The following is a 55,248-nucleotide window of genomic DNA, read 5'->3' as shown; positions in this document are numbered from 1 at the left end:
GAAGCAAGCGAAGGAAGCGGCTTCGCCCGGCGACAATTCCAAATCGGTGACGCCGAAGGATGTTTCTCCGCACGATGCGTCGGCGAAGGATGTTACCGAGCGCAAGATTTGTTCCGACAACCCGGAGGAAAAGGAGCAGGAGCTGCTGGATGATGCGGTCGACCTGACGTTCCCCGCCAGCGATCCGATTGCCGTTCCCGCGAACGACGCGGAGCGCGAAAGGCGCATCGCTGAGCAACATCGCCATCGCTGAGCGGATGCACCACTTCTTTCAATACAGGTCGCGGCCATGCCGCGACCAACTCTGCATCACCGATCCATCTCGCCTGCCGCCACGCGGGCAGCAGCCAGGTCCCAGGCCGCATGGCCGACCGTCTTCAGCACCGGCGTGATGCCGGCACGCTCCACGCCGTGCGCGAGCACATCACTGAGGTCCCGGACTGCATTCCAGTCAATCTTCGCCGCAATCAAATCGCCTGCCTCGTGTTTCGCGCCTTGCAGATGATCGACCACAATCGCGCGTGCGTGCAGCAGTTCCGCGGGAAATTCCGCCATGTCGGGCTTGAATGCACCCACGCCGATCGCCAGCGTATCTGGTCGCAGCTGCGCAGGAATCACAGGCGACTTCGCTGTGGTGAGCGCGATGACCAGGTCGGCTTCCTGGCAATGCGCATGCAGGTCGGAAAGGGTGATGGGCGTTGCAGCGACTTCAGGGTGGCGTGTCCAGAGCGCATTGCAGAACGCCTGTGCAGCCTGCATGGTGCGGCTCGCGATGCGGAAATGCGAGATGCCGAAGTAATCGACAAGGCCGTCAGCATGCGACGCCGCCTGGACGCCGGTGCCGATCAACAGAGCGGAAGAAGGCTTTTGCGGCGCCAGCTTTTCGATGCCAAGTAGTGTCACCGCCGCCGTGCGACGCGCCGTGACCGTCGGCCCATCGAGCAGCGCGAGGCGGCGTCCGGTAGCTGACTCGAATACGACCACCTCGCCCTGGATCACCGGCAGTCCGTGCCGTGCATTATCGGGATGCACCGTGATGAGCTTGGTGACGCCGATGTCCTGTGCTACTGCCGGCATCCCGAGCAGCACGGCGGAAGAATCGATGGCGACGACCTGCCGTTCGGGCGCGTTGATTTCGCCCTGCGCCAGCTGCTGCGCGGCTTGTGCAATGGCGGGAACGAGGCGGGCGAAGGGAAGGGCCTGGGCGGTGCGGGCTGCGTCGAGTATCTGCATGGGAGTAGGGGCGTGCCTGTGGAACCTCGATACTATAGCGCGGAAACAGGACCTCGGCTGGCGCGGCCGCGATGGTATGCTTGGTGCGACGGTGCGTCGGCGTGCGCAAGGGGTGGCGCGATACCTTGACCACACTCTTTCCTTCGCAATGTGCTCGATGAAGTGGCTCGAGATGGAGCAAGTCGTGCGGCTCGATGAACCGAGGCACGTTGCGGCACAAGTGCAGGATTGCGGCGGGCGCCGAAGAATGGAAAAAGGCAGGCTCGTGCCTGCCTTCCCGCCACAGAAACGTGAAAATGTCCTGGTGGTGAAAAATTATTTCAAGCGCGCCGGCAGCGCGTCGCGCAGCATGGCATTGGCTTCGCGAAGCATTTTTTCGGTGACTTCCCAGCCGACGCAGCCGTCGGTCACCGAGCAGCCGTATTTCAGCTGCGACAAATCTTCCGGGATAGCCTGCTTGCCGCCTACGATATTGGACTCGATCATCACGCCCACCAGCGACTTGCTGCCGAGACGGATCTGGTTCACCACATCGGCCATCACCAGCGGCTGCAGGTCCGGGTTCTTGAAGCTGTTCGCATGCGAGCAGTCGACCACGATGTTGGCCGGCAATTTGGCCTTTGCCAGCGCCTGTTCCGCCATCGCGACGGATACCGTGTCGTAGTTGGGGCGGCCGTCACCGCCGCGCAGCACCACATGACCATAGCGATTGCCGATGGTACGCACGATCGCCACCACGCCTTCGTTGCTGATGCCGAGGAAGGAATGCGGATGCGAGGCCGAGAGGATTGCATTGATAGCGATGCTCACGTCACCGTCGGTACCGTTCTTGAAGCCCACCGGCGTCGACAGGCCCGAAGCCATTTCGCGGTGCGTCTGCGACTCCGTAGTCCGTGCGCCGATCGCCGTCCACGCGATCAGGTCGCCGAGATACTGCGGCGAGATCGGATCCAGCGCCTCGGTCGCGGTCGGCAGGCCCAGTTCGCACACGTCCAGCAGGAACTTGCGCGCATTGGCCATGCCGCGCTCGATATGAAAGGAATCGTCCATGTCCGGATCATTGATGTAGCCCTTCCAGCCGGTAGTAGTGCGCGGCTTCTCGAAATACACACGCATCACCAGCAGCATGGTGTCCTTCACCTCTTCCTGCAACTTCTTCAGGCGGCGCGCGTAATCCAGGCCGGCGACCGGATCGTGGATGGAGCACGGGCCGACCACGACGAACATGCGCGGATCCTTGCGGTCGAGGATGTTGCGCAATGCCTCACGGCCCTGCGTCACCGTCGTGCCGGCGCTTTCGGACAGGGGCAGGCGCGCATGCAGCTCTTCCGGCGTCGGCATTGAATCGAAGGAGGTAACGTTGACATTTTCTACGTTGAAGGTGGTCATGATGGACTTGATGTCAGGATGGAATCGTGGTGCTGCGCCCGCCTGGAGGAGGCGGGGTGCGCAAAGGCTACAGTTTATCGCTTATTGGGCATGCCGAGCCGATGTGGGCATAGTGCGGCCGTTGGTGGTGGGATGAAATGGGGTATTAATCGCGAATCGTGCGATTATTTCAATTTTCTGTACGCCGAGGTTACGCCATCTCCGTCTTGTAGATAGGCGAGTCCGTGGGCATTTTCTCAAGGATTTTCCAAATTACGAATCCGAGCTCCAGGTGTTTCAAGAAGCACGAGCGAGCCCTTCTGCGTCAATCGATCCCCCAGCAAAACCGTCGTCTTGCCGGGCGTTTGAATGTTGATTCCAATCGAATAAGTTTCGTCCTCATCGTTCCATTCCTGAAAAACGACGTACTCGGTTTTCCCGTTCACGAATGTTAATGTGTACGCGCCGAAGCCGGCATTTTCTTTTCCCCCTCCGCGACGAATGCCGGAGAACTCGAATTTTTTCCAGGCGTGTTCATCCAATTGCCCGGGATATTGCAATTCAATCTTCTCTTTCGTCCCGAATCGGTATGTCAGATAGCTCGCGCTTGAGCCTTCGCATATGGACATGAATTTTCTTGATCTCGTCTCTTTGAATGAAAAGATGGCTTTTTCACTTTCGGTGCACAGGCTCTGAGCGTAGAGCGTGGACGACAAAAAGATTGATAGGCAGGAGAGGAGAAGTTTCTTGTATGTTGGCTTATCCATTATTTTTTTGGTTGTATTCCCTGTAAAACCGTTCAATGTTCGTTGCGTATTCCGGATTAATCTGGCGCCAATTATCGCCGTTATGCCCGGCTGCAATTTTTTCAAAGCTCTTTGTTCTCAGCCCGTCAGCGAGAGTCTTGTTTGAAGCAGCGAATTTCAAGAATGCTTTGATATGCTCAGCGTCGCTTCGACTCATTGCTTTTGTAAAGGAAATTACATCGTTGAAGCCTGCCATTTTGTAATTGAACCCCATTATTTGAAATTTTCCCCATGAACAGGCTTGAAGAGCAGCTGCGCGATTCAATTGATAGGCCTTGCATAGTCGCTTGTATTGAAATGCTCCACTCGGTCCGTACACATCATTTTCAGTCACAATTACACCGGAAAGATTTTTGATCCATTCACCGTTCTTATTCTTTCTTGCTCGTACGTATGCTGGCCCACAAATATCAGGGTAGAGCTTCTCGAAGGGGCTGAGCGTCTTTGTATTTCCCCGTGCGTATTCTCTGAACTTGTGTCTCTCAAACAGAATTTTGGGAACCGTCCTTTCTCCGAGCTTGAAGAATGATGAGATTGCTGACTCCTGCTTGGCAATTGCATAGATCAATCCTGGCTCGCATCCCAATTCCTTGGCCGCAGCATTAAGGTCTGCAGTAGTGATATCGCCTCCCACAAACTTGTCGAGAAATTCGTCCAGCCCCGGCACATCTCCTTCCACAACAGTGACCGCTTCCCCGTTCTTTGCCCTCGGATGCTTTACCTCGGGCCCAAGCTCCTTTTTATCAGTTGTCGGTTTCGCTGGATTGTTCTTGTCGTAGGCGGGCTTGATTGGCTTTTTGGTGTCTGGATGATGATCGGCCTGTCTCGGTGGATGAGGCTTGAGCTCCGTATCGACGACAAGCAGCGGACTGATCAAGGTTACGAGCTTGTTACGATAGCCGGAAATGACGGTGCCGATATCTTTCAGGGTGCCGTCAAAGCGCTTGACCAGTACCCGCACCTGATCAGTCGGCCAGTCCGTGAGGATTTTCTGTGCCTTCCCATATTCGTCCGTGGTCCCGCGAATACTCTTGCCGCAAAACTCGAGTACGTATTCGAGGCCTTTGATCGCATTGCGATCGGCATCGAGGAACAGGGCTTCAAGTCCGCATACGGCGTCCTTGCGTAGGGCGATCCGCTGCCCGACATCGAGCTTGTTCGGATTGCGAAGGTCGTTGAGCTTGCGCAATTCGGAGATAGTTGTGCCATGGTCCCTGGCAATCCTGGCAAGAGTGTCACCTTTCTTCACGACGTAAAAATCACTCATGCCGATTGTTCCTTCGCGCCCTCGTTGTTGTCATCAGCCTCCAGATATTCTTCGAGCACCCACTCTCCCGTTTCTATGGCGACCTTGATGCGGCCTGCGTTGTTCGAGAAAATTCGATTGGTGAGGCCTTCGGTGCTTGTAATGCCGCTCGAAATCAATTTCCCATCTTCTCGCACAATCCAATAGCGCTTTCTGGCCGTGTTGAAGCCTGGCTCCTCGTTCGTCGCCATATGCGACAGGTCGATCTGCTGGCTGAACAAGGGCATCTGCGGGTCGACGGACGGTTCAGGGTTGGGCAACGAGTCAACTGCCGTGTGGAGACTCGCCGGCCCGCTCATCTCCTTCATCCCCGCCTTGAACTCCACCTTCCCCGGCGCATGGATCTCGATGCTGCCACCGCCGATCCGCACATAAGCTCCGCCGGCAGTCAGCAGGACATGGTCCTTCGCCACCACTTCCACCATCGCATGCGTGCTGGTGACATGCACGCCCTTGTCCGCCGCTGCTTTCAGCGCTGCGCTTTGCGCCTGCACATCGACCTTGCCCTGCGCTGCATGCAACTTGATGCCGATCTCGCCATGCTCCTTGCGCTTTGCGTTGGCGTCGCCCGAAGTGAAGAGGCTGATGCCATTTTTCGCCGCGCCTGCGAAATTTCTCCCGACCGTGGCAGTGACGTCGATGTCGCCGGTGACCGTGGTGGCGTTCGCGCTGGCATGCATATCCTGCGGCGTCATGAGTGCAATGCCGGCCGGCGCACTCATGACGAGGTCGGGGCGGCCGAAGGCAGGTGCTGTGCCCGCGCCGCCGCCTTCAGCGGAGCCGATGCCTTCGACCGTTTGCTCCAGTGATTCGATCTGTCGCGCGAGAGTGGTCTCAGGCTGTTCATGCCGCGCCTTGTCGAACGCAGCACCGGAAAACGCCTGCTGACGTTGCGCCGTGCCGGCCAATGCCATTTGCAAGGCATGCGCCTGCTTCAACTGCGCGTGCGCTTCGCTTGCATCCATTTGCCCTGAGCCGGCATTGGGGGACGCATCGGCGGAAACCAGCAAGCCCTGGCTGGCGCGCAGCGCTCCATGGGCATCGGTCGTGAGTTCCGCGCCATGGCCATGGCTCTGTCGTCTTTCGTTGTCGCGCTGGCGTTTGATGTGGCCGAGGTTGAGCTGGGTGGCATGTTGCGTGGTGTACAGGCGTGTGCCAAGCTGGCCGGAGGTGTCGTCGAAGACAAGGGCATTGTGCCCGCCTTGTCCATCCTTGCTGCGGCCGGTTTCCTGTGTCTTGAAGCCGGACAGGATGGCGTTGTGCGCATGTCCGCCGCTGTTTCCTGCGAACCAGGCCGGGGCGTTGCCGACGGTTGGCCCGGCACCTTGCGCGACTTCGTTGCCCTGTGCATCTTCCATGCCCCTGCCGTTGTAGAGGCTGCCGATGATGATGGGTCGGTCGATGTCGCCTTCGAGGTAGTCAACGATGACTTCCTGTCCGATGCGCGGCAGGAAGCTGCTGCCGAAATTGGGGCCGGCGGCGGCTTCGGCCACGCGCACCCAGACATGGGCGCCGTCGTGGCCGGGCGCATTGTCGTCGCCTTGCGGATGCGGCCGGCGGCTCTGGCTTCGGGCGCCGCGCTGCCAGTGCATCTGCACCTTGATGCGATGGTCGCGGTCCGTGGTGATGTCCTCACCGGGCAGGCCGACGACGATGGCAGTGTGAACGCCCGTGACATGGGGCTTCGGGTGCAGCAATGCGCCGTGGCCGTCTTCCGTCCATGGCCGCCAGGTGATATCGGCACGCAGGGCGGTGAAGCTGTTGTGGTATTCGGGTTCGTCGTCGGTCGTGCCGGGTGATGGGGAGGTATTGGCAAACAAGCCGTCGATGAGCGTGCGTGCCGCCGATCCGAGGTTGTTGCGCGCACGGTGCCGCACCCTGGTGACGGCGAAGGTGGCGGCGTGGGCACCGTCCTGCAGGCGCGCCGTGTCGTGGATCGCGTGGCCGCTGAGAAGGAAGGTGGTGCCGGGTGCGAGCGTGCGCACGCTGCTGTCACCACGATAGGTCTTGTTGCGCGCTTCATGCGCTTGCAGTTGCAGGCGCGCGCTGCGTTCCGCAGCATCCCGGTTGTCGAAGCGGCGCATGCCGGGGTGATCGATGCAGGCCAGCTTCGGCAGCTCGCCGTTGTCATGCGCGCTTTCGAGCTCGGTGTCGACCATGCTTGCGGTGCGTTCGTTCCAGCTGCCGAGATGGATGGTGTTGGTGCCGATGCGGCGCTGCGCGTGCCAGGTCGTGATGCTGTCGCTGCGCTCGACGGCGGCGCTACGGTGAAAGCGCATTTCCGCTTGCGGATTGGGGGCGAAGGCGTCGTTGTGGTCAGCGATGACCAGCGTATGACTACCGAATCCGGGGCTGGCAGGATCGGCGGCGTGTTCGAACCAGTAGAACATGCCTTCCTCGGCGAGCAGGCGTTCGACGAAGGCCAGATCGCTTTCTTCGAACTGGGTGCACAGCTCGCGCGGCCTGTATTGGCTCTCGTCGGCGAGGGCGAGCCGCCACGCAGGCGCGAGCATGCCATTGCCCTGATAGTCGCTGAATATCTCCGCGATGATCTCTGGCACGGTCTTGCCCTGCCACACATAGCTGTCGCGGCGATGCCGCAGGAAGGCGAGCCATGGTTCGAGGGTCAGGCGGTAGCGCGCGAAACCGCCTTCGGCGGAGAGCCGTTCAAACGCGGCGACGTGTCCATGGATAGGGCGCAAGCTGCCATCCTGCGTGCGCCATTCCAGCAAGGCCGGATGGCCGAGCGGCGCGGCGAGGTCGAGGTGTGCGTCGCTGCTGAGCGCGGTGATGGTGAACCGCCAGGTGTCGCTGAGTGCTTCGCGACCGTCGATGCACTCGACCAGCAGCTTGTCCGCGCCGAGCGATGTGGCGAGGCGCAGCAGGCGGGTGTCTTGCGTGAATTGCGCGCCCAGCGTTTCCGCGGCGCGACGGATTGCGTCGATCATGTTTTTTGCGACTGTTGTCTTTAAAACAACATCATTTCAGCATGGAATTGCATTATTGACAATGATGGCGTGTGGAATGTTTGCTTGCATCCCTCGCGGAATAGTCGAAACGTCCGCTCGCATGCAGGATTTCTGTCAGAATTTCCCCTGGCTTGCGCGGCCGGGCACCGGGAATGTTCAAACTAGTCAAATGACCGGAAGGATTGTCCGAAAGGCCGTGCTACGGCGCAGTACGACGCGCCTTTTATTCATGCAAGAAAGCTTTCAGCGACCCGATTCGTCGTCCTCGGTTGCTCCTCTGCCGATCCGTCATGTACCAGGAACCCATCATCATGCTCGACTTCGAGACGACCGGACTGAGTCCGGCCGCCGGCGCGCGAATCACGGAAGTCGCCGCGCTGCGCATCGAGGGCGGGCGCATCGTCGATCGTTTCGTATCGCTGGTGAATTGCCACGTGCACGTGCCGCCCTTCATCACCAGCCTCACCGGCATCACGCAGCGGATGGTCGATAGCGCGCCGTGCGTGTCGCGCGTGGTCCCGGAGCTTTTGCGCTTTATCGGCACCAACGCGCTGTCCGCGCACAATGCGAGCTTTGATGAAAAATTCCTGCGCGCGGAAAGTCGGGATCTTGGACTGGAGCCGGAACATTGCAGCTTGATCTGCTCGTTGAAGCTGTCGCGGCGCCTGTTCCCGGGACTGTCGAGTTACAAGCTTGGCATGCTGTCCTCGTCGCTCGGTATCAGCTTCAAGGGCACCGCCCACCGCGCCGAGGCGGATGCGGAAGTGAGCGCGAACGTGCTGCTGCATATCGGCGAGCATCTGAGCAGAGCCTATGGTGTGTCGAACATCGACACGCAACTGCTCGCGCGCGTGGCTGCGATGAGCGCTGCCAGGGTGCCCGAATTCCTTGAGCGGGAGTTGCGCCGGCCTGCGTGACATGCAACGAACCGGGACCATGTGAACCATGCCGCCATTGCTTCGCTTCGTTGTGATGTTGGCGCTTCTGCACGTGGCAGGATGCAGTTCCGTGCAGATCGCCCCGCATGTGCCGCGCGATGTCGCAAGCTTTCCCGGAAGCGCAAAGGAAAGCTCCGCGCCGCCGCAGCATGCCGTGCCTGCGCGTCCGTATGCCCGGGTGCCGCAAGTGCCTGCGCCGCGCATTCCGCCTCCTGCTGTAACGGAAAAAACGCCGGTCGGTCCGCAGGCACCGGTTCCCGTGGTGACCTGCGATCCAGCGGGATGCTGGGTCGATGGCAAGCGGTACGAGGGCGGCGCCGGCGGTACCTTCCTCGACAGGAACGGGCGGATGTGCCAGGGGAACGGCAGCTGGATACAGTGCTTCTGACCAGGCGCTGCCAGCCACGCAGCGAATTCACATATTCATGGTATGTATTGTGCAACGGAGGCATGGTAACTTCTGCACACTCCATAAGGTGTGAAGTGGCGGTGCGCTACCATGAAAAAACTGCTCGTGATGATGATCGTCGCGCTTTGTGCAATCGCATGGCGCAGCCCCGACATCATGCATGCGATCAGCGTCGGCGGTTTTGTTGCGGATTCGAACGCACTGGCACTGAAGGCGGCAAGTGCTCCCGCCAGCCGAAGCAAGCCGATGAGCGCTGACGAGTTCGCCACCCTGAGCAGGACCGACCCGCAGGCGTACCAGAAATTCATCAACAGTTTCCAGGACCAGGACCGCAGCGAAGTCGACAAGCTGATGAACCTCCTGGCGCGCGGCAAATACGAATAACAACGATCCTTGGTGCGTTACTTCAGACCGGCCTTTCGTGCCGGTCTTTTTTATCCGGGATGCCGGGCCTTCCGGCAGTTGCGGCCAGAGCGTTTTGGAGGTCCACGGAAAACACGAAAAACACGGAAAGCATTCAAAAACACTTGAGTGCTTTTTGTGTCGTTTGCGGATAAAGAATGGCCGTGCTTCACAAGCCTCAATCAAATCAGTCCACAAAAAACACAAAAGCGTTGTTGAGTTTTTCCGTGCTTTCCGTGTTTTCCGTGGACAAAAAAGCTTTGCCGCTCAGGCCCGCTCTGTGAACTGGCCTCCGAAAGTCACGGCACGTCGACGCTACCTGCTTCGCCCGGCTTGCCGGCCACCAGCGTGATGTTTCCGCTCTGTGTCACCTTGTCGATCGCGTTGGCGGACGTGTCGGCCACATACAGGTTGCCTGCATCATCGATAGTGATGCCTTGCAGGGAGTCGAAGGTATTGGTCGGCCCGACAACCGTACTCAGCGTACCGGAGGACGACATCTTGCGCACGCTGCGTCCCGAGGCGAGATAGACGTTGCCCGACGCATCGGCAGCAATCGCAAAGGTGTCGAGGATCAGGGCGGGAGCGACCTCGCTGTTGAAATTGCCCGCCATGGTGCTGACGATGCCGCTGGCCGTAATCTTGCGGATGAAGGTGCTGCCCTGGGGGATGTTCGGTGCCGGCGGGCCGTACCAGTCGGTGACGTAAAGGCTGCCGGACGGATCGATGGCGATGCCTTGCGGGCCGAGGAAGGTGGCGGTGGCGCGCGTGCCGTCGGCGGTGCCGCGCATGCCGCGTGTGCCTGCATGTGTCGTCACTACGCCTGCCGGCGTGACCTTGCGGATCAGGTAGTTGTCGCTGTCCGCCACGAACAGGTTGCCCGCTGCATCCACAGCAATGCCCCATGGATGATTGAAACGCGCCGCCGCACCGGTGCCATCGGCATCGCCCGTTGCGCCGGCCAGGCCCGCCAGTGTCGTCACCGTACCGCCCGCAGTGACCTTGCGGATGGTGCCGTCATCCACCGCATAGACATTGCCGGCCGCATCGACGGCAATTCCCTTCAGGATCTTGAAGCGAGCCGCAGCACCGGTGCCGTCCGCCGCTCCGCTCAGGCCGGGCGAACCTGCCAGCGTCGTGACCACGCCCGATGGCGCGATCTTGCGGATGGTGTAATTGCCCGAATCAGCGACATAGATGTTGCCGCCGCCGTCGATGGCGATGCCAAGCGGCTGGTTGAAGCGCGCCTGTGTGGCATCTGCCTGCATGGCGGCCTGCTGCCCGGCACTGCTGCCGGAAGAGGCTGGTTGGGTCCCCGACGCGCCGGTTGCGGGAGCGGGCGAGCCGGCGTTTGGAGATGGCGCCGCCGGCGTCGTGGACTGCTGTTGTTGTTGCTGCAGTGGCTGGCTGCTACTGCTTCCTGATTGCGTCAGCACATCGCTGCCGCTTCCTCCACCGCCGCCGCAGGCGGCAAGTACAACACACCAAAGAACTGCGCTGATTCGACGACTCAAGTTTGCACGCAACACTGACCACCTCGAAAGAAAGATTGGCTCCCTGACTTCTTCTTGGAGCCATCATCACCGAGTGGAAACATCGCGCTTTTGACAACACTCAACAGGGCGCATCACACCGCGCGAAATGTTGTAAGAAATCTTGTCAGGGGCGCCCTCGCTATACTGTCGCTTCGGGAAGAACATGCTTGACCCTGACGCAGCGTGAGACTTTAAGGTGCTTGCAAGGAGATGGAACGATGTTGCTGAAAACAGGCGATCTGGCGAAGCGTACCGGGCTGACCGTGCGCACCTTGCATCACTACGATGCGATCGGACTGCTGTGTCCGTCGGCGCGTTCGGACTCGGGATACCGGCTCTACAACCGGCAGGATATCGCGCGCCTGCATCGCATTCAGGCATTGCGCCGGCTCGACCTTTCACTGTCGGACATCGCCTCGCTGCTGGAAGGCGGCAGCACCGACCTGCAGACCGTGATCGAGCAGCAGATCGCGCTGCTCGACCTGCAGGCACGCCGCACCATGGCCCTGCGCGACCGGCTCAAGGGATTGCTCGAGCACGTCGCCGGCAATGTCGAACCCGACCTGTCGGACTGGCTGGTCACGCTGGAGATGATGTCGATGTACGACAAGTATTTCACGCGCGACGAACTGGCCACGCTGCGCGTCTTGCGCGACGCCGCCGACAAGGATGTCACATCGCAGTCGAAGCCGCTGATCGCGCGGATCCGAAGCTTGATGGACCGCAGGGTTCCGCCTGAAAGCAGCGAGGCGCAATCCCTTTCCGTGCCCTGGATGGCGCTGGTGCATGAACGCATGGGTGGCGATGCACGCCTGATCCGCAAGCTCGATGCCATGCACCGCAATGAATCGGCAGTGCAGGCGCTGACCGGCGTGGATGGTGCGATGATCGATTACATGGCCACCGCGTCCATCGCACGTCGCCTGGCCGTCTATCGCCAGTACCTCGGCGACAAGGAGATGCCGCAGGTGTTCGAGAATTTCTCGAAGTGCCGGCGAGCCTGGCTGGAGGCGGCCGCCGAAGTGCGCGACATGATCGAGAACGGCGTCGATCCGCGCAGCGCGGCCGCGCAGAAACTGTGCGCGCAATGGATATCGCTCGCGACGACGGTCTGGGGCGATGACCCCGACGTCCATGAAAAGATCCGGATCGCGCATGAAAAAGAGCCGAGCCTGCTCATCGGAACCGGCGTTAACAAGGAAATCATCGCTTTCCTGAGCGAGGGCATTGCGCATTGGATGAAACAACAAGGAACGAAGACAGGAACCAACCATGCATAGACAGGCAAGCGACAGCCAGCGCAACGCGCTCTTCCGGAGTCCCAATTTCCGGTGGATGGCCGCCGGTTCGATCATTTCCATGCTGGGCGACCAGTTCACCCTGATCGCCTTGCCCTGGCTGGTACTTAAGATGACCGGCGACACGCTGGTGCTCGGCACGGTGCTGGCGGTGATGAGCATCCCGCGCGCGTTGTTCATCCTCGTCGGCGGTGCGCTGGTCGACCGGCATTCGCCCAAGCGCGTGCTGATGCTGACCAAGCATGTCAATACGCTCCTGCTCGGCACGCTCGCGGCCCTCGTGCTGACGGGCCACCTTGACCTGGCAATGGTGTACGGCCTCGCGCTCGCCATCGGCCTTTCCACGGCATTCAGCATCCCCGCGGGCACCTCCATCATGCCGCATGTCGTACCACGCGAGCAGCTGCAGACCGCGAACGGCATCTTCATGGGCATCCGCCAGATGTCAATGTTCGCTGGGCCGCTGCTGGCCGGCCTGCTGATTGCGCTGTTCAGCGATGGCGGTGACGGCAGCCATGGCGTGGTGAAGGATGCACGCGGCCTCGGTCTCGCCTTCCTGTTCGATGCCTTCAGCTTCGCGCTGTCGGCGTGGACGCTGGCCAGGGTCGCCACGCGCGAAGCGGCGCATGGCCCTGCGGTGGTCAAGGCGTCGGTGTGGAAGTCGGTAGGCGAGGGCTTGCGCTACTGCTGGAAGGATGACAGCCTGCGCGTGTGCTTCACCTATTGGGCGGCGGTCGCTTTCTTCATCACCGGCCCGGTGCAGGTGGCGGTGCCCGTGCTCGCCGGCCATATCGGCGAAGGCGCCGCGGCGTTCGGCGCACTGGCAGGTGCGCACGGCGCCGGCACGCTGCTCGGCATGGCGCTCACCGGGGCGAAGCCGCATCTGCGCTTCGGCAGCTTCGGCATGACCATCCTCGTCATCGACGGCATCATCGGCATCCTGTTCATGCCGCTCGGCCTGATCGACATGACCTGGCAAGGCGTCGCACTGCTGCTGGTGATCGGTACGCTCAGCGGATTTTTGCAGGTCAATGTCTATACGTGGCTGCAGCACCACGCTGCACCTGCCATGCTGGGCCGCACCATGAGCCTGTTCATGTTCATCTTCATGGGCATTGCGCCGATGTCCTCCGCCATCACCGGATGGCTCATGCGCAGCATCTCACTGCAGCAGCTGTTCGCCGGCAGCGGCGCCCTGCTGGTATTGATTGTCGGTGTCGCGCTGCTTGCCTCAGGGATGCGTTCCATCAGCGACGCCAGGGCTGACACCCCGCGCTGATACCAACAGTTTTTCGCGCAGGCGGAAAGTCGCTCGCTCTCCGCCTGCGTTTGCACGAAAACCTCCCCTGAACCTGCCCGGTCTGTGCTTAATCGCAAGGCGACAAGCCACATTTGGTCGGAAACTATGCATCGCGGAACGATGTCAAAAAGGCGCTCTCCGGGTTGATGTGGAAGCCCGATGTACCGCCCTCCAGCATCCCGGTCATGGCCTTGGCTGCCGACGTCGATGAAAGGCTTGTTGCATCCGGGAGAGTGGCGCGACGAGACGCCAGACCGCAGCAATCCAACCAGGTACGGAGACCGGAGACATGGATGCGTCAGCTAGCCGCAGAAAGGAATGGGTGGCTCTGATAAAGAGCCTCAACATTGACGAACGCGAGATCCATCAGCGCAAGGAGTTCCTCGAATTCCGGGAGGAAGACGAAGAGCGCCTCAAGGAGATCAACAGCCTTGCAACCGCATATGCGCAAGAAGTCATCGATGACTTTTACGATCATGTGATGGATTTCGAAGAGACCCGCGCGTTCTTCACCGACCCGAAGGTGCTCGAACGGGTCAAAAATTCCCAGAAACAATACTTTCTTCGCCTCACACAAGGGCATTACGACGAGGCCTATGTCGAGAACCGGCTCAGGGTCGGCGCGGTGCATGAGCGCATTTCGCTGCCGATCAAGTCTTATCTCGGCATGTACAACTTCTACCTGCGCGCCGTCGGCGCACGCATCTTCGAGCGCTACAAGGACGACCATGCCAAGGCGCTGGAGACGTTCTTTTCCTTGATGAAGCTGACCTTCTTCGATATGGGTCTTGCAATCGATACCTATATCGATTCGCGTGAACGCACCATCGGCCAGCAGCAGGAAGCGATCAAGGAGCTGTCGACGCCGGTGCTGCCGTTCCGCGAAGGCATCCTGATCCTGCCCATCGTGGGCATGATCGATTCCTTCCGCGCAAGCCAGCTGACCGAGCAGTTGCTACGAGCCATCCGCGACAATCGCGCGAAGGTCGTGGTGGTCGATATCACCGGCGTGCCCTACGTCGATTCCCGCGTGGCGAGCCACCTGGTGCAGACGGTGGAAGCGGCGCGCCTGATGGGGTCGAAAGTGATCATCTCCGGCGTGGCACCGGAAATCGCGCTGACCATGGTAACGCTTGGCATCGACCTCGGGCGCATCGAAACTGTCGGCGACATGTTGAGCGGCGTTGAGCGTGCGGAACAATTGAGCGGATACAAGGTGACACGAGGATCTTTCGGTGACGAGAGCGAGCCAGGACAGGCCTGAAAGGACGCCGCATGATCGTCCCGATATTGAAACAAGAACAATTCCTGATCGCGTCCATCCAAGGGGAACTGACCGATCAGGAACTGCTGCTGCTGCGCGACCAGCTCGTGGACAAGGTGCGGCAGTACCGCTCGCGCGGCGTCCTGATCGATGTCACCGTACTCGACATCATGGATTCCTTCGCCGCGCGCACCTTGCGCAGCATCGCGCACATGACCAGACTGCTGGGCGCACAGACCATCGTGGCCGGCATTCAGCCCGATGTCGCCATTTCGATGGTGCAGCTCGGGCTGAGCCTGGAAGACACGATTGTCGCAATGGACCTGGAGGACGGCCTGGCGATACTGAGGAAGGGAGCGCGCAGCAATGACGCCGACGGCCGAACATGAAGCGGCAATCCCGATCCGGTCCGACCTTGACGTCCTGAAGGCGCGGCAATACGGGAAGGAGCTGGCCGGCATGCTGAAATTCAGCAACAGCGAGCGCACCATCATCGCCACTGCCATCTCGGAAATCGCGCGCAACACCGTGCTCTACGCAAAGTCGGGCTGCATCCGGCTCAGGATCGTCGAACAGGGCGGCAAGCGGGGCATCGTGGTGGTCGTGCGCGACCAGGGGCCGGGCATTCCGGATCTCAGCCTGGCAATGCAGGACGGCTACACCACCTCGCAGGGACTCGGCATCGGCCTGCCGGGCGCCAAGCGGCTGATGGATGAGTTCGACATTGTTTCCGAAGTGGGAAAGGGAACCATTGTCACGATGAAAAAATGGGAACGGTGACACGATGATTTCGACCGGCAGCACGCCGCTGTTGCATTACTGGGTCGCAGGGCGACCGAAGCCGGGCGAACGCGAATCGGGCGACAAGTTTGTGATTGCGCCGCGCCAACACGGCGTGCTGGTCGCCGTGATCGACGGACTTGGCCATGGCGAGGAAGCGTGCGTTGCCGCGGAGCTCGCTGCCGCCACCCTGACTACGCATGCCGATGAGCCGCTGCTTCCCCTGATACAACGCTGCCATCAGGAACTCCGGCGCGAGCGCGGCGTGGTGATGACGGTCGCTTCCTTTGATACCGTCACCAGTTCGATGACCTGGCTAGGGATCGGCAATGTTGATGCGATGCTGCTGCGCGCGGCCGAGCCTGGCGGCAAGCCGGTCGCCATTCTGCCGCGCGGTGGAATCGTCGGCGACAGATTGCCGGCCCTCGCGCCTGTCACCTTGCCGGTCTATCCCGGCGACTTCCTGATCCTCGCCACCGATGGCATCGGCAGTGCTTTCGTGCATGACCTGCGGCGTGCGGAACAACCGCAGCAACTGGTGAATCAAATTTTCTATGCCCATGCACGCAATACCGACGATGCATTGGTGCTGGGGGTGCAATGGACAGGCGCAAACAGGGAATCCACAAACGCTCGCAATTGACGCAGTTGCCGCTGTTGCGCAATCGCCCGACGCACAACATCGCGCGTGATAATTCGGATGACAGCGAGTTCACGGAATTCCAGAACGAGTACCGCATGGCACTCATGGAATACCTGAAGAATGGCAGCGACGAAGCATCATTGCTGCATGCCTATGAACTCGGGCGGCGCGCGGCGACCAGCCAGCTCAGCGTGCTCAGCCTGAATGAAATCCATCAGTCCGCACTGATGTCGGGCGAATTCCACAGGTCTCTTTCGTTCGACGACAACGGCGCTTATCTGCTCGGCAAGGCGGCGGACTTCCTTGGCCAGGCACTCGCGCCGTTCGACATGATGCACCGCGGCTATGTCGAAACCATTTCCCGCCTGCGTACGCTGAACGAGACCCTGCACCAGCAAAGCCAGGCGCTGCGCCTGAGTGAAGAGCGTATGCGCATGTTCATCAAGCACAATCCGGCGGCAGTCGCCATGCTCGACAGGGACATGCGCTATGTACTGGTGAGCCCGCGCTGGCGCATCGATTATCGTCTCGGCGAGCGCGACATCCTCGGCCTGTCGCATTACGAGGTGTTTCCGGAAACGCCTCGGGAATGGCGCGAGATCTACCAGCGCTGCCTTGGCGGCGAAGTCGACAAGCGCGACGAAGTGCCGTTCCAGCGCGCCGACGGATCGCTCGACTGGGTGCGCTGGGAAATTCATCCCTGGTATACCGGCGAGGGGGAAGAGAGCAGGATCGGCGGCATCATCATGTTCACCGAGGTGGTCACCGAGCGCAAGAACCAGGAGCGCAAGATTGCCCGCCTGAGCCGCATCCAGAGCATCACCAGTGCGATCAATGCGGCCATCATCCGCATCAACGACCGCGAGGAATTGATGGAGGAGGTGTGCCGCGTCGCTGTCGAGCAGGGCAGGTTCCGGCGCGCCTGGGTCGGCTTCGGCAAGGCGGACGCGCTGGCCATTTCCGCCGTTGCGTCGCAATCGCCGGCGAACGGCTCCAGCGTCATCGCCCGCGGCGAAGCATCCAACGTGCTGGTGGAGCGCTCCGTCATCGCCCGCGCCATGCAGTGCAACAAGCCGGTCGTCTGCAACGATATCGAGCATGACCGCCGGCTGCGCTACAAGCGTGAATTCCTGGAGCGCGGCTACCACTCGCTGGTCATGCTGCCCTTGTGCGAATCCGGCCGTCCGATCGGGATCCTCTGCCTGTGCTCCGCCGAGGCGCGGTTTTTCGACCGCGAGGAATTGAGGCTGCTGTCCGAGCTCGCGGACGACATTTCCTACGCGCTCAATCATATCGTCAAGGAAGAGCAGATCAACTACCTCGCCTACTACGATGCGCTCACCAGCCTGCCCAACCGCGACCTGTTCTTCGACCGGCTGCAGCGGCAGATCGAGGCGGCGCGGCATGAAGGCCGGACCATCGCGGTGCTGCTGTTCGACATCGAGCGCTTCTCGAACGTCAACGACACGTTCGGGCGGCATATCGGCGACGCGCTGCTCAAGCAGGTGGGGGTGCGCCTGCAGCGCCTCGTATCCTCGCACGATACGCTGGCGCACATCGGGGGCGACGTGTTCGCGATCATGCTGGCCGATATCAAGGATGCGCCCGAAGCGGCACATGCGCTGGAGCGGCTGATCGCCGGTTGCTTCACACCCGTCTTCGAAGTTGGCGGCTACGAACTGTATGTGGCGGTCAAGGCGGGCATTTCGCTGTTCCCCGGCGACGGCGCGGACCGCGACACGCTATACAAGAACGCCGAGATCGCGCTGAAGAAAGCGCAGAAGAACGGGGAGACTTACCTGTTCTACCGGCGCGAGATGAACGCCAGCGTGGCAAGGAGGCTGACGCTGGAAAACCGCCTGTACCGCGCGCTGGAGCGCGGAGAGTTCGTTCCCTACTACCAGCCGAAGATCCACACCGGGACCGATCGCGTGGTCGGCCTGGAATGCCTGCTGCGCTGGCAGCAGTCTGAATCGGAACTGGTGCTGCCTTCGGCCTTCATTCCCATCCTGGAAGAAACCGGCATGATCCTTCCGGTCGGTGCATGGATCATGGAAAAGGCGATCAGCGATTACCAGGGCTGGCTGGCGCAGGGATTGTCTCCGCCGCCGATCGCCGTCAATGTCTCGGTGGTGCAGTTGCGGCACCGCGATTTCGTCGCCTCACTGCGGCGGATCGGCGACAAGATTCCGTCAGGAGATGGCATTCTCGACCTGGAAATCACCGAGAGCATCCTGATGGAAAACATCGAGCAGAATATCGAGAAGCTGCGCGCCGCCAAGGACATGGGGATGAAGATCGCGATCGACGATTTCGGTACCGGCTATTCCTCGCTCAGCTACCTGACACGATTGCCGGTCGACCTGCTGAAGATCGACCGTTCGTTCGTGATCGAGATGAACCGCAGCCCCTCCGGCCTGGCCATCGTGAGTTCCGTCATCTCGCTGGCCCACTCGCTCGAGCTCGGCGTGATCGCCGAGGGCGTCGATGACGAAGAACAGGCCAAGCTGCTCAAGCTGCTGCGCTGCGACCAGCTGCAAGGGTTCTACTGCAGCAAACCCGTATCCGGCGTGCAGATCGAGACGATGCTGGGAAAACATTGATCGGTGTGTCCGCGAAAAAATCTTTGTCTACGAAAAACACTAGGCGTGCCCACGAAAGACACGAAAATGTTTTTTGTTTTTTGGGACGTCATGAGATTGCCCGAATAAGGACGTAGGGTGCGCGGAGCGTGCCGTGCAAAACCCAAAAACTTTTGTCCACGGAAAACACGGAAAACACGAAAATTTTCTTTCCGTGTTTTCTGTGTTTTCCGTGGACACCCTAACGTGCCGTTGCTGGGACAAGACTGCGCAGGGCGTCGGCAGTGCTGGCATCTGCAGGAAAGAATGTCTCGAGTGCCAGCTCCGACAAGGTTACGTCGATCGGCGTGCCGAACACGGTGGTGGTGCTGATGAAGGACAGGATGCCGGCCTCGGTACGCAGCTGGAAAGGCACTACCACGCCCGCGTAGGCCTGCCCGGCGGTGTTCATATGCGGCAGCACGCCGGGCGGCGCCGGATAGCCGGACAGTTCTTTCATCAGTTCGACCAGCACCGGATCGGCGCTGATATCGATCTGGTGCCGCAGCCGTTCGAACAGGTGCGAACGCCACTCCCAGTAGTTCGCAATGCGCGGTGCGACACCTTCCGGGTGCAGGCTGAGGCGCAGCACGTTCACCGGCGGCTGCAGCAGGAAAGCGGCCACGCCGGCCAGCAGTGGCGCCACTGCCTTGTTCGATGCGACCAGGTTCCAGTGCCGGTCAAGCGCCAGCGCGGGATAGGGTTCATGTCCGGCCAGCACCAGATCCATCGCCTTGCGCGCCGCTTCCAGCGCGGGATCTTCCAGCTTCCGTTCGGGAAACACGGGTGCATAGCCGGCAGCTACCAGCAGGGCATTGCGTTCCCTCAACGGAATGTCGAGCCGCTCCGCGAGGCGCAGCACCATCTCGCGGCTCGGCACCGAGCGACCGGTTTCCATGAAGCTCAGGTGGCGCGTCGAGATCTCCGCGTCTAGTGCAAGGTCGAGCTGGCTGAGGCGACGGCGCTGGCGCCATTCGCGCAGGAATTCTCCGACAGGTCGTGTGGTTTGCATGATGGCTTCGATCATAGCGCAAGCCGTCGAACCCTTCCCATTACCTCCGACGTAATCGACTTGCAGCGGGCCGTGGATGAACATGCAGTCACCGGCGCATTGCACCGCCGACGATTTCAACCCATCCAAGGAGCCAGACATGAGTGAACTGAATGCATTGATCGACCGCTATATCGCGGCATGGAATGAAGCCGATCCGCAACGCCGCCACGAAATGATTGCGAGCGTATTCACCCACGACGCGGATTACCTCGATCCTTTGGCCCACGTCTACGGCCCTGACGGCATCGATGCCATGATCGCCGGTGCGCAGCAGCGCTTTCCCGGACACCAGGTTTCGCTGCATGGCGATCTGGATGTCCTCCAGGATCATGTGCGTTTTTCCTGGCGCATGGCGCCGCTGGATGCGAATGCGCCGGGAGCGATGCGCCTGCAGGGGACGGATTTTGCCGTGGTGTCTGATGGCCGCCTGAGCAAGCTGACTGGCTTCTTCGATCCGATGCCCGAGATCGCGCAAAAAAAGAAGCGCGGCTGGTCGGTCGAGAGCTTCGCCGCATTCTGGGACAAGCCTGACGTGTCGCTGGTGGCTCGGGCCCTCACGCCCGACGTGGTCGGCTACTGGCCCGACAGCGAACCCTTGCGCGGCATCGAAGCCTACACGCAGCGCATCGCCGAGCTGATCGCGCTGGTGCCGGATTTCCGCTTGCAGGTCGCCGAGCACGCCGCCAATGGCGATTACGTCTTCATTCGCTGGATCGCGCGCGGCACTTTCGACGGAGCACCCTTCGAATTCACGGGCGTCGACCGCGTGCGCATGCGCGACGGCCTGGTTGCGGAGAACCGCATCTTCTGCGACCACCCGCTGATCCGGTCTCTGGCGCAACGTAGTTCCCATCCTTCATCACCCATGCGCGACAAGGCGATGGCGTGACGGAACATCCGCCGCTACTGCACGATGTTTGCCACGCAAGCAAGCGCCGCGCAATGCGGCTTGCACTCGCTACGGCATGGCGGCAGGGTGGCTGACGGCATATCGCCGTCGTAGTTCTACGGTCGCAAATTAGTTGCCAGTGGGAAACAAACTGCGTTAATGTTGGGTGAGAGCCGCCACCAGAAAATTGGAAAAAGAGGGGGCCAAGGAGGGGAGACTGAACTGTTAATCGAGAAATATCATGTGTCCCATGAACCACCTTGCCCCGATCACGCGCTTCGCGTTTGTCGACGAAGAGCCGGCTGTCAATTTCCCCCATCTGCACGTCCTTGTTGTCGATGACCTTGCCACCATGCGCAGGGTCGTCAGCAGCCTGCTGCGCGAGGAACTGGGGCAGGCAAGGATCTCTGAAGCCGCCGATGGCGTGCAGGAGCTGCAACTGCTCAAGTCGGCGAAAACGGAAGGCAGACCAGTGGATTTCGTGGTCACCGACTGCAACATGCCGAACATGGACGGCATCACGCTGCTGCAAAAGATTCGCGAGACGCCGCACCTGCAGCATGTGCCTGTCCTGATGGTCACCGCCGAAGCAACCCGGGATGTGATCCTCGCAGCGGCCCGCGCCGGTGCGGACGGCTACATCGTGAAGCCCTTCAACGCCGCCACGTTGCGGCTCAAGCTTGACCAGATCCTGAACCGGAAGAAGTGCCAGCACCGGCACAGCGCGGTGCTGGCATAGATCGCGCTACTACAGCTTTACGTGCTCGTCATGCGCGTGGAGCGTGGCGGAGGCGCGCGCCTGGGCGGAGCGCTTGCGAAGGCGGATGTTGAGCATTTCCACCATCAGCGAGAATCCCATCGCCGTGTAGATATAGCCCTTCGGCACATGGTGGCCGAAACCTTCCGCGATCAGCACGACGGCGACGACCACCAGGAAGGACAACGCCAGCATCTTGATGGTCGGATGTTCCGAGATGAAGCGTCCGATCGGGTTGGCGAACAACATCATCATGCCGACGGAAGCCACCACGGCAGCGATCATCACCGCGATCTGTTCCACCATGCCGACTGCCGTGATGATGGAGTCGAGCGAGAACACCAGGTCGATCAGCATGATCTGCAGCACGACGCCGAAGAACGTGCTCTTGACGCCGGCGTCCGCGGCGCCTTCGATGCCTTCGAAGCTGTCGTGGATTTCACCCACGCTCTTCCACAACAGGAACAGGCCGCCAAACAGCAGCACGAGGTCGCGTCCCGAGAAATCGAATCCGGAGACGGAGAGCAGCGGCGCCGTCATGCTGGCCAGCCAGGACAGCGTCAGCAGCAGGCCGATGCGCATGAACATCGCCAGGAACAGGCCGATGCGGCGCGTCATTTCGCGCTGCGCGTGCGGCAGCTTGTTGACCAGGATCGAGATGAAAATGATGTTGTCGATGCCCAGCACCAGTTCCAGCGCGGTCAGGGTGGCGAATGCGATCCAGGCATTCGGATCGGTCAGGATTTGCAGCATGGCGAATGATTCCGGAGGGATAAAAAACGAGGGTGTCTGGCGACACCCTCTTGTGAGCAGCAGGCCGGCAGGCGCTTACTCGTTGTTCGCGAAGCCGAGCAGGTGCAGCAGGCTGGTGAACAGGTTGAAGATCGACACGTACAGGCTCACGGTCGCCATCACGTAGTTCGTTTCACCGCCACGCACGATATTGCTCGTCTCGAACAGGATCATGCCCGACATCAGCAGCACGAAGACTGCCGACACCGCCAGCGACAGGGCCGGGACCTGGAAGAAGATCGCCGCGAGGCCGGCCAGGAAAGCCACCAGCACGCCGATCATCAGGAAGCTGCCCATGAAGCTCATGTCACGCTTGGACACCAGCGCGTAACCGGACAGGCCGAGGAAGATCGCCCCGGTGCCGCCCATGGCCATCATCACCGTCTGCGCGCCATTGGGCATGTTCAGGTAATGGCTGATGACCGGGCCGAGCGTGTAACCCATGAAGCCGGTGAGCGCGAACACCAGCGCCACGCCGAGACCGCGGTCGCGGTATTTCGTCACCAGGAACAGCAGGCCGAAATAGCCGACCAGCGTGATCAGCATACCGGGATGCGGCAGGCGCAGCGCGGCTGAAGCGCCTGCCGTGAGCGCGCTGAAGCCGAGCGTTGCCGCCAGCAGCATGTAGGTGTTGCGCAGCACGCGCTGCGCTGCGCCGTCGATCACCGTGGTCGCGGCGCGCGCACCGAAACCCTGGGTACGCAGTGATTGGTATCGATCGTTCATCATCCATCCTTTCTGTCGATAAAGCGTTTGCGGACAGTCGAACATCTTCGCCGTCACATGCGCATCATAGGCATCTTGCCTTATTCGAAAAAGCGAAGATAATGTGATAATAACTTCGGAAAAACGGAAGAATGAAGAACGCTCCCCTCAATTATCGGCACCTGTACTACTTCTGGGTCGTTGCCAAGGAAGGCAGCATCACGCGCGCCGCCGAGCGGCTCGACGTGGCGGTGCAGACCATCAGCGCGCAACTTGCCCTGCTGGAACAATCCATCGGCAAGGCCTTGCTCGCGCCGCAGGGACGCCGCCTGGTCCTGACCGAAGCCGGCCGCGTTGCGCTAGGTTACGCCGATCAGATTTTCCTGCTTGGCGAACAGATGCAGGAAGTGCTGACCGAGCCCGACATCGGCCGCACCATGCGTCTCACCGTCGGCTTGTCCGATTCGCTGCCCAAGCTGACCGCCTCGCGCCTGCTCGAAGCCGCCCTGAAGCTGCCGAGCAAAGTCAAGCTGGTCTGCCATGAGGATGATTTTGAATCCCTGCTCGGCGAATTGTCGGTGCACAAGCTCGACGTGGTGCTGACCGACCGTCCGGTGCCCTCCGGCACCACGCTGCGCGTGTTCAGCCATCTTCTCGGCGAAAGCGAGCTGATGCTGTTCGGACTGCCGCATCTTGCCGATCGTTACCGCGCGGACTTTCCGTCCGGGCTGAGCGGCGCGCCGCTCCTGCTGCCCACGCGCAACCATGCCGTGCGCGGACGCATCGACCACTGGTTCGAATCGCATGACGTGCGCCCCGACGTGGTGGGCGAATTCGACGACAACGCCCTCCTGAACACCTTCGGCCGCAATGGCATGGGCCTGTTTCCCGCGCCCTCCGCGCTGGCGAAGGATGTCTTCGAGCAGCTCGGCGCCGTGCCGGTCGGCGAACTGACGCAGGTACGCGAGCAGTTCTTCGCCATCTCCAACGAGCGCCGCATCAAGCATCCGGCCGTCGAAGCCATCCTCAACGCCAGCCACAGCAGCGTGTTCGCTGCCTGATCCCTTCCCGCAACAGCGACTTGACCGCAGCGGCCAAAAATTAGAGTAGTCGTTCGCTTCTTTATCAATTTGGCAATAAATCCATTGCCACCCGTTGCCTTCGTGAAATAACATCGCCAACCAGGTGAAATGGCGAATACCAGAAGACCATCCTTGCCGGCCCGCGCGTGACGGGCAATACACATTGCCACTTTCCACAGTGGTCACAGGGGGCAAAATGAAACTCAACGGACTGCGCATCGGCCAGCGCCTGGCACTGGCATTCGGTGTCGTTACCGCACTGCTGGTCTTGCTCGCGGCACTGTCCACCATCCGGATCAACAGCCTCACGGGTGAAATCACGACGATGGTCAAGGACCGTTATCCGAAGACGGTCGCCGCCAACACCGTCAAGGACGACCTCAACGAAAGCACCCGCAGCATGCTCAACGTGCTGATCATGGCCGACGCCGGGCAGATCAAGAAAGAGATCGTGAATATCGCCCGTCGCACGAAGAACATGGACGAGGCGATTGCCAGCCTGCAGAAGAGCATCACCGACAGCGAAGGCCGCGCACACGTGAAGGCGATCGCCGCACTGCGCGACAAGTTCGTGCCGGCGCAGGACAAGTTCGTTGCGCTAGTCAATGAGGACAAGAAAGACGAGGCGATGGTCAAGCTGATGTTCTCGGTGCGGCCCTTGCAGCTCAAGTATTTCGAACAGCTCGACGCCTTCATCAAGCACCAGAACAGCGAGATGGAAAAAGCCGGCGATGTTTCCACGCAGGCGGCGCATCGCACCGGTTACCTGATCCTGGTGCTTGCCGCCGTGGCGGGCGTGCTGAGCGTGCTGGTCGGTTTCCTCACCACGCGCAGGATCACCGCGCCACTGACCGATGCCGTGCGCATCGCCAAACGCGTCGCCGACGGTGACCTGACCAGCCGGATCACGATCACGACGCGCGATGAAACCGGACAGCTCATGGAAGCGCTCAAGGGCATGCATGAAAGCCTGTCGAAGATCGTGGACGATGTGCGCGGCGGTGCAGAGACGATGGCCTCAGCATCGCGTGAAATGGCCAGCGGCAACATGGACCTTTCCGCGCACACGCAGGAACAGGCCAGCGCGCTGCAGCAGACGGCGGCATCGATGGGCACGCTGACCAGCACGGTGCGCCAGAACGCGGAGAATGCGCGCCAGGCGAACCAGCTCGCCGCTTCCGCATCGGAAGTGGCGGAGAAGGGCGGCGCGGTCGTGTCGCAGGTGGTGCAGACCATGGGCTCGATCAACGATTCCTCGCGCAAGATCGTGGACATCATTGCCGTGATCGATGGCATCGCTTTCCAGACCAACATCCTCGCGCTCAATGCCGCAGTGGAAGCGGCGCGCGCCGGCGAGCAGGGCCGCGGTTTCGCGGTGGTCGCTTCCGAGGTGCGCAGCCTGGCACAGCGTTCCGCATCGGCGGCGAAGGAAATCAAGACGCTCATCGGCGATTCCGTCGACAAGGTCGCCGAAGGCAGCAAGCTGGTCGATCAGGCCGGCGCGACGATGGACGAAGTGGTCGCCAGTGTCAGGCGCGTGACCGACATCATGCACGAGATCACTGCGGCCAGTCAGGAACAGAGCGCCGGCATCGAGCAGATCAACCACGCGATCGTGCAGATGGATGGCGTGACGCAGGAGAACGCGGCGCTGGTCGAGGAAGCGGCGGCTTCGGCGGAAACCATGCAGAACCAGGCTGCCGGACTGGCGCAACTGGTGAGCGTATTCAAGGTCGACGGCGCGCCGGCGCTCAACGGCCACACAGGAAAGATCGAGGCACCCGTGGCAAAACCGCGCGTGCAAGCGAAGGTGAAGAAGCTGGCGGCGGCACCCCGCGCACCGGCAGGTGCCAACGACAATTGGGAGGAGTTCTGACGGCATGCACCGGCGAACGACCCGTGACGACAACATAAGAAATTAAAGGGAGCGTGAACATGAACAAACGCATCAAGTGGCTGCTCGCCATGGGGTGCCTGGTGGCAGGGCTGAACCAGGGTGTGATGGCAGCGGAAGTGGGCGGCGTGAAGCTGGAAGACAGCGTGCGCGTGGCCAACCAGGAACTGAAACTGAACGGCGCCGGCATTCGCAGCTGGGCAATCTTCAAGGTCTATGCAGCCGGGCTCTACCTGCCGGAAAAGAAAAAGACCGTGCAGGATATCCTCGCATCGAATGGCCCGCGCCGCATGCGCATGGTGCTGCTGCGCGACATCAGCAGCGATGAAATGGGCCAGGCGTTCATGGACGGCCTGAACAAGAATTCCGACAAGACGGAGAAGGCGAAATTCGTCAACCAGACCGTCAAGATGGGCGAGATCTTTGCCTCCATCCCTGCCCTGAAGGCAGGCGACACCATCACCAATGACTGGATCCCGGGCTCAGGCATGCACGTGCTCGTGAACGACAAGCGCGTCGGCGACATCCTGCCGGACGTCGCCTTCTACAATGCCTTCCTGAAAATCTGGCTGGGTGAAAAGCCGGCCGACAGCAGCCTGAAGCAGGCGCTCATTGGTAACTGACTGACCGCAAAAAAGACTGTGTCCACGGAAAGCACGGAAAGCACGGAAAATATTTTTGAATTTCGTGTTTTTCGTGTTTTCCGTGGACAAGGGATTTTTTGCGTGGATGAGGCCCGCTGTCCGTTATCCAGGAGCTTTGCCTGGATGCGCTACGCGTCGACCCAGTTCGCGTTCGGGAATTTTTCGCGGAACGCTTCCGGCATTGGCACGACTTTGCGGCTCTTGTAGTTGAAGAATACGAAGCCCGACTTGGCCATCGCCACCATCGCTCCGTCCGCTGGGCGCGTGATGCGGAAGGTGATGTCGCCGCCGTATCGGTTGAAATCCATCACGCCGACTTCGAACAGCAAATGGTCGCGCGCGTGCGCTTCGGTCTTGTAGGTCGTGGCGAGGTCGGTCACGATGATGCCGATGCCGTCCTCGCGGTTTTCCTCGATGCCGAATTCAAACATGAAGCGGGCGCGCGCTTCGGAAATCATCGAGATCATCGAGTCGTTGCCAAGATGGTTGGCGGCGTTGATGTCGGTCACGCGCACCGTGAGTTGCGTGGAGTAGTAGTACTGGTGTTCGGGGAATTCAAGTTTCAGGCGGGCCATCGTGGATCTCGTTTGCAGGGAATGCCGCTTCGCGCGACTGGCGCATTTTACCTTTCGACGCGGCAATGCGCCCGTTGACATGGCCTGCGCCAGTGAAAGGATCAGCAATACGTGAACAAATGCGGCCCGCCGGCCTCAAAACCGCATTGCCACGCATTGCTATTTCGGCAGGAGGGCCGCGCCTGTGAAAATCCCGATGCTTGTGACCTTGCTGGTGGTGGCGATGCTCGCCGCCCTCGCGCCCATCTTCCTGGTGTTGTGAGAATGCCATGAGTAATGGATCAACGGTCCTGCTCCGGCTTGTTGCCTGATGCCTTCCGGCCGGGCTGGGCTTTTCCCGGTGCGGGAGAGGGAATGTTCGCTCCCGGGTCCGACAATTCCTCGTCGCTGATTTCCCTGCCCGGCGGGTCGATGAAGCGCGCGACTTTTTCCAGCGTGCCTTCATCCTTGCCTTGCTTTTCTGCGCGGTTGTCGTCCTGCGTACTGTTCGTCCTGGAGTTCATGTCAAGCTCCTGTTTCAAATCAGTTGCGACAAAGCGGGATGCCTAATGTTCCGGTCGTACGCGGGCGCGGAAGCAGACCGGAGAAGATGACGTTACACTTGTCGGAAAGTGTGATTGTTTCCTGCCATGCCCCAGATTCCCGACGAGAAAGACGACCCGCCCCCCATGCAGCCGGAACGGCCGGGCGATGAAGAATGCTGCCAGAGCGGATGCGATCCGTGCGTCTTCGACTGGTATGCGCAAGAGCTGGAGCGATACCGCGCCGACTTCGCGGCGTGGGAGGAAAGACAGCGCAAGAAAGACAATCGCCCCGCAGGCTGATGCCGCGGGGCGATGCGTCGCAGAAACCCGAATCAGTTCGTCGTGGTCGTCAGCACCACTTGCTGTCCCGGCACCACGTCAAACATCAGCACGCCGCCCGAGATCGTGGTCGGCACCGTCGTTCCCGTCGTCGTGCGCGCCTGCACCTGGCCGTTCAAGTTGGCCTTTACCGGGATCGTCACGGTGAGCGGCGACGAGCACAGTCCCGGCGTGGCCGCGCCGTCGAGCCGTACCGTGGCCTGGGTCGACGAGGCGACTGTCGCCACCGGCGTCACCTGCGGACGGCACTGGCGATAGCGCGACACGTTGAGCAGGGTATCGATCCACAGTTTCGATGAGAACTGGCTGGCGTAGGTCAGGTGGTCGATCAGGAACTGCGATGTCACCGGGCTCCAGCCGTCACCGTCCACGCCATGTCCGCCGGCGACCATCCAGCCGCCAATCGAAACAGTTTCACTCAGCGTATCGTTCGCATTCTTCAGCGCGTCGGCAAGCGTCGGCGTGTGGTCCTGGTCGAAGAAGGCCCAGCGATACGTCGGATCATCCATTGCCACCTTGCGCACCGCGTAATGGCTCTGCTCGGCAATGCTCAGCGCATGCGCCGTGTACGCATGCCACGGGAACGCGAAGGTGAGCGGCTTGACGCCGATGTGCTGCTCGATCACGGTTTGCGCATCGTTGATTTCCGTGAAGAGCGTCGAGTCGGGCAGCGTCGGGTCGGACATGTCGATGGTGTGCGTCATCGAATGGTTGCCGATCTCGTGCCCTTTTCCTGCAAGGCTCTGCCATAGCGGCCAGCCGGCGATGTCCGCCGTGCTCGCGATGATGTAGAAGGTCGCGCGCAAGCCACGGTCCTCGAAGATCGTCGCGATCTTGGCGGCGGACGGATAGCCGTCATCGAACGTGTATGACGCTGCCGCGACCTTGTTGTCCTTGTACTTCGCCACCTTCGACGCGGTGAAGTCGAAGCACTGGTCGATGATGCCGCTGCAATCGCCGCTTGGCGGCGGCGGTGGCGGCGGTTCCGTCGTCGTGGTCGAGGCGTACTCGCAGATCTTGTCCGCGCCCGGCAACGGGTCGCCGAACACGTTGTTGTTGCAGGCAATCGAGCCGGTGGCGGTGCGCGTCACCCAGGTGCTGTTCAACCCGTAACGCACGTCCCTGGTCCCCGTGAAGGTACACACGCCGTTCTCATTCGCGCACTTGGTCCAGGTCACATCCGTGGGCGGAGGTGGTGGCGGAGGCGGTGGTGGCGGCGGAGGAGGGGGTTCCGTCGTGGTCGAGGCGTATTCGCAAATCTTGTCCGCGCCCGGCAGCGGATCGCCGAACACATTGTTGTTGCAGGCAATCGAGTCGGTCGCGGTACGCGTCACCCAGGTGCTGTTCAGCCCATAACGCACATCCCTGGTTCCGGTGAACGTGCAGATGCCGTTCTCGTTCGCGCACTTGGTCCAGGTCACGTCCGACGGCGGCGGAGGTGGTGGCGGTGGCGGGGGCTCCGTGGTCGTGGTGGTGAGGTATTCGCAGATCTTGTCTGCACCGGGCAGCGGATCGCCGAACACGTTGTTGTTGCAGCCGATCGATCCGGTGGCGGTGAGCGTCGCCCAGGTACCGTTCAGTCCATAGCGCACCTGCGTGGTACCGCTGAAGGTGCAGGTGCCATTTTCATCGGCGCACTTGGTCCAGGTTTCGACCACCGTCTCGGCGAGCGCCATGCTGCTGCCGGAAGCCTGTCCTGCGCGGGATGTGGAGAGAGAGTCGCTGTTGCCGCCGCACCCTCCCAGTCCCAGGATTGAAAGAAGCAACAGCCCGAATAGTTTGCACCCCTCCGACATTCGCATTGATTTTCTCCGAACAGGTGTCTGGTACTACCGAACAGTCTAGTCTTGCTTTTCTTTTCACCGTTGAGACTCGTCAAATCGCATCCTGCATTGAGCGGAGGTAAGGAAAGAGCGAAATTTCTCCGCAGATAGGTCACGCCCGCAAGGCTGGCGAGGAAAGCCAGGATATGAACGAGTGCGATGGTGCGATGGTGCGATAGTGCAATATGCAGCGCGCTCCATTCAAATTGATGGTCCCGGAATCGATGGTAATCTGATGGCCCGGCACAGACGCCGAGCCCTGCATGGAGTCCGCTGCCATGCCAACCATGACGATGAACTTCACAATGATCGAAACAAGAACCTTCTCCCCGGAGTACGCCGACGGCGTGCTGTCCGTGATTCTGCCGATCCAGCAGGATGAATTCCAGGTACCGATTACGCTTGAAGACCAGCCCGACCTGCTGGACATACCAGGTTTCTATCAGCGAGGCGCAGGAAACTTTTGGGTCGCGCTGGAGCAGAACCGCGTCGTCGGAACGATTGCGCTGATCGACATCGGCAATGGTCAGGGGACATTGCGCAAGATGTTCGTGCAGGCGGAATACCGCGGCAAGGCGCATGGCGTGGCGCAACGGCTGCTGGGCACCTTGCTGGACTGGTGCGCGCAGCAGGGAATGCACGAGGTATACCTCGGCACAACGGCCAAGTACCTGGCCGCACATCGCTTCTACGAGAAAAACGGATTTGCCGAGATGGCGAAAGAGGCCCTGCCGGCGACCTTTCCGCTGGTCGCCGTGGATACGAAGTTCTACCTGTGGCGATCGGGAACGGGGCGCGCCGTCGTTTGACAGCGCGCTCCTGGTACGGGCCTACTTCACATACATCAGGTCGCGCAGGAACAGCGACAGCGGCGGGAAGTAGGTGATGACCATCAGGCAGGTCAACACCACCAGCACGAAGGGGATCAGGCGCGGGATCATGCGGTCGAGCGAGATCTTCGCCACGGTGCAGGCGGCAAACAGGTTCACGCCGAAGGGCGGCGTGATCATGCCGAGCGCGAGGTTGACGATCATGATCATGCCGAAATGGACCGGATCGACGCCGAACTTGATTGCGACCGGCACGAGGATCGGCGCGAGCACGATGATCGATGCGGAGGTTTCGATGAACATGCCGATCACGAACAGTGCCGCATTCACGCCCAGCAGGAAGTAATGCGGGCTCTTCAGCGTGTCGGCCAGGAAGGCGCCGATTGCTTCCGGCACGCCGGCGCGGGTAATCATGAAGCTGAACAGTCCGGCATTGGCGATGATGAACATGATCACCGCGGACGACAGCACGGATTTCCTGACGATGCGCAGCACGTCAGCGAGTTTCGTTTCGCGATAGATGAACACGCCGAGGATCAGCGCGTAGAACACCGCGACCACCGAAGCTTCCGTCGGCGTGAAGACGCCGCCGTAGATGCCGCCGAGGATGATCACGGGCATCAGCAGCGCCAGCCAGGCCTGCCTCGCGGCGACGAGCACCGGCAGCTTGCCGACGTGGTCATTCTTGCCGTAGCCCTTGATGCGTGCATACACCACCACGAAGGCCATCAGCGCGACGCCGATCAGGATGCCGGGGCCGAAGCCGGCCATGAACAGTTCGCCGATCGAGACTTCCGCCGAGACGCCGTACAGGATCATTGGAATCGACGGCGGGATGATCACGCCGAGTTCGGCTGAGGTGGCCTGCAGCGCGGCGGCATAGTTGACCGGATAGCCATGTTTGACCAGCGCCGGGATCAGGATGGAGCCGATGGCGAAGGTGGTGGCGACCGAGGAGCCGGACACCGCCGCGAAGATCATGCAGGTCAGCACGCAGGTTGCGGCCAGCCCGCCCTGGATGCCGCCGACGAGCGACTTGGCGAATTCAACCAGGCGTTTCGAAATGCCGCCGGTTTCCATCAGGTTGCCGGCGAGGATGAAGAAGGGAATCGCCGCGAGCGGGAACTTGTTGATCGAGGTGAACATCTCCTTGGCCGCAATAAGCATGTTGGCGTGGGAGACGGAAATGCCGACGACGCTGGCCAGGCCGATCGATACCGCGATGGATACCGAAATCGCGAAGCACACGATCATCGTGATGAGCATGGTGAGGGACATGATGGACTCTTGATCGTGTGGTGGTTATTGAGCGGTTTCCAGTTCTTCGTGCTTCGGGTCGAGGAAGTTGCCGACGACGCCGAAGATCGCACACAGGCCACCGACCGGCATGGCGACATAGGCCCAGAACATCGATATCGATTCCAGCCCGGCCATGGTCTGCACGCTGCCGCGCTGGGCGTAATCCCAGCCGTACCAGATGATCACGGCGAGCAGCGCCAGCGAAAGGAGCGCGATCACGCCTTCGAGCACGCGGCGAAAGCCTGGCGGAGACAGACGGTGCATGAGGTCGATCGACACCATCGACCCGAGCCGGAAGGCTTCCGGCAGTCCCATGAACACCATCCAGATGAGGAAGAAGCGGATCAGCACTTCCGTCCATTCGGCTGGCTGCTCGAACACGAAGCGCGTCAGGATCTGGAACATGCCCAGGGACGCTGACAGGATCAGCATGAGGCAGGCGATGCCCATGGACAGGGCGGTCAGGCGGCGCTCCACCGCCAGGAAAGCAGATTTCATAGTGTTCTCTATCGGTCAGGTCTTCGGTGCCGCTACGTTAAATACATCAGCGCACTATTCCCTCCCCCTTGCAGGGGAAGGGTTAGGGGCGCCCGGCGTAGGGTGAGGGTAGTGAGGTTGAGCTATCGTAGACGTGAATTCAAGCTCACTACCCCCATCCCAACCTTCCCCCTGCAAGGGGGAAGGAGCTCGACTGCGAAATCAAGCCGGCAACATGGTTCATTCTCTGCCGGCTCAAGGTCTTCAAGGCTTCAATGACTTGTTAACAAAACGATTCCGGACACCAGTGCGCCTTTATGGAAACAACACTGGGAACGAAAACGAAGCGCCTCTTTGCACAGAGGCGCTTCATTCGCTTCCTTACTTCACCGCCTTGATCCGATCGAGATTGGCCTTGCCGAACTGCTTCTCGAAGTCGACGAACACCGGCGCGAGCGCGGCCTGGAACTTGGCCTTGTCCACCTTGTCGACCACCTGCATGCCCTTGGCGCGCAGATCGGCGACAGCGGTCTTCTCGTCGGAATCGACGCGGTCGCGGTTGGCCTTGGCGGCAACCTTCGCGGCTTCGAGGAAGGCTTTCTGGTCAGCCGGCGACAGCTTGTCGAAGGCCGCCTTGTTCATCAGGAACACGCCCGGCGAATAAACGTGGCCGGTCAGCGTCAGGTACTTCTGCACCTGCTCGAACTTGTTGGCGGTGATCACCGACAGCGGGTTTTCCTGGCCGTCGACCGTGCCCTGCTGCAGGGCAGTGAACACTTCGGTGAAAGCCATCGGCGTCGGGATGATGCCAAAGCCCTTGTACGCCTGGATGTGCACCGGGTTTTCCATGGTGCGCATCTTCAGGCCCTTCATGTCTTCCGGCGTATTGATCGGACGCTTGTTGTTGGTCATGTGGCGGAAGCCGTTCTCGCCCCAGGCCAGCGCCTTGATGCCCTTGCTGTCGAACTTCTTCAGCATCTCCTGGCCGATCGGGCCGTCCAGCACGGCGCGCGCATGCGCGTAGTCGCGGAACAGGAAGGGCACGTCGAGGATCTTCACTTCCGGCACAAAGTTCGGGATCGGGCCGGTGGAGGTCCAGGTCAGTTCCTGCGTGCCGAGCTGCACTGCTTCGACCGCTTCACGCTCCGCACCCAGCGCGCCGGAATAGAAGGTCTGGATCTTGTAGCGCCCGTTGGTGCGCTTCTCGACTTCCTTTGCCAGCGTGTCGATGGCGACGCCCTGGTGCGAATTCTGCGCGGTCGAGACGCTGATGCGCATGACGGTCTGCGCCGATGCGCCCTGCGATGCAAAGGCCATTGCCAGGCCGGATACGGCAACTGCGATAAGGCTGGAGCGGAAAGCTTTCATTGTAAGTCTCCTGTTTGTGAGGGGGAGTTCGTGGTGCTTTGAAGGTGCTGCCGGGTTGAAAACCGTTCGCCGGCGCGGATGCCGGCCATGAAGATGCGAGTGAGGTGCAATAGGCTGTCTCCCTTGATGTTGTTGTTGTTCATCGCCGGCGCCGATGCATCGTCCCCTGTACGCCGGAGCCATGGATCAGAGCGCTTTCATCCAGCCGAGCCCTTCGACCGTGCCTTTCGCGGGACGGTATTCGCAGCCCAGCCAGCCGTCGTAGCCGAGTTCGTCGAGCAGGCGGAACAGATAGCCGTAATTCACTTCGCCGGTGTCCGGTTCATTGCGTTCAGGCACGCCGGCGATCTGGATATGGCCGATGTGCGGCAGGTAGCGCCGCACCTTCATCGCGATGTCGCCCTCGACGATCTGCACATGGTAAAAATCCATCTGCACCTTCAGGTTGGGCGCGCCGACTTCCTCGCGGATCGCATGCGCATCGGCCTGCGTGTTGAGGAAATAGCCGGGGATGTCGCGCGTGTTGATCGGCTCGATCAGTACGGTGATGTCATGCTTCGCAGCCTCGGCGCACGCGTAGCGCAGGTTGGCGATGAAGGTGGCGCGATGCTGCGCCGGGTCGGCACCCTGCGGCAGCAGGCCTGCCATCGCATGCAATCGCGGTGTGCCGAGCGCCTTCGCGTACCTGATCGCCGTCGCCACTCCCTCGCGGAATTCCGCTTCGCGCCCTGGCAGCGATGCAATGCCGCGCTCGCCTTTCGCCCAGTCGCCGGGAGGCATGTTGAACAGCACGTTCTCGAGGTGGTTTTCCTTGAGCTGCGCGGCGATCTCTTCCGGCGCGTGCTCGTAAGGAAAGAGGAATTCGACAGCCTTGAAACCGGCTTGTGCGGCAGCCTGGAAACGCTGCAGGAAAGGCACCTCGTTGAACATCATCGTGAGGTTGGCGGCAAATTGGGGCACGGGATTTCCTTTCAGTGGTCGAGCCTGAACGCCTGGCGCAGTTCGTCGATCTGCGCTTCGCTCAGCACGCGCGGGTTATGGCCGCGCAACAGCAGGAACAGCTTCGCGGTTTCTTCGAGTTCTTCCATCGCATTGACCGCCGCATCCAGCGTAGCGCCGGATACCACCGGGCCGTGGTTGGCGAGCAGTACGGCCGCATGCTTGCGCGCCGGGCCGCGGATGGCGTCGCCGAGCTTCGGATCGCCGGGACGGTGGTAGGGAATCAGCGGCAGCTTGCCGATCTTCATGACGAAGTAGGCGGTGAGCGGCGGAATGCAATCGGATGCATCGAGGCCGGACATGCACGACACCGCCGCGCAGTGCGTGGAGTGCAGATGCACGATCGCGCCGGCGCCGCTGCGCTCTTCATACATGGCGCTGTGCAGGAAGGCCTCCTTCGATACCGGGTCGCCCGACAGCAGCTTGCCTGTCCAGTCGAGTTTCGACAGGCGCGCCGGATCGAGGCGGCCGAGACAGGAATTGGTCGGCGTCAGCAGCCAGCCGTCGTCGAGCCGCACGCTGATGTTGCCGCTGCTGCCTGTCGCCAGGCCGCGGTCGTAGAGCGATTTCCCAACCTCGCAGATTGCTTCGCGCAATGTGGATTCGTTCATGGCAGGACCCTCCATGCCTTGGTGAAGAAATCGACAGTGCCGAAATTGCCGGACTTGAGCGCGAGCGCCAGCGAAGGTTCGCCCAGGCTCGTGGTCCACGGCACGCCGGGATCGATTTGCGGGCCGATGTGCAGGCCCTTCACGCCGAGTGCGGCGACCACCGCGCCGGAGGTCTCGCCACCGGCCACGATCAGTTGCCGCACGCCGCGCTCCACGAGTCCCAGCGCGATGGCCGACAGGGCCTGCTCGACCAGCGCGCCGGCGCGTTCGGCGCCGAGCTGTGTCTGCACCATCTTCACGCTGTCCGGGCTGGCGGTAGCGTAGATCAGCGGCGTGTCGTCCTGCAGCAGCGGCGCGGCCCATGCCAGTGCCTCGCCGACCACGTCGGCGCCGGTGGCCAGCCGCAGCGGATCGACAGCGAAGGCAGGGCGGCCGTCGTCGATGTAGTCCGCCACCTGCGCCTGCGTCGCCACCGAGCAGCTGCCCGAGATCACGGCGCGCAATCCCTTCGGGACGGGCAGCTGGTCCGCCGTTGCGTCTTGCTTCAAGAGGCCGGACTTGCGGAAATTCTGAGGCAGGCCGAGCGCGACGCCTGAGCCGGCGGTGATCAGCGGCAGCCCCGCGCAGGCAGCGCCGATGCGCATCATGTCCTGGTTCGAGGTGGCGTCGACGATGGCGATCTCGAAGCCCTCGCTGCGCAGGCTGTCCATGCGCGAGACGATTGCGTCCGGGCCGGAGCGCACCGCTTCATGGTTGATGAGTCCGACCTTGCGATCCGTCTGCCGCTGCAGCACGCGCACCAAGTTGGCGTCCTTCATCGGCGTGAGTGGATGGTCGCGCATGCCGCTTTCGCTCAGCAGCACGTCGCCGACGAACAGGTAACCCTTGAAGATGGTGCGTTTGTTTTCGGGGAAGGCGGGGCAGGCGATGGTGAAGCGGGTGTTCAGTGCGCGCATCAGCGCGTCGGTGACCGGGCCGATGTTGCCGGCGTCGGTGGAGTCGAAGGTGGAACAGTACTTGAAATAGACCTGGTGGCAGCCGGCGGCCTGCAGCCACTTCAGCGCCGCCAGTGATTCCCTGACCGCATCGGCGGCCGGAGTGGTGCGCGACTTGAGCGCAATGACCACCGCGTCGATGTCTGGCGGCAGTGGCGTTTCCGGCACGCCGATCATTTGCACGGTGCGCATGCCGGCGCGCACCAGCATGCCTGCCAGGTCGGTCGCGCCGGTGAAGTCATCCGCGATGCAGCCGAGTAAGAGGGTCATGTCCTCGCCTTCTTGGTTAGGTCTTGTTATTTGCGTCGTTGCTCTTCCAGGAATTCCGGATCGGCGGTGCTGATCCGCTGCGACGCCATCTCCATGTGCTGGCGCGCGGCGGCGCGCGCGGCCTCCGGATCCCGGGCGGCGATCGCGTCATAGATCGCCTTGTGCTCTTCCCGCACCTGCGAGCGGGTGGCTTCCTGCCGCGCTTCCCATGCGCGCGAGATGGAGATCGTGCCTTTCAGGAACTGGCCGAGGAAGTCCCACAGTGCGAGGAAATGCGGATTGGCCGTGGCGCGCGCGATGCTGCGATGGAATTCCATGTCCGGCGCAACACCGTCCCCGCCCACCGCCACTGCGGTGTCGATGGCCTTCAGCCTGGCGCGGATGTCCGCGACCTGTTCCGGCGTGGCGCGCTCGGCGGCCAGCGCCGCGATTTCGGCTTCCAGGCCGCGACGCAGCTCGGCGACCTGCAGGACCGACTGGATGGAATCGACCACGGTGGGGTCGATGCGGAAGGGGGTGTCCGGGCCGACTTCGCGCACGAACACGCCGCTGCCCTGGCGCGATTCGACCAGCCCTTCGGATTTCAGCCGCGATACCGCCTCCCGGATCACCGTACGGCTCACGCCGAAACGCTGCGCCATCTCCGTTTCCGACGGCAGGCGCGACTTGGCGGGGTAGGCGCCGCTGCGGATCAGTTCCAGCAGGGCGTGCGTGACCCGGTCCGGCATGGTCGCGTTGGCGGTCAGCGGTTCAACCTGGAATGCAGGCGTGTTCGGCATCCGGCCCTCAAGTGTGGCAAAAATAGATATGATGTCTGCTCATCATACAACTTTGTTCTTTGTACTACAATATGCCTGCAAGCAAGTGGCGGGACCTGGTTAACCCGCCTGAAAATCGGCCGCGCCGCTGTGTTCCGGTCGCGGGCAGGATTCACGCAACGGCGCCGGACAGCGCGCCTTACTGACAGGGGAAATCATGCGGGTACTCATCACAGGCGGCGCCGGACTGCTCGGCGCGAAACTGGCGAAACGTCTTCTGGAACGCGGAACCCTGGCCAACGCGCAGGGGCGGCAAAATCCGATCACGCGCATTACCCTGCTCGACGTGGTTCCCGCCCGGGGTTTCGACGATCCGCGCATCGAAGTGGTGACCGGCGACATCGCCGACGCGAAGATGATCGAAGCCGTGCTCACGCCCGACATCGATTCCGTGTTCCATCTCGCCGCCATCGTGAGCGGCCAGGCCGAAGCCGACTTCGACCTCGGCATGCGCATCAATTTCGACGCCACGCGCCTGATCCTCGAGCGCGCCCGCCGCAACGGCAACAAGCCGCGCTTGGTCTTCACCAGTTCGGTGGCGGTGTTCGGCGGCGAACTGCCGGAGAAGGTGCCTGATTCGCAGGTGCCGACGCCGCAAAGCTCGTATGGCGCGCAAAAGGTGATGGGCGAACTGCTGGTCAACGATTACAGCCGCAAGGGCTTCATCGACGGCCGCGCCTTGCGCATGCCGACCGTGTGCGTGCGGCCCGGCGCGCCGAACAAGGCGGCATCGAGCTTCGCCAGCGGCATCATCCGCGAACCGCTCAATGGCGTCGAAGCCATCTGCCCCGTCGCGCCGGAAACCCCGATGTGGCTGCTCTCGCCGCGCTATGCCATCGAAAGCCTGATCCACGGCCATGACATCGACGGCAGCCTGTTCGGCAGCAGCCGAGCGCTCAGCCTGCCCGGGCTGGCGACCACGGTCAAGGACATGGTGGCCGCGCTCGAGCGCGTCGCCGGGCCGGAAGCTGCACAGCGCATCCGCTGGCAGCAGGACCCGGCGGTCATCCGCATCGTCAATTCCTGGCCGGGCAATTTCGTGACTGCGCGCGCGAATGCGATGGGCTTCCGGCATGATGAAAGCTTCGACGACATCATCCGGGCCTATATCGAGGATGAGATGACGAAGGCCGGTTGAACGAATCAAATTTGTCCACGGAAAACACAGAAAACACGGAATATTTTCTAGCGGATTTCTTCCGTGTCTTTCGTGTTTTCCGTGGACACTCTATCGAGGCGCTCTCCATCACACCGGACAGGCGCGGCAACGTCGCGATTTCTCACTTCATGTAATGTTGCGTGACCACTGAAACGGATCGCGGCGCATGCCGCAAGACCCGACATCATCACTTTTGTCCACGGAAAACACAGAAAACACGGAATAATTTCTAGTCGATTTCTTCCGTGTTTTTCGTGTTTTCCGTGGACCCTCTATCGAGGCCTCTCCATCACAGCGAACAGGTGCGGGAACGCCGCGATTTCTCACTTCATCTAATGTTGCGTGACGAACTTAAACGGGTCGCGGCGCATGCCGCAAGACCCGGCGTCATCACTTTTCCACAATCATTAGAAGGAGTCCCGCCATGTCCAGAATTTCTCCCGCCATCATCGCCGCGCTGTTTGCTTTCGCCGCCGGCACTTCCCATGCGCAGTCGAGTGCGCCGAACGACGCGCAGATCGCCGCCATCGTGGTTGCTGCCAATTCGGTCGATATCGATGCCGGCAAGCTCGCCGAAAAGAAGGCGCACGACAAGCAGGTGAAGGAGTTCGCCAAGCGCATGGTCACCGACCATACCGGCGTCAACAAGCAGGCCACCGAGCTCGTCACGAAACTGCATGTGACGCCCGAAGAGAACGACACCAGCAAGAGCCTGAAGGACAACGGCGCGAAGGAGCGGGAAAAACTCAAGGGACTGAAGGGGAAGGCGTTCGACAAGGAGTATGTCGATAACGAGGTTACCTACCACCAGGCGGTGCTCGACGCTATCGACAAGACGCTGATTCCGAATGCGAAAAATGACGAGCTGAAGGCATTGCTGGAAAAGGTCCGTCCGGCGATTGACGCGCACTTGCAGCACGCGAAGCAGATCCAGGCTTCCCTGAAATAAGGAGCGATCATGCGGACCAGAATGCGCCATGGAGGATCGCTGCTGCTTGCCCTTGCCTTGCTCGGCGTATCCGCCGGCGCGCTGGCCGATCGCACGCCGGCGCGGCATGAGGTCGTGATCGAAGCGATGCGCTACGCGCCGCAGACGCTCGAGGTGAAGGCAGGCGACACGGTGGTGTGGACGAACAAGGATCCGTTTCCGCATACCGTGACTGCGCAGAACCATGCCTTCGACTCCGGCGAAATCGCCGCGGACGGAAGCTGGAAATTCAAGCCGGTACGCAAGGGGACCTTCACCTACATGTGCACCCTGCATCCCACGATGAAGGCAACCCTGATCGTGAGGTGACCGGACGCGCCGGTCACCTTGCCATCGGCATCAGGGCTCGATGCTGACGCGCTTGATCGGTTCGTGCTGATGTGACTGGATCTTTTCCTTGTGGCGCATGACCTGGCGGTCGAGCTTGTCCACCAGGCCGTCGATCGCCGCGTAGAGGTCAACGTCATAGTGTTCGACGTGAACGACATTGCCCTTCATGCGCACGTTGACCTCGGCGCGCTGCCGCTTGTCCTTCTCGGAAGGCTTTTCAACGCCAAGGATCACCGCTGCGTCGATGATCTGGTCGAAATGACGGACCACCCGTCCAAGCTTGTCTTCCACATAGGCGCGCAGCGCCGGTGTGACTTCAATGTGCTGCCCAGTAATCATCAGGTTCATACAGTTGACTCCAGAATGCAAAGTGAGGAAACGCCATGATGCCCGGAAACGGCCGCGAGTGCCGTTGCGGTGAGACGATGTACTTCGGTGGAGGTTCATCGCGAGAAACCGGGCAGGGGAACCGGTCGAGAATCGGGTTCCCGGGCGGCCGGCAATGATACGACGCCCACAATCGCCCGAAACATGCGCCATGTCAATAAAACATGGAGTTGCGTGCGTCGTCGGAAAACTGTTGCTTTTATGTCCGTGCATGATGGCTTGTGCCGCCGGTCACATTCCTTCCGGAAAGCCGCCATTACACTGGAATTGTGCAGTGGAGGTCATCATGGGAAGAACGCTTCATAACAGGATACGGCTTTGCAGCAGATATTACGCATGGCTTCGCTTGAGGGTGCTGCTGCGGCGTGAGCAGCACTGACGCCGCGGGCCATGCCGCATGTATCAATGCAGGAATCAGTACGTGTCGTACACGGACTGGCGACGCTCGAACAGCGGGCGGCGGCCGGAAACGTCGATCGCCCTGCGGTGCGGATACGGTCCTGCCAGAAAGAAATTGACCGGATTGCGACGTTCCGACGTCCGGTCCCCGTAACGCCTCGACCGCATCTGCGTGCGCACCGACAGCACGGCAAGCGCGGCCAGTCCTCCCGCAACCCCGGCCAGCAAGGCAGTGCGCGCGATCGGGCGCCTGGAACTTCCGGATCCTTCCCGTTGCTTTTCATTGTTCATCATGATCCACCTCCCTCCGGTGAGGTCTTGAGATCGCGCGGTGTGCGCACCATCCATTACTTATGACTCCGCACCTTGCCGTTTTGTTCTTCGCAAGATCGTAGCCGCCGAGGGCTGCGCTTCAAGGGTGCGGAATGTCGAGCCCTTTTACGACTGCCGGACGGACGAGGAAAGCATCGAGCGCACGCGTGACATGCGGAAAATCCGCGATGCTCACGAGGTCGCCAGCGCCATAAAAGCCGATCAGGTTGCGCACCCAGGGGAAGGTCGCGATATCCGCGATGGTGTAATCCTTGCCCATGATCCACTCCCGGTTTTCCAGGCGGACGTCCAGTACACCGAGCAGGCGTCGCGTTTCCTGCACGTAACGGTCGCGCGGCCGCTTGTCCTCATAGTCCTTGCCGGCAAACTTGTGGAAGAAGCCGACCTGCCCGAACATCGGCCCGATGCCGCCCATCTGGAACATCAGCCACTGGATCGTCTCGTAGCGCAGCGCCGGGTCGGCCGGCATGAAGCGCCCGGACTTGTCGGCGAGATAGAGCAGTATCGCGCCCGACTCGAAAAGCGGCAGCGGCTTGCTGCCCGGACCGTTGGGGTCGATGATGGCCGGGATCTTGTTGTTCGGGTTGAGCGACAGGAATTCCGGAGACATCTGGTCATTGCTGTCGAAGCTGACGAGATGCGGCTCATAGGGCAGGCCGGTCTCTTCGAGCATGATGGATACCTTCACGCCATTGGGCGTGGGCAGCGAATAGAGCTGGATGCGGTCGGCATGCCGCGCGGGCCATTTGCGTGTAATGGGGAATGTGGAAAGATCGGTCATGCGGTTTCCTTGGATGGCGAGTGAACGAGAACTATAAACGCTTCGCATTTTCCTGTCCTGCCGCGCCCTGTCCGTGGTATTGACGGGCGGCAAAGTCATCGCTGCAGGAATGGGTTTATGCTTGCATTGCGGATACGCCGATGCCGGCCTTGAGCAGGATCAATCCGGGCACATCCGGCGTGGCGCAACAGAAGATCGAAAGGTCAAGATTCCCTCATGCCCTCCAAGACAATCTCCCTCCCGCGCCGTGTCGCGGCCATGCTGGCCTGCCTCACCATCCTTGCATTGCATGACGCAGCCACCGCCGCCACCTCTCCCAGTTGCCTGATTCCAAGTGCATGGACGGTGCTGGAAAAGGCGCCGTTCCGCACCGTGCCTGCTGCCAATGTCCTTGGTGACATGGCGAAGCGCGACGTAGTGCTTCTCGGCGAACACCACGATGACGATGCGCATCATCGCTGGCAGGTGCAAACGCTGGCGGCGCTGCAACTGCTGCATCCGAACATGGTGATCGGTTTCGAGATGTTCCCGCGTCGCGTGCAGGCCGTGCTGGACCGTTGGGTCGCAGGCGAACTCACGCTCAAGCAGTTCCTGGAGCAGTCGGACTGGAACAAGGTGTGGAACACCTCGCCCGATCTCTATGTGCCGCTGTTCGAGTTCGCGCGCATCAACCGCATACCGATGCTGGCCCTGAACGTGGACGCGGCGCTCAACAGGGCTGTGCGCGACAAAGGCTGGGACAAGGTGCCCGAGGCACAGCGCGAGGGTGTGGGGCGTGCCGCGGCACCGAGCGAGGCTTATCGCGATTTCCTGTTCGATGTCTATCGCATGCATGCAATGCACGGCGGGACGGAGGACAAAGCGGAGAAGCCGGGCAAGTCGGACGCGGGCTTTCGCAATTTCGTCGAATCGCAGACCACCTGGGATCGTGCAATGGCCGAGGCGCTTGCCAAGCGGGCAAGCGCCGCGCAGGGCAGCGACAAGCCGCTGGTGGTCGGCATCATGGGCAGCGGGCATATCCGCTTCAATTACGGCGTGCCATACCAGCTGCGCGACCTCGGTATCCGCAACGTCGGCACCATGATGGCGGTGTCGCCGGACATGGATTGCAAGGAGATCCGCGCCGGCATGGTGGACGTTGCATTCGGCCTGCCGCCGCAGGTGGAGGCGCCGGCCCCGCCGCCGCGCCTGGGCGTGCGGCTGGAAGAGAATGAGGGCGTGGTGCGCATCCTCGAAGTCTCGCCGGGCAGCCTGGCCGAGAAGATCGGTTTGAAGGCCGGCGATCGCCTGCTGGAAGTCGCTGGCACGAACGTCAGCACGAGCGGGACGGTGGTGTCCGCGGTGCGCGCACAGCCCGCCGGAACCTGGCTGCCGATGCGGATCAAGCGCGGGGACGACACCATTGACGTGGTCGTCAAGTTTCCGGTGAACCGATGAGCAGGCTTCCCTTGCGCCATCTCCTCGGGCTGCTTTTCGTCCTGCTGTTTTCCTTCGTCGGCGCAACGGCACATGCCGTGCCGGCGCTCGATCTGCATGTCGAGCTGAATCCCGGTACGCACGAGTTCAAGGCGTACGCGGAGTTGCGCCCGCCTCCGGGTGAATTTCAATTCGCGCTGCATGAGTCCCTGCAGGTGACGAGCGCAGCGGCAGGCGGCAAGCCGCTGCAAGTGTTTCCCGCCGGGCGTGAAGGCGCCCTTCGCGCCTGGCGCGTGACCTTGCCGCCGGGCGCCCGCACGCTGCGAATCGACTACGGCGGCACGCTGCCGCCGCTCGATCGCAGCCTCGACCATCGCGGTGTGCTACACGGCCTGCCGCCGATGGCCTCGCAGGAAGGCAGTTTCCTTCCTGCCGGCAGCGGCTGGTATCCGCAGCCTGCGCCGCTGTTCGCGTATCGCGTCGCACTCAGCGTGCCTGCCGGCCAGCGCGCGCTGGTAGCGGGCCACCTGCTGTCGGAAGATGTGCCCAACGATACCACGAAGCCCTATCGTGCGAACTTCGAATTTCCGCAGCCTGCGGACGGCATCGACCTCATGGCTGGCCCGTGGATCGTGCACGAAAGAATGGTGCCGCGCACTGGCGCCGAAGGCTTGCGCCTGCGCACCTATTTTCCGCGTGAGCTGGACGCCATGCCCGGGCTGGCCGCCGCCTATCTCGAGGATACGCAACGTTACATCGACCTGTATTCGCGGCAGATCGGCGACTATCCATTCAAGGGTTTTTCCATCGTCGCCAGCCCCTTGCCGACCGGCTTCGGCATGCCGTCGCTCACCTACATCGGCGCCGAGGTGCTGAAGCTGCCTTTCATCCGCGCCACCTCGCTCGGCCACGAGATCCTGCACGACTGGTGGGGCAACGGCGTGTATGTCGACTACGAGGGCGGCAACTGGAGCGAGGGACTGACCACGTTCATGGCCGACTATGCGTACAAGGAACGCGAGTCGGCGGCGGCCGCGCGTGAAATGCGCCTGGCGTGGCTGCGCGATTTCGCGGCGGTTCCGCCGGGCGACCAGCAGACGCTGCGCGGCTTCCGCTCGCGCACGCACGGCGCGGAAGCGGCAATCGGCTATGGCAAGTCGGCGATGCTGTTCGTGATGCTGCGCGACATGATCGGCGAGGAGGCCTTCGTCAAAGGCATCCGCACGTTCTGGCACCAGCATCGCTTCAGGTCGGCAAGCTGGGATGACCTGCGCCTCGCCTTCGAGCATTCGTCCGGCAAGCCCTTGGGTGATTTCTTCCAACAGTGGCTGGCGCGCGCTGGCGGGCCGACGGTGACGATTGCCGATGCCAGCCTGGCTTCTGGAACAGCCAATGAAACAGGGAAGAAGCACGTGCAACTCGTCATCGAGCAAAGTGAGCCGCCGTATGCACTGCGCCTGCCGGTCGAGCTGGTGTATGCGAATCGCACCGAGATGCGGCGCGTGGATGTCTCGCACACTCGCGAGCAAATCAGCCTGGACGTGGATGCGCCGCCGCAAGGCGTGCGCATCGATCCCGACCTGCGCATCTGGCGCGTGCTCGAACACGACCAGCTTCCTCCCATCCTGCGGCAGTGGTTCATCGCGCGCGCGCCGCGCCTCGCCATTGTTTCGCCGCAGCTGCGAACGGCGGCAGACGAACTTGCGCGCCGCCTGTTCGAGAATCCGCCGCAAGCGGCATCGCTCGCGCAGGGTGTATCAGGAACCGAGCCGATGATGCTCATCGGCCTGCATGCAGATGTTGATGCGGCGCTGGCGCAGGCCGGCCTGCCGCCGCGGCCAAAGGAACTGGACGGGAAGGGCAGCGCGCAGGTGTGGACGGTGCCGGGCAGCCGTGTGCCGCTCGCCGTGGTATCCGCCGCCGATGCGGATGCCTTGCGCGCGCTGCTGCGGCCCTTGCCGCACTACGGCGCACAGAGCTGGCTGGTGTTCGAAGGCAGCCATGCGGCGGCGCGCGGCGTGTGGCCCGCGCCCGGGAAGATGATAAAGGTTCGCGCGGCGAAGTGAGGACCGCGCGGCCTATTTCTTCGCGCCGCGCGCCTTGGTGATTTCCATGATCGACTGCTGAAACCCGGTAGTCGGCACGGTTTCCCCGCTGCGGTCCTGCAGGCGCGCTTCGTTGGCCTTGAGCAGTTCAACCGCATCGGGACGCTCGCCGATGTACACACCGTCGCTCAAGGTAACGCTCGAACGCGAGAAGGTGCCGGCGCCGGCGCACAGGATGGTCTTGGTCGGACCGTCGCGCGACACCAGGTACAGCATGCCGGGCGTGACGCACTCCGGCTTGAGCAGCGCGAGGTCTTCAGGGCGCATCAGCTCTTCCGTCATGCGCGTGGCCGCCGTCGGTGCCAGGCAGTTGACGCGAATGCCGTACTTCTGGCCTTCGAGCGCCAGCGTTTGCATCAACCCCACCAGCGCCATCTTGGCCGCGCCGTAATTCGATTGGCCGAAGTTGCCGAACAGTCCGGAGGAAGAGGTCGTCATCACGATGCGGCCGTAATTCTGCTGCCGCATGATTTCCCACACCGCCTTGGTGCAGTGGACCGCGCCCATCAGGTGCACGTCGACGATGGCGCGGAAGTCGTCCAGCGTCATCTTCGAAAAGGTCTTGTCGCGCAGGAAGCCGGCGTTGTTCACGAGGATGTCGACACGCCCCCATTGACGCATGGCCTGGTTCACCATTTCCTCCACGGCAGCAGGGTCCGTGACAGACGCCGCGCTCGCGATCGCCTGTCCTCCGGCCGCCTTGATCTCCTCGACCACGCTTTCCGCTGGCGAGAGGGTGTTGCCGGTGCCGTCCCGGGCGACGCCGAGATCGTTGACGACGACCTTCGCGCCGCGCGCGGCCAGTTGCAATGCATGCGAACGGCCGAGGCCGCCGCCGGCGCCTGTCACGATGGCAACCTGGTCGTCGAAGCGGATGGAAGTGTGGGATGATGTAGCCATGGCTGTGAATGACCTTGAATGCGTTGAAGAAAGTTATCAGCCAACAATATTAATCGGAATCGGGTTGCGTTGTGCAAAACCTGCATGCGAGCGCTGTCAGAAAGTCAATTGACGAATCGCAAAGTTATTTCTTCCCGTCCGATGGCCGAAGTGCCCCATCGTCACAATGACCGGCGCTTCTGACAGGAATGCGCGCGGCAGCGCTTCTGCCGTCTTCATGCGGACAAGGATTTGCGGAAATGTATTACGGGGAGAGATTCAACAGCTTCAGTCACCTCGCCGGCGCCGTGCTGGCGGCATGCGGAACGACGCTTCTGATCGTCATGGCCGCGCATGCGGGCGATCCATGGAAGATCGTCAGCTTCAGCATCTACGGTACGATGCTGTTCGCGCTCTATGTCGTTTCGACGCTGTACCACAGCCTGCGCGGCACTGCGAAGGATGTGCTGCGCAAGCTTGACCACTGCGCGATCTACCTGCTGATCGCGGGCACGTATACACCATTCACGCTGGTGACGCTGCGCGGCCCGCTCGGCTGGGCTCTGTTCGGAACGATCTGGGGGCTCGCCGTGATCGGCATCGTGCAGGAGCTCTGCATCGCGAAAGGCGCGCGCGTGCTGTCGATCGTGATCTATGTGCTGATGGGCTGGATGGCGCTGCTGGCCGTCGTGCCGCTGATCTCGGCGCTGAGCTGGAGTGGCTTCGGCTGGCTTGCAGCCGGCGGCGCGGCGTATACCTTCGGCCTGGTGTTCTATGTCCGCGACGAACGCATGGTTCACGGTCACGGCATCTGGCACCTGTTCGTGCTCGGCGGCAGCGCGTGCCACTATCTTGCGATCCTGCTGCATGTTGTGTAGCTTGCTAAAAAACCATTGTCCACGGAAAACACTAGGCGTGCCCCACGAAAAACACGAAATCAAATGTCTTGTTCGTGTGTTTCGTGTTTTTCGTGGACGCCTCTAATACCTTGGCTACAAGACGGATCATTAAGACATGGATAACCTGGAAATCAACGGTGTTTTCCGTGCTTTCCGTGGGGCACGCCTAGTGTTTTCCGTGGACACTCTTCTCCCGCTCCGCAAAATACTCCTCGAAAAATTCCACGCACACGCGGATCTTGGCTGAGCCGGTCAGGCGTTGCGGATACACCGCCCAGATATTCGCATCCTGCTGGTAGTCCGGAAGAATTCTGACCAGCTCGCCGCGCGCAATATGCGGCTCCACATCCCACATCGAGCGCAGCATGATGCCCGCGCCTTCCATCGCCCAGCGCACCACGATCTCGCCATGGTTCGATGACAGCGGTCCGGTCACCTTCACCGTGGTTTCCTGCGCGCCGTTGCGCAGCTTCCATACACCGAACGGATGGTCGCGCTCCTTGATCACGAGACAATCGTGGTTGGACAGTTCATGCAGCGTCTTCGGCGTGCCGCGCTTCGCCAGATATCGCGGTGAGGCGCACAGGATGCGGTAGTTGGATGCCAGCCGCTTCGCGATCAGGTGCGATGCAATCTCGTCGCCGACGCGGATGTCGAGGTCGAAACCTTCGCTGGCGATGTCGATTAGCCGGTCGAACACTTCGAAGCGGACCTGCAGCGCGGGATATTTCTCGACCAGCTGCGCGATGGCCGGCGCCACCACGTTGCGGCCAAAACCGAAGCTGCTGCAGATGCGCAGCTGGCCGCGTGGCATGCGGCGCGTGGCGGAAACGTCATCGTACAGGTGGTCGATGTGCTCGAGGATCGCCTGCGCGCGGGCATAGACGCGCTCGCCATCCTCGCTGACGGCGACGCGCCGCGTGGTGCGGTGGAACAGCTTCACACCGAGCGTCTTCTCGAGAATGCCGATCCGCTTGCTGATGTAGGCGGGAGACATGCCCAGTTCTTCGGCTGCGCCGGCAAAGCTCGCTTTGCGCGCCACCGTCACGAATACCCGCAGGTCGTCATTGTTCACGATACGTGTCTTGTCCATTCACATATCGGGGCATTGTAAACGAACTGTTCTGGTCTATGCTTGTGCCATCCCTCGATTTCGGACCCAGGAGAAAGTTGATGAAAAAGCACAAGATCGCAGTCATCGCCGGCGACGGCATCGGCAAGGAAGTGATGCCGGAAGGCCTGCGCGCCGTCGAGGCCGCCGCGCGCAAGTTCAACATCGCGCTGGAATTCACCACCTTCGAATGGGCCAACTGCGACTACTACCTGCAGCACGGCAAGATGATGCCGGATGACTGGTTCGAGCAGCTGAGCCAGTTCGAGGCCATCTACTTCGGCGCAGTCGGCTGGCCGGCCACCGTGCCGGACCACATTTCGCTGTGGGGCTCGCTGATCCAGTTCCGCCGCCAGTTCGACGAATACATCAACCTGCGCCCGGTGCGCCTGATGCCCGGCGTGCCCTGCCCGCTGGCCAACAAGAAGCCGGGCGACATCGATTTCTACGTGGTGCGTGAAAACACTGAGGGCGAGTATTCCTCCGTCGGCGGTCGCATGTTCATGGGCACCGACCGCGAGTTCGCCCTGCAGGAAGCAGTGTTCACGCGCCACGGCGTGGACCGCGTCCTGAAGTACGCCTTCGACCTCGCGCAGCGCCGCCCGAAGAAGCACCTTACGTCCGCCACCAAGTCGAATGGCATCTCCATCAGCATGCCGTTCTGGGACGAGCGCGTGGAAGCCGTGGCGAAAGAATATGCCGATGTGACGTGGGACAAGTATCACATCGACATCCTCTGCGCGCGTTTCGTGATGAGCCCGGAACGCTTCGACGTGGTGGTGGCATCCAACCTGTTCGGCGACATCCTGTCCGACCTCGGCCCGGCCTGCACCGGCACCATCGGCATTGCGCCCTCGGCCAACCTCAATCCGGAGCGCAAGTTCCCCTCGCTGTTCGAACCGGTGCACGGTTCTGCGCCGGACATCTACGGCAAAAACATTGCCAACCCGATCGCGATGGTCTGGTCGGGCGCGATGATGCTCGACTTCCTCGGCCAGGGCGACGCGAACTACACCGCCGCGCATGACGCCATCCTGAAGGCGATCGAACAGAGCATCCTCGACGGGGCAGTGACGCCGGACCTCGGCGGCAAGGCATCCACCACGGAAGCGGGCAAGGCGATCGCGGCGGCGATCTGAAGTTCGACGCGGGCCTGTGGTGTCTTGACATGCCGTAGGCCTGGTCGACGGCGTGATTAATGTCCACGGAAAACACAAAAAGCACAGAAAAATTCTTCTCGATTTCCGTGTCTTCCGTGTTTTCCGTGGACAAAAAAACCTCTGCAGCGGATAAACTTCCTTCATCCGCATTCTCTCTGCCGGTCGATATCACACCGGCAATGTCAAACCGCCATGCACATCCACGAATACCGGCAACGCATCACTCTTGCGCTCGAAGCGCTGGGTATCTCCGACGACATCATCGCGCGCAAGCAGTTGCCTTTTTTTGAAGAAGCCCGCGAACTGGTGATCGCCGAAACCGACGCAAGCAATCGAGAACACCTGCTTGTGCCCGACGCGGCGCAGGCGTGGTGGTCCATGAAGGGCGCTGCGCAGGAAGAAGGTGTTGTACTGGAAATCGTCTCCGCATTTCGCGGCGTCGATCGGCAGATCGAGATCATCCGCGCCAAGATTGCGCGCGACATGCCGATGGAAACCATCCTCACGCTCAGCGCGCCGCCCGGCTACAGCGAGCATCACACCGGCCGCGCCATCGACATCAACACGCCTGGCTGCGAGCCGACTGAAGCGCCGTTCGAAGACACCGACGCCTTCCGCTGGCTATGCCGACATGCTGGCCGCTTTGGTTTCACGCTCTCGTATCCGCGCGGGAACGCACTTGGTTTTATCCACGAACCGTGGCATTGGTGTTATCAGTCGGGAGGGGCGGTGTAGACCGCGAGGATGCCGCGAGAAGCTGAAGGGGGGCATCCACGGAAGAGAAATTCTTGTCCACGGAAAACACGAAAAGCACGAAAATTTTTTTGATCTTCGAGTCTTTCGTGTTTTTCGTGGACACCAATATTACCGTGGCGTTGGCGCTAGCAGTCGGGATGGGCAGTGTAGACCGCGATGATGTCGCGAGAAGCGAAAGGGGTGCATCTACGGAAGAGAAATTCTTGTCCACGGAAAACACGAAAAACACGGAAAACAACAAGAATTTTTCTGTGTTTTCCGTGTTTTCCGCGGACACTTCTGTTAGTGCTCCTCGAACTGCCAGATCCTATGCGCATCCAGCAGCAGTCGCGCCTGCGCTTCCAGCGCATCAAGCTGCATGGCTTCCGCGGATGCAGCAGCTTCCATCGACTGCCGCCGTGCAAAGAGCAGTTCGCTCAATGAAGCTTCGCCCAGCGAATACGCCTTGGACACCAGCGCTGTGTTGTCGTCCGTCTGCTTCGCCACCTGCGCGAGCCTGTGCCAGGTTTCATAAGCCGCTTCGGCATTCATCGCGACGCTCATCGCGTCGCTTTCCGCCTTGACGCTCACTTGCGCTGCCTTGTCCTCGGCAATGCGCGCCTGGGCCAGACCTGCCTCGTGCTGTGAACGGCGCAGGCTGCCGGACAGCGGAATTGAAAAGGTGACGCCAACGATCTTCTCCTGCCGGTCGCGCTCCTGCGCCATGCGTACGCCGAGCGTGGGGTCGGGCATGCGGTCCAGCGCGAGACGCTCGGCATTCAGTTTTTCCTGGTCGGCCATCGATCGGGCCAGCTCGATCTCGTGGTTGTCCGCAAGGATGCGCTGCTTCCATTCACCGGCACCGCCAGTCAGCGGAACTGGTTCGGGCAGCGGCTGCGGTACGCGCAATTGCGCGCCAGGATATTGCGATTGCAGTGCGGACAGCACGCGCGCTGCCCGTTGCTCAGCCTGAGCTTGCGCGGCCGATGCCCTTTCGTATTCGGTGTCGGCCAGCATCAGTTCGACGCGCGGCGCGTCGCCTGCCTTGACGCGCTTGCGCACGACATCCGCCTGCTGCTTCAGCAGATCCGCCTGTTCCTGCAGACGCGCCGCCGTGCGGGCTTCGCGCATCGCATCGAACCAACTTCGCAAGAACGCGCGACCCGCTTCGTGCCAGGTGTCAGCCAGCGCAAAACCAGCTGTCTTCACACGTTGCTCACCCAATACACGGTCCTTGTCGCCCTTGCCGAACCAGCGGATCGGTCGTTCGACCGCCAGCTCGTTTTCACGATAGCGCGTGCCGCTGGCGGACTCGGTGCGCCGCTGCAGGCCACCCTTGACCATCCATTCATACGGCCCTGCACGCAGCCGGCCGGCGTTGGCTTCTTCCAGGTCGATGCCATTGCGCGCCGCCTTCACTTGCGGCAGTTGCTCCAGCGTATTGCGCACCATCTCCTGCGGCGGCAGGGAGGCGGGATACTCCTGCGCGGCGGCGCCGAACGACAGGGCAAGCGCGGCGATCGAACACGCCGCATGAAACATCTTCTTTGCACTCATACGAATCTTCCAAACCTGATCAGCGGCGTCACCCAGTACGCCATTTCTGGACTGTGGAAATCGGCACGCAGGCTCGCCAGCAGCGGATCGACGTTTCCCTCCTCCATCAATATCGTGATGACGCGGCGGCGCGCCCGTCCGCGCACCTGCTCCATGGTCGTCGGCAGGCTCATGCCGGTGCCGAAGCCCTCGGCCGGCATGATCGAAAAGCCGCTCACCCATTCCGGATGCGCCTGCAAATGATCGAGCACTTCTTCTTCCAGCCGTGCCGGCAGCGCCAGCGTGAGCACGCAGTTGTACTGATGCGCCATCATTTTTCCTCCATGCCGAATTGCTGGAACAGGATCGGCAGCAGCACCAGCGTCAGCAAGGTGGATGTCACCAGACCTCCAATCACCACGATCGCCAGCGGACGCTGGATCTCGGAGCCGGGCCCGGTCGCCAGCAGCAAGGGGATCAGGCCGAAGGCCGCGATGCTGGCGGTCATCAGCACCGGGCGCAGGCGACGCTTCGCGCCTTCGATCACGACCTCGGCAGCGCCGAGCCCCTTGGCCTTGAGCTGGTTGAAATAGCTGATCATCACCAGCCCGTTCAGCACCGCGATACCCATTAGCGCGATGAAGCCGACCGATGCCGGCACCGACATGTATTCCCCGGTGACGGCAAGCCCGACCACGCCACCGATCAGCGCAAACGGAATGTTGACGAACACCAGCGTCGCCTGGCGCAGCGAACCGAAGGTCGCGAACAGGAGCAGGAAGATGAGCGCCAGCGAGATCGGCACCACGACCAGCAAGCGCGCCGCTGCGCGCTGCTGGTTCTCGAACTGCCCGCCCCACGCAATGCGGTAACCGGCCGGCAGCTGGACCTGCTTCGCTACCGCTGCTTTCGCATCATCGACGAAGCCCACCAGGTCGCGGCCGCGCACATTGGCGCGCACCACCACCATGCGCGAGGAATTCTCGCGTTCGACCTTCACCGGCCCATCGACCGGGCGCAGCGAAGCCAGGTGCGAGAGCGGAATCGCCTGGCCGTCCGCGACCGGTATGCGCAGTTCCTGGAAGCGCTCCGGCGACAGTTGCAGCTCGCTGCCGCCGCGCACGATCAGCGGCAGGCGACGGCCTTCCTCGATCACGATGCCGGTGGGGCGACCTTCGACCAGCATGCGCAGGTCGTTTTGCACCTGCTCCACGCTCAGGCCGTAGCGTCCGATCGCCGCGCGGTTGAAATCAACCTGCAGGTACTGCACGCCGGCGTTCTTCACGGTCAGCACATCTTCGCTGCCGGGAATGGCTTGCATCACGCGCACGATCTGTTCCGCCATCGCGTTGAGTTTCTGCATGTCGCTGCCGTACACCTTCACCGCGAGATCGCCGCGCACGCCGGACAGCATTTCCGAGGTGCGCATCTCGATCGGCTGCGTGAAGCTCACGTTAATGCCGGGGAATTCCGCCGCCACCGCGCGCAGGCGGTCGATCAGCACTTCCTTGTCCGGATCGCGCCATTGTTCGCGCGGCTTGAGCACGAGGAAGGTGTCGGTTTCGTTCAGCCCCATCGGGTCGAGCCCGAGTTCGTCGGAGCCGACGCGCGCCACCACGCTTTTCACTTCGGGCACAGCTTCCAGGACACGGCGCTGCAAGGCCTGGTCCAGTTCCGCAGAGCGCGCCAGGTTAATCGAAGGCATTTTCTCGACCTGCATGATGATGTCGCCTTCATCCATCGATGGCATGAAGGATTTACCGACCAGCATGAACAGGCCGGCCGCCACGAAGAGCGACACCACCGACGCGATATATGCAGTCTTCCTGTGCGCCAGTGCCCAGTCCAGCAGCGGCAGATAGGCTTTCTCCAGCTTGCGCACCAGCCACGGGCTTTCGTGCGCCGCCTTGCCAAGGAAGAAGGAAGCGAGCACCGGGATCACCGTCAGCGACAGCAGCAGCGAACTGGAGAGTGCGAACACGATGGTCAGCGCCACTGGCTTGAACAGCTTGCCTTCGAGGCCCTGCAGGGTGATCAGCGGCAGGAACACGATGACGATGATCGCCATGCCGGACGTCACCGGCACCGCGACTTCCTGCACGGCGCGGTAGATCGTGTGCAGCCTGGTGCGTGCTGCGCCGGGCGAGGGATGCGCCGCATGCGCTTCGATGTTCTCCACCACCACCACCGCTGCATCCACCAGCATGCCGATCGCGATCGACAGCCCGCCGAGCGACATCAGGTTGGCCGACAGGCCGAAATAACGCATCAGCAGGAAGGTCGTGAGCGCAGACAAGGGCAGGATCACCGCCACCACCAGCGCCGCGCGCAGGTTGCCGAGGAACAGGAAGAGCAGGATCATCACCAGTGCGATCGCTTCCACCAGCGCCTTCGATACCGTGCCCACTGCGCGCTCCACCAGGTTGCCGCGATCGTAGAAGGGCTTGATGCTCACGCCCTTGGGCAGGCTCTTCTGGACCTCGACCAGCTTGGCGCGCACCTGGTCCACGACCTGCTGCGCATTGGCGCCGCGCAGGCCGAGCACCAGCCCCTCGACCGCTTCGCCGCTCCCGTCCTTGGTCACGGTGCCATAACGCGTCATGCTGCCGAGGCGCACCTCGGCCACATCGCCCACGCGCACTGCCACGCCGTTGCGCGTGTCGATGGCAATGGCCCTCACATCATCGACGGTGCGCACGCTGCCGTCGCTGCGCACCAGCAGCGATTCCTCGTTCTGCGACAGGCGTCCCGCGCCATCGTTGCGGTTATTCGTTTCGAGCGCCGCCTGCAATTGCGCCAGCGACATGCCGCGCGCCGCCAGTGCGGCCGGATCGGGCACCACCTCGAAGCTCTTCACCAGACCGCCCAGCGCGTTCACATCGGCCACGCCGGGAATCGCGCGCAGCTGCGGCCGGATCACCCAGTCGAGCAGGGTGCGTTTCTCGACCAGCGGCAAGTCGCCTTCGATGGTGAACATGAACATCTCGCCCAGCGGCGTGGTGATCGGCGCCAGTCCGCCGGAGACGCTTGCCGGCAAGTCTTTCTCGACATTGCCGAGGCGTTCGGCCACCTGCTGGCGCGCCCAGAAGATGTCAGTGCCGTCCTCGAAATCGAGCGTGATGTCAGCAATCGCATACTTGGATTGCGAACGCAATACGGTCTGATTCGGAATGCCCAGCAGCTCCTGCTCGATCGGCGCGGTGATGCGCATCTCGACTTCCTCGGGCGTCATGCCGGGAGCCTTCATGATGATCTTGACCTGGGTCGACGAAACATCCGGAAAGGCGTCGATCGCCAGGCCCTTGTAGGCCACGATTCCGGCACCGATCAGCGCCGCCGTCAGCACGAGCATCAGCAGCCGCTGCGCCAGCGAAAATGCAATCAGACGGGAAATCATTATTTGCCCTCGCCCG

Annotated in this window: 56 protein-coding genes (2 of these 56 only partly in view); 26 read left to right on the top strand and 30 right to left on the bottom strand. The window is 61.7% G+C overall.

What is annotated here, in order from left to right; all coding sequences use genetic code 11:
• A protein-coding gene (locus tag VJ698_RS18680) for a hypothetical protein (protein ID WP_324104310.1) crosses the window boundary here: on the top strand, window positions 1-253 show its 3' portion. 38 nt of this gene lie to the left of the window's left edge; only the last 253 of its 291 coding nucleotides appear in the window; the start codon falls outside the window, past its left edge; its stop codon occupies window positions 251-253.
• 56 nt (window positions 254-309) lie between these two features.
• Here VJ698_RS18680 and VJ698_RS18675 read toward each other — a convergent pair whose 3' ends face one another.
• The 5 genes from VJ698_RS18675 to VJ698_RS18655 form a co-directional block, all read right to left on the bottom strand.
• On the bottom strand, window positions 310-1,233 hold the full coding sequence (locus VJ698_RS18675) for a delta(1)-pyrroline-2-carboxylate reductase family protein (RefSeq protein WP_324104309.1): 924 nt from the start codon (window positions 1,231-1,233) through the stop codon (window positions 310-312).
• Window positions 1,234-1,548: 315 nt separating this feature from the next.
• Window positions 1,549-2,622 carry a 3-deoxy-7-phosphoheptulonate synthase gene (locus VJ698_RS18670; protein ID WP_324104308.1) on the bottom strand — a complete coding sequence of 358 codons (1,074 nt, stop codon included), beginning with the start codon at window positions 2,620-2,622 and terminating at the stop codon, window positions 1,549-1,551.
• A 236-nt stretch (window positions 2,623-2,858) separates the two neighbouring features.
• Window positions 2,859-3,368, bottom strand: a complete 510-nt coding sequence (locus VJ698_RS18665) for a hypothetical protein (protein ID WP_324104307.1) — start codon at window positions 3,366-3,368, stop codon at window positions 2,859-2,861.
• Window positions 3,361-4,674 carry a LysM peptidoglycan-binding domain-containing protein gene (locus VJ698_RS18660; protein WP_324104306.1) on the bottom strand — a complete coding sequence of 438 codons (1,314 nt, stop codon included), beginning with the start codon at window positions 4,672-4,674 and terminating at the stop codon, window positions 3,361-3,363. Before VJ698_RS18660 ends, VJ698_RS18665 begins: the two co-directional genes overlap by 8 nt.
• Entirely contained in the window at window positions 4,671-7,661 is a 2,991-nt protein-coding gene (locus VJ698_RS18655; protein WP_324104305.1) for a type VI secretion system Vgr family protein, read from the bottom strand. The genes VJ698_RS18660 and VJ698_RS18655 overlap by 4 nt, the downstream gene beginning before the upstream one ends.
• Window positions 7,662-7,972: 311 nt before the next feature.
• Between VJ698_RS18655 and VJ698_RS18650 the strand changes: the two genes are divergently transcribed.
• The 3 genes from VJ698_RS18650 (at window position 7,973) to VJ698_RS18640 (ending at window position 9,413) form a co-directional block, all read left to right on the top strand.
• On the top strand, window positions 7,973-8,599 hold the full coding sequence (locus VJ698_RS18650; protein ID WP_324104304.1) for a 3'-5' exonuclease: 627 nt from the start codon (window positions 7,973-7,975) through the stop codon (window positions 8,597-8,599).
• Between the two features lie 91 nt (window positions 8,600-8,690).
• On the top strand, window positions 8,691-9,008 hold the full coding sequence (locus tag VJ698_RS18645) for a hypothetical protein (RefSeq protein WP_324104303.1): 318 nt from the start codon (window positions 8,691-8,693) through the stop codon (window positions 9,006-9,008).
• 111 nt (window positions 9,009-9,119) lie between these two features.
• A complete protein-coding gene (locus VJ698_RS18640; RefSeq protein ID WP_324104302.1) occupies window positions 9,120-9,413 on the top strand; it encodes a hypothetical protein in 294 nt (97 codons plus the stop codon).
• A gap of 317 nt (window positions 9,414-9,730) precedes the next feature.
• Here VJ698_RS18640 and VJ698_RS18635 read toward each other — a convergent pair whose 3' ends face one another.
• Window positions 9,731-10,699 (bottom strand): hypothetical protein, encoded by a 969-nt coding sequence (locus tag VJ698_RS18635; protein WP_324104301.1) that lies wholly within the window; start codon window positions 10,697-10,699, stop codon window positions 9,731-9,733.
• Between the two features lie 485 nt (window positions 10,700-11,184).
• Between VJ698_RS18635 and VJ698_RS18630 the strand changes: the two genes are divergently transcribed.
• From VJ698_RS18630 to VJ698_RS18600, 7 genes are all read left to right on the top strand, one after another.
• A complete protein-coding gene (locus VJ698_RS18630) occupies window positions 11,185-12,246 on the top strand; it encodes a MerR family transcriptional regulator (RefSeq protein ID WP_324104300.1) in 1,062 nt (353 codons plus the stop codon).
• Window positions 12,239-13,543 carry an MFS transporter gene (locus tag VJ698_RS18625; protein ID WP_324104299.1) on the top strand — a complete coding sequence of 435 codons (1,305 nt, stop codon included), beginning with the start codon at window positions 12,239-12,241 and terminating at the stop codon, window positions 13,541-13,543. Before VJ698_RS18630 ends, VJ698_RS18625 begins: the two co-directional genes overlap by 8 nt.
• A gap of 343 nt (window positions 13,544-13,886) precedes the next feature.
• Window positions 13,887-14,828 (top strand): protoglobin domain-containing protein, encoded by a 942-nt coding sequence (locus VJ698_RS18620; RefSeq protein WP_324104298.1) that lies wholly within the window; start codon window positions 13,887-13,889, stop codon window positions 14,826-14,828.
• Window positions 14,829-14,839: 11 nt separating this feature from the next.
• Window positions 14,840-15,217 carry an STAS domain-containing protein gene (locus VJ698_RS18615; RefSeq protein WP_324104297.1) on the top strand — a complete coding sequence of 126 codons (378 nt, stop codon included), beginning with the start codon at window positions 14,840-14,842 and terminating at the stop codon, window positions 15,215-15,217.
• Window positions 15,195-15,608: an anti-sigma regulatory factor gene (locus VJ698_RS18610; RefSeq protein WP_324104296.1), complete on the top strand. Its 414-nt coding sequence runs from the start codon at window positions 15,195-15,197 to the stop codon at window positions 15,606-15,608. Before VJ698_RS18615 ends, VJ698_RS18610 begins: the two co-directional genes overlap by 23 nt.
• 4 nt (window positions 15,609-15,612) lie before the next feature.
• Complete coding sequence (locus VJ698_RS18605; RefSeq protein WP_324104295.1) at window positions 15,613-16,251, top strand: SpoIIE family protein phosphatase; 639 nt, start codon at window positions 15,613-15,615, stop codon at window positions 16,249-16,251.
• Window positions 16,209-18,854: a putative bifunctional diguanylate cyclase/phosphodiesterase gene (locus VJ698_RS18600; RefSeq protein WP_324104294.1), complete on the top strand. Its 2,646-nt coding sequence runs from the start codon at window positions 16,209-16,211 to the stop codon at window positions 18,852-18,854. Before VJ698_RS18605 ends, VJ698_RS18600 begins: the two co-directional genes overlap by 43 nt.
• Window positions 18,855-19,074: 220 nt before the next feature.
• On the opposite strand, the gene VJ698_RS18595 is transcribed toward VJ698_RS18600, so the two are convergent.
• Window positions 19,075-19,884 (bottom strand): helix-turn-helix transcriptional regulator, encoded by an 810-nt coding sequence (locus tag VJ698_RS18595; protein WP_324104293.1) that lies wholly within the window; start codon window positions 19,882-19,884, stop codon window positions 19,075-19,077.
• Between the two features lie 139 nt (window positions 19,885-20,023).
• Here VJ698_RS18595 and VJ698_RS18590 point away from each other — a divergent pair, with 139 nt between their 5' ends.
• Complete coding sequence (locus VJ698_RS18590) at window positions 20,024-20,815, top strand: nuclear transport factor 2 family protein (protein ID WP_324104292.1); 792 nt, start codon at window positions 20,024-20,026, stop codon at window positions 20,813-20,815.
• A 250-nt stretch (window positions 20,816-21,065) separates the two neighbouring features.
• Complete coding sequence (locus VJ698_RS18585; RefSeq protein WP_324104291.1) at window positions 21,066-21,554, top strand: response regulator; 489 nt, start codon at window positions 21,066-21,068, stop codon at window positions 21,552-21,554.
• A gap of 9 nt (window positions 21,555-21,563) precedes the next feature.
• Here VJ698_RS18585 and VJ698_RS18580 read toward each other — a convergent pair whose 3' ends face one another.
• The gene (locus VJ698_RS18580; protein WP_324104290.1) at window positions 21,564-22,325 is read right to left on the bottom strand and encodes a TerC family protein; all 762 of its coding nucleotides are present in this window, start codon (window positions 22,323-22,325) and stop codon (window positions 21,564-21,566) included.
• A gap of 75 nt (window positions 22,326-22,400) precedes the next feature.
• A complete protein-coding gene (locus VJ698_RS18575; protein WP_324104549.1) occupies window positions 22,401-23,090 on the bottom strand; it encodes a Bax inhibitor-1/YccA family protein in 690 nt (229 codons plus the stop codon).
• 131 nt (window positions 23,091-23,221) lie between these two features.
• On the opposite strand from VJ698_RS18575, the gene nhaR reads away from it, so the two are divergent.
• From nhaR to VJ698_RS18560, 3 genes are all read left to right on the top strand, one after another.
• Window positions 23,222-24,130, top strand: a complete 909-nt coding sequence (gene nhaR, locus VJ698_RS18570; protein WP_324104289.1) for a transcriptional activator NhaR — start codon at window positions 23,222-23,224, stop codon at window positions 24,128-24,130.
• 217 nt (window positions 24,131-24,347) lie between these two features.
• Window positions 24,348-26,027, top strand: a complete 1,680-nt coding sequence (locus VJ698_RS18565; protein ID WP_324104288.1) for a methyl-accepting chemotaxis protein — start codon at window positions 24,348-24,350, stop codon at window positions 26,025-26,027.
• A gap of 59 nt (window positions 26,028-26,086) precedes the next feature.
• Complete coding sequence (locus VJ698_RS18560; protein WP_324104287.1) at window positions 26,087-26,668, top strand: chalcone isomerase family protein; 582 nt, start codon at window positions 26,087-26,089, stop codon at window positions 26,666-26,668.
• 149 nt (window positions 26,669-26,817) lie between these two features.
• On the opposite strand, the gene VJ698_RS18555 is transcribed toward VJ698_RS18560, so the two are convergent.
• The 3 genes from VJ698_RS18555 to VJ698_RS18545 are packed head-to-tail and all read right to left on the bottom strand — an operon-like array spanning window position 26,818 to window position 27,767.
• A complete protein-coding gene (locus VJ698_RS18555) occupies window positions 26,818-27,264 on the bottom strand; it encodes a thioesterase family protein (RefSeq protein WP_324104286.1) in 447 nt (148 codons plus the stop codon).
• A complete protein-coding gene (locus VJ698_RS18550; protein WP_324104285.1) occupies window positions 27,245-27,535 on the bottom strand; it encodes a hypothetical protein in 291 nt (96 codons plus the stop codon). The genes VJ698_RS18555 and VJ698_RS18550 overlap by 20 nt, the downstream gene beginning before the upstream one ends.
• A gap of 10 nt (window positions 27,536-27,545) precedes the next feature.
• The gene (locus VJ698_RS18545) at window positions 27,546-27,767 is read right to left on the bottom strand and encodes a hypothetical protein (RefSeq protein WP_324104284.1); all 222 of its coding nucleotides are present in this window, start codon (window positions 27,765-27,767) and stop codon (window positions 27,546-27,548) included.
• A gap of 126 nt (window positions 27,768-27,893) precedes the next feature.
• Here VJ698_RS18545 and VJ698_RS18540 point away from each other — a divergent pair, with 126 nt between their 5' ends.
• The gene (locus tag VJ698_RS18540; protein ID WP_324104283.1) at window positions 27,894-28,088 is read left to right on the top strand and encodes an oxidoreductase-like domain-containing protein; all 195 of its coding nucleotides are present in this window, start codon (window positions 27,894-27,896) and stop codon (window positions 28,086-28,088) included.
• Between the two features lie 32 nt (window positions 28,089-28,120).
• Here the strand turns inward: VJ698_RS18540 and VJ698_RS18535 are convergent, their stop codons facing one another.
• Window positions 28,121-29,803, bottom strand: a complete 1,683-nt coding sequence (locus VJ698_RS18535) for a polysaccharide deacetylase family protein (RefSeq protein ID WP_324104282.1) — start codon at window positions 29,801-29,803, stop codon at window positions 28,121-28,123.
• 425 nt (window positions 29,804-30,228) lie between these two features.
• On the opposite strand from VJ698_RS18535, the gene VJ698_RS18530 reads away from it, so the two are divergent.
• Window positions 30,229-30,759: a GNAT family N-acetyltransferase gene (locus tag VJ698_RS18530; RefSeq protein WP_324104281.1), complete on the top strand. Its 531-nt coding sequence runs from the start codon at window positions 30,229-30,231 to the stop codon at window positions 30,757-30,759.
• Window positions 30,760-30,780: 21 nt separating this feature from the next.
• Here VJ698_RS18530 and VJ698_RS18525 read toward each other — a convergent pair whose 3' ends face one another.
• From VJ698_RS18525 to VJ698_RS18490, 8 genes are all read right to left on the bottom strand, one after another.
• Window positions 30,781-32,058, bottom strand: coding sequence for a TRAP transporter large permease (locus VJ698_RS18525; RefSeq protein ID WP_324104280.1), 1,278 nt, complete (start codon window positions 32,056-32,058; stop codon window positions 30,781-30,783).
• A gap of 24 nt (window positions 32,059-32,082) precedes the next feature.
• Window positions 32,083-32,577, bottom strand: a complete 495-nt coding sequence (locus VJ698_RS18520; protein ID WP_324104279.1) for a TRAP transporter small permease — start codon at window positions 32,575-32,577, stop codon at window positions 32,083-32,085.
• Window positions 32,578-32,937: 360 nt separating this feature from the next.
• Window positions 32,938-33,873, bottom strand: coding sequence for a TRAP transporter substrate-binding protein (locus VJ698_RS18515; protein WP_414691190.1), 936 nt, complete (start codon window positions 33,871-33,873; stop codon window positions 32,938-32,940).
• Window positions 33,874-33,920: 47 nt separating this feature from the next.
• Complete coding sequence (locus VJ698_RS18510; protein WP_324104277.1) at window positions 33,921-34,067, bottom strand: hypothetical protein; 147 nt, start codon at window positions 34,065-34,067, stop codon at window positions 33,921-33,923.
• Window positions 34,068-34,110: 43 nt separating this feature from the next.
• The gene (gene otnI / locus VJ698_RS18505) at window positions 34,111-34,884 is read right to left on the bottom strand and encodes a 2-oxo-tetronate isomerase (protein ID WP_324104276.1); all 774 of its coding nucleotides are present in this window, start codon (window positions 34,882-34,884) and stop codon (window positions 34,111-34,113) included.
• 11 nt (window positions 34,885-34,895) lie between these two features.
• Window positions 34,896-35,534 carry a 3-oxo-tetronate 4-phosphate decarboxylase gene (gene otnC, locus VJ698_RS18500; protein ID WP_324104275.1) on the bottom strand — a complete coding sequence of 213 codons (639 nt, stop codon included), beginning with the start codon at window positions 35,532-35,534 and terminating at the stop codon, window positions 34,896-34,898.
• Window positions 35,531-36,799 (bottom strand): 3-oxo-tetronate kinase, encoded by a 1,269-nt coding sequence (gene otnK, locus VJ698_RS18495; RefSeq protein WP_324104274.1) that lies wholly within the window; start codon window positions 36,797-36,799, stop codon window positions 35,531-35,533. Before otnK ends, otnC begins: the two co-directional genes overlap by 4 nt.
• A 26-nt stretch (window positions 36,800-36,825) precedes the next feature.
• Window positions 36,826-37,578 (bottom strand): FadR/GntR family transcriptional regulator, encoded by a 753-nt coding sequence (locus tag VJ698_RS18490; protein ID WP_324104273.1) that lies wholly within the window; start codon window positions 37,576-37,578, stop codon window positions 36,826-36,828.
• A 196-nt stretch (window positions 37,579-37,774) separates the two neighbouring features.
• Here VJ698_RS18490 and denD point away from each other — a divergent pair, with 196 nt between their 5' ends.
• The 3 genes from denD (at window position 37,775) to VJ698_RS18475 (ending at window position 40,073) form a co-directional block, all read left to right on the top strand.
• Entirely contained in the window at window positions 37,775-38,755 is a 981-nt protein-coding gene (denD, locus tag VJ698_RS18485) for a D-erythronate dehydrogenase (protein ID WP_324104272.1), read from the top strand.
• A gap of 445 nt (window positions 38,756-39,200) precedes the next feature.
• Entirely contained in the window at window positions 39,201-39,725 is a 525-nt protein-coding gene (locus VJ698_RS18480; protein WP_324104271.1) for a DUF4142 domain-containing protein, read from the top strand.
• A gap of 9 nt (window positions 39,726-39,734) precedes the next feature.
• Window positions 39,735-40,073 (top strand): cupredoxin family copper-binding protein, encoded by a 339-nt coding sequence (locus VJ698_RS18475; protein WP_324104270.1) that lies wholly within the window; start codon window positions 39,735-39,737, stop codon window positions 40,071-40,073.
• Between the two features lie 30 nt (window positions 40,074-40,103).
• Here the strand turns inward: VJ698_RS18475 and hpf are convergent, their stop codons facing one another.
• The 3 genes from hpf to VJ698_RS18460 form a co-directional block, all read right to left on the bottom strand.
• On the bottom strand, window positions 40,104-40,442 hold the full coding sequence (gene hpf / locus VJ698_RS18470) for a ribosome hibernation-promoting factor, HPF/YfiA family (protein ID WP_324104268.1): 339 nt from the start codon (window positions 40,440-40,442) through the stop codon (window positions 40,104-40,106).
• Between the two features lie 453 nt (window positions 40,443-40,895).
• The gene (locus tag VJ698_RS18465; RefSeq protein WP_324104266.1) at window positions 40,896-41,174 is read right to left on the bottom strand and encodes a hypothetical protein; all 279 of its coding nucleotides are present in this window, start codon (window positions 41,172-41,174) and stop codon (window positions 40,896-40,898) included.
• Between the two features lie 118 nt (window positions 41,175-41,292).
• Window positions 41,293-41,994: a glutathione S-transferase N-terminal domain-containing protein gene (locus tag VJ698_RS18460; RefSeq protein ID WP_324104265.1), complete on the bottom strand. Its 702-nt coding sequence runs from the start codon at window positions 41,992-41,994 to the stop codon at window positions 41,293-41,295.
• Window positions 41,995-42,210: 216 nt separating this feature from the next.
• On the opposite strand from VJ698_RS18460, the gene VJ698_RS18455 reads away from it, so the two are divergent.
• Complete coding sequence (locus tag VJ698_RS18455; RefSeq protein WP_324104264.1) at window positions 42,211-43,431, top strand: ChaN family lipoprotein; 1,221 nt, start codon at window positions 42,211-42,213, stop codon at window positions 43,429-43,431.
• Window positions 43,428-45,476, top strand: a complete 2,049-nt coding sequence (locus VJ698_RS18450) for a M1 family metallopeptidase (protein WP_324104263.1) — start codon at window positions 43,428-43,430, stop codon at window positions 45,474-45,476. Before VJ698_RS18455 ends, VJ698_RS18450 begins: the two co-directional genes overlap by 4 nt.
• Before the next feature lie 12 nt (window positions 45,477-45,488).
• Here the strand turns inward: VJ698_RS18450 and VJ698_RS18445 are convergent, their stop codons facing one another.
• Window positions 45,489-46,415, bottom strand: coding sequence for an SDR family NAD(P)-dependent oxidoreductase (locus VJ698_RS18445; protein ID WP_324104262.1), 927 nt, complete (start codon window positions 46,413-46,415; stop codon window positions 45,489-45,491).
• 239 nt (window positions 46,416-46,654) lie between these two features.
• Here VJ698_RS18445 and trhA point away from each other — a divergent pair, with 239 nt between their 5' ends.
• Window positions 46,655-47,272, top strand: coding sequence for a PAQR family membrane homeostasis protein TrhA (gene trhA, locus VJ698_RS18440; RefSeq protein ID WP_324104261.1), 618 nt, complete (start codon window positions 46,655-46,657; stop codon window positions 47,270-47,272).
• Window positions 47,273-47,459: 187 nt separating this feature from the next.
• Here trhA and ttdR read toward each other — a convergent pair whose 3' ends face one another.
• The gene (ttdR, locus tag VJ698_RS18435; protein WP_324104260.1) at window positions 47,460-48,386 is read right to left on the bottom strand and encodes an L-tartrate utilization transcriptional activator TtdR; all 927 of its coding nucleotides are present in this window, start codon (window positions 48,384-48,386) and stop codon (window positions 47,460-47,462) included.
• 80 nt (window positions 48,387-48,466) lie between these two features.
• Between ttdR and VJ698_RS18430 the strand changes: the two genes are divergently transcribed.
• Both VJ698_RS18430 and VJ698_RS18425 read left to right on the top strand, forming a co-directional pair.
• Complete coding sequence (locus VJ698_RS18430; protein WP_324104259.1) at window positions 48,467-49,543, top strand: tartrate dehydrogenase; 1,077 nt, start codon at window positions 48,467-48,469, stop codon at window positions 49,541-49,543.
• A gap of 213 nt (window positions 49,544-49,756) precedes the next feature.
• Window positions 49,757-50,299: a M15 family metallopeptidase gene (locus VJ698_RS18425; protein ID WP_324104258.1), complete on the top strand. Its 543-nt coding sequence runs from the start codon at window positions 49,757-49,759 to the stop codon at window positions 50,297-50,299.
• A 303-nt stretch (window positions 50,300-50,602) separates the two neighbouring features.
• Here the strand turns inward: VJ698_RS18425 and VJ698_RS18420 are convergent, their stop codons facing one another.
• The 4 genes in view from VJ698_RS18420 to VJ698_RS18405 are tightly spaced (each overlapping or abutting the next) and all read right to left on the bottom strand, a layout consistent with a single transcriptional unit that may run on beyond the window.
• On the bottom strand, window positions 50,603-51,856 hold the full coding sequence (locus tag VJ698_RS18420) for a TolC family protein (RefSeq protein WP_324104256.1): 1,254 nt from the start codon (window positions 51,854-51,856) through the stop codon (window positions 50,603-50,605).
• Window positions 51,853-52,170 carry a DUF3240 family protein gene (locus tag VJ698_RS18415; protein WP_324104255.1) on the bottom strand — a complete coding sequence of 106 codons (318 nt, stop codon included), beginning with the start codon at window positions 52,168-52,170 and terminating at the stop codon, window positions 51,853-51,855. The genes VJ698_RS18420 and VJ698_RS18415 overlap by 4 nt, the downstream gene beginning before the upstream one ends.
• Entirely contained in the window at window positions 52,167-55,232 is a 3,066-nt protein-coding gene (locus tag VJ698_RS18410; protein ID WP_324104254.1) for a CusA/CzcA family heavy metal efflux RND transporter, read from the bottom strand. The genes VJ698_RS18415 and VJ698_RS18410 overlap by 4 nt, the downstream gene beginning before the upstream one ends.
• Window positions 55,232-55,248, bottom strand: the 3' portion of a protein-coding gene (locus VJ698_RS18405; RefSeq protein ID WP_324104253.1) for an efflux RND transporter periplasmic adaptor subunit. The gene runs 1,081 nt beyond the window's last position; only the last 17 of its 1,098 coding nucleotides appear in the window; its start codon lies beyond the right edge, outside the window — the gene reads right to left on this strand; the stop codon is at window positions 55,232-55,234. Before VJ698_RS18405 ends, VJ698_RS18410 begins: the two co-directional genes overlap by 1 nt.

Source organism: Noviherbaspirillum sp. (assembly GCF_035254685.1).
Classification (GTDB): Bacteria; Pseudomonadota; Gammaproteobacteria; order Burkholderiales; family Burkholderiaceae_D; genus Noviherbaspirillum.
The sequence above is the reverse complement of the archived record's forward strand: the minus strand, read 5'-3'. Positions and strand labels throughout refer to the sequence as shown.

Bases quoted from the DNA above. Each gene is read 5' to 3' on its own strand.
- VJ698_RS18675 (WP_324104309.1), bottom strand. From the start codon at position 1,233: ATGCAGATACTCGACGCAGCCCGCACCGCCCAGGCCCTTCCCTTCGCC.
- VJ698_RS18670 (WP_324104308.1), bottom strand. From the start codon at position 2,622: ATGACCACCTTCAACGTAGAAAATGTCAACGTTACCTCCTTCGATTCA.
- VJ698_RS18665 (WP_324104307.1), bottom strand. From the start codon at position 3,368: ATGGATAAGCCAACATACAAGAAACTTCTCCTCTCCTGCCTATCAATC.
- VJ698_RS18660 (WP_324104306.1), bottom strand. From the start codon at position 4,674: ATGAGTGATTTTTACGTCGTGAAGAAAGGTGACACTCTTGCCAGGATT.
- VJ698_RS18655 (WP_324104305.1), bottom strand. From the start codon at position 7,661: ATGATCGACGCAATCCGTCGCGCCGCGGAAACGCTGGGCGCGCAATTC.
- VJ698_RS18650 (WP_324104304.1), top strand. From the start codon at position 7,973: ATGTACCAGGAACCCATCATCATGCTCGACTTCGAGACGACCGGACTG.
- VJ698_RS18640 (WP_324104302.1), top strand. From the start codon at position 9,120: ATGAAAAAACTGCTCGTGATGATGATCGTCGCGCTTTGTGCAATCGCA.
- VJ698_RS18635 (WP_324104301.1), bottom strand. From the start codon at position 10,699: ATGCAGGCAGATGCCACACAGGCGCGCTTCAACCAGCCGCTTGGCATC.
- VJ698_RS18630 (WP_324104300.1), top strand. From the start codon at position 11,185: ATGTTGCTGAAAACAGGCGATCTGGCGAAGCGTACCGGGCTGACCGTG.
- VJ698_RS18625 (WP_324104299.1), top strand. From the start codon at position 12,239: ATGCATAGACAGGCAAGCGACAGCCAGCGCAACGCGCTCTTCCGGAGT.
- VJ698_RS18615 (WP_324104297.1), top strand. From the start codon at position 14,840: ATGATCGTCCCGATATTGAAACAAGAACAATTCCTGATCGCGTCCATC.
- VJ698_RS18610 (WP_324104296.1), top strand. From the start codon at position 15,195: ATGACGCCGACGGCCGAACATGAAGCGGCAATCCCGATCCGGTCCGAC.
- VJ698_RS18605 (WP_324104295.1), top strand. From the start codon at position 15,613: ATGATTTCGACCGGCAGCACGCCGCTGTTGCATTACTGGGTCGCAGGG.
- VJ698_RS18600 (WP_324104294.1), top strand. From the start codon at position 16,209: ATGGACAGGCGCAAACAGGGAATCCACAAACGCTCGCAATTGACGCAG.
- VJ698_RS18595 (WP_324104293.1), bottom strand. From the start codon at position 19,884: ATGCAAACCACACGACCTGTCGGAGAATTCCTGCGCGAATGGCGCCAG.
- VJ698_RS18590 (WP_324104292.1), top strand. From the start codon at position 20,024: ATGAGTGAACTGAATGCATTGATCGACCGCTATATCGCGGCATGGAAT.
- VJ698_RS18585 (WP_324104291.1), top strand. From the start codon at position 21,066: ATGAACCACCTTGCCCCGATCACGCGCTTCGCGTTTGTCGACGAAGAG.
- VJ698_RS18580 (WP_324104290.1), bottom strand. From the start codon at position 22,325: ATGCTGCAAATCCTGACCGATCCGAATGCCTGGATCGCATTCGCCACC.
- VJ698_RS18575 (WP_324104549.1), bottom strand. From the start codon at position 23,090: ATGAACGATCGATACCAATCACTGCGTACCCAGGGTTTCGGTGCGCGC.
- nhaR (WP_324104289.1), top strand. From the start codon at position 23,222: ATGAAGAACGCTCCCCTCAATTATCGGCACCTGTACTACTTCTGGGTC.
- VJ698_RS18565 (WP_324104288.1), top strand. From the start codon at position 24,348: ATGAAACTCAACGGACTGCGCATCGGCCAGCGCCTGGCACTGGCATTC.
- VJ698_RS18560 (WP_324104287.1), top strand. From the start codon at position 26,087: ATGAACAAACGCATCAAGTGGCTGCTCGCCATGGGGTGCCTGGTGGCA.
- VJ698_RS18555 (WP_324104286.1), bottom strand. From the start codon at position 27,264: ATGGCCCGCCTGAAACTTGAATTCCCCGAACACCAGTACTACTACTCC.
- VJ698_RS18550 (WP_324104285.1), bottom strand. From the start codon at position 27,535: ATGGCATTCTCACAACACCAGGAAGATGGGCGCGAGGGCGGCGAGCAT.
- VJ698_RS18545 (WP_324104284.1), bottom strand. From the start codon at position 27,767: ATGAACTCCAGGACGAACAGTACGCAGGACGACAACCGCGCAGAAAAG.
- VJ698_RS18540 (WP_324104283.1), top strand. From the start codon at position 27,894: ATGCCCCAGATTCCCGACGAGAAAGACGACCCGCCCCCCATGCAGCCG.
- VJ698_RS18535 (WP_324104282.1), bottom strand. From the start codon at position 29,803: ATGGCGCTCGCCGAGACGGTGGTCGAAACCTGGACCAAGTGCGCCGAT.
- VJ698_RS18530 (WP_324104281.1), top strand. From the start codon at position 30,229: ATGCCAACCATGACGATGAACTTCACAATGATCGAAACAAGAACCTTC.
- VJ698_RS18525 (WP_324104280.1), bottom strand. From the start codon at position 32,058: ATGTCCCTCACCATGCTCATCACGATGATCGTGTGCTTCGCGATTTCG.
- VJ698_RS18520 (WP_324104279.1), bottom strand. From the start codon at position 32,577: ATGAAATCTGCTTTCCTGGCGGTGGAGCGCCGCCTGACCGCCCTGTCC.
- VJ698_RS18515 (WP_414691190.1), bottom strand. From the start codon at position 33,873: ATGGCCTTTGCATCGCAGGGCGCATCGGCGCAGACCGTCATGCGCATC.
- VJ698_RS18510 (WP_324104277.1), bottom strand. From the start codon at position 34,067: ATGAACAACAACAACATCAAGGGAGACAGCCTATTGCACCTCACTCGC.
- otnC (WP_324104275.1), bottom strand. From the start codon at position 35,534: ATGAACGAATCCACATTGCGCGAAGCAATCTGCGAGGTTGGGAAATCG.
- otnK (WP_324104274.1), bottom strand. From the start codon at position 36,799: ATGACCCTCTTACTCGGCTGCATCGCGGATGACTTCACCGGCGCGACC.
- VJ698_RS18490 (WP_324104273.1), bottom strand. From the start codon at position 37,578: ATGCCGAACACGCCTGCATTCCAGGTTGAACCGCTGACCGCCAACGCG.
- denD (WP_324104272.1), top strand. From the start codon at position 37,775: ATGCGGGTACTCATCACAGGCGGCGCCGGACTGCTCGGCGCGAAACTG.
- VJ698_RS18480 (WP_324104271.1), top strand. From the start codon at position 39,201: ATGTCCAGAATTTCTCCCGCCATCATCGCCGCGCTGTTTGCTTTCGCC.
- VJ698_RS18475 (WP_324104270.1), top strand. From the start codon at position 39,735: ATGCGGACCAGAATGCGCCATGGAGGATCGCTGCTGCTTGCCCTTGCC.
- hpf (WP_324104268.1), bottom strand. From the start codon at position 40,442: ATGAACCTGATGATTACTGGGCAGCACATTGAAGTCACACCGGCGCTG.
- VJ698_RS18465 (WP_324104266.1), bottom strand. From the start codon at position 41,174: ATGATGAACAATGAAAAGCAACGGGAAGGATCCGGAAGTTCCAGGCGC.
- VJ698_RS18460 (WP_324104265.1), bottom strand. From the start codon at position 41,994: ATGACCGATCTTTCCACATTCCCCATTACACGCAAATGGCCCGCGCGG.
- VJ698_RS18455 (WP_324104264.1), top strand. From the start codon at position 42,211: ATGCCCTCCAAGACAATCTCCCTCCCGCGCCGTGTCGCGGCCATGCTG.
- VJ698_RS18450 (WP_324104263.1), top strand. From the start codon at position 43,428: ATGAGCAGGCTTCCCTTGCGCCATCTCCTCGGGCTGCTTTTCGTCCTG.
- VJ698_RS18445 (WP_324104262.1), bottom strand. From the start codon at position 46,415: ATGGCTACATCATCCCACACTTCCATCCGCTTCGACGACCAGGTTGCC.
- trhA (WP_324104261.1), top strand. From the start codon at position 46,655: ATGTATTACGGGGAGAGATTCAACAGCTTCAGTCACCTCGCCGGCGCC.
- ttdR (WP_324104260.1), bottom strand. From the start codon at position 48,386: ATGGACAAGACACGTATCGTGAACAATGACGACCTGCGGGTATTCGTG.
- VJ698_RS18430 (WP_324104259.1), top strand. From the start codon at position 48,467: ATGAAAAAGCACAAGATCGCAGTCATCGCCGGCGACGGCATCGGCAAG.
- VJ698_RS18425 (WP_324104258.1), top strand. From the start codon at position 49,757: ATGCACATCCACGAATACCGGCAACGCATCACTCTTGCGCTCGAAGCG.
- VJ698_RS18420 (WP_324104256.1), bottom strand. From the start codon at position 51,856: ATGAGTGCAAAGAAGATGTTTCATGCGGCGTGTTCGATCGCCGCGCTT.
- VJ698_RS18415 (WP_324104255.1), bottom strand. From the start codon at position 52,170: ATGATGGCGCATCAGTACAACTGCGTGCTCACGCTGGCGCTGCCGGCA.
- VJ698_RS18410 (WP_324104254.1), bottom strand. From the start codon at position 55,232: ATGATTTCCCGTCTGATTGCATTTTCGCTGGCGCAGCGGCTGCTGATG.